This window comes from Paraburkholderia aspalathi (assembly GCF_900116445.1).
Lineage (GTDB): Bacteria > Pseudomonadota > Gammaproteobacteria > Burkholderiales > Burkholderiaceae > Paraburkholderia > Paraburkholderia aspalathi.
Genome location: NZ_FPBH01000035.1, coordinates 1 through 56,625, shown reverse-complemented (window position 1 = coordinate 56,625; position 56,625 = coordinate 1). Strand labels below are relative to the sequence as shown.

Sequence of the window (56,625 nt, the reverse complement as noted above, 5' to 3'; positions counted from 1 at the left end):
GGTCGCCGGTCGACCCGGTGATCAGCGCGTCGCCGCGGGCATAGCGGTTCGGGCCTTCCAGGCTCATCAGTTCGCCTTCGGCAGCAGCAAATTCAACGCGCACGGTTTCGTTTTTGACGACGCGCTGGGTGTCGTCATCTTGACTCAGATCGAGATTTTTGAGTTCGGTCATGAAGCGAGTGGATGTGGAGAGATGAACAGCCTGGCCAGGACCTTGCGTCCCGACGCTGCATACTCGCAATCATGCCAGATGCATTTGAAGATCGGGTTCTTTTGCCAAGGGCAATAGAACTGCGCGCAGCGCGGAAACCCGCGCCGCGCGCCATCAACCGTGTAATGTAACTAATTTCTTACGGCTTCAGAGTCGCATCATTCCGCAGCGGCCGGTGCCTTCTTGGCGCCGCCCTTGCCCTGGTGACGATGGCCGCCTTCAGGACCGCCCTGATGGAACGTCACGTCGGCAAGTTTCTTCTGCTCAGGCGAGAAGCTGCTGTACAGCGGATCGAACGCATCGACCAGTTTCTTCATGCCGTCCGCATGCGCTTGCGCGATCGTGGCGTATTGCTTCATGTCGTCGATCGCCGACAGATTCGTGTTGGCCTTGCGCTGCTGGAACAACTGCCCCATCGTCTCGCCATTGCCGCGCATGACATCGGCGAACGCGTTCCATTGCGATTCCTGCGCCGGCGTGATCTTCAACTGCGTGTGCAGATAGGCGATGCGGTCTTCGACATTGCGCTCGTGGCCTGCTTTGGCGGCCGGCGCCGAAGCCGGGGTGCCCGTCGGTGCCGAGGCCGGTGCGGAAGTTTGTGCGAATGCGCCGCTCATGGCGACTGCGGTGGCCAGCATTACGAGTGCTTTTTTCATCGAAACTCCTGATGTCTGTTCGAATTATGACAAGGCGAGCATGGCGAGCGGCCCAACGCGCGTTCGCATAGCGACGCAAGGCGACCGGCTGCCCACTTCGCCGTCGCCGCTATTAGTATCACGATATCCCTACAATGCGGCTGCAGTGCGACAAACGCTTACAACCGAAACGAACAGGAAATAGCGGGTGGACAAATTCGTCAGCATGGAAATCTTCGTTGCGGTGGTCGAGGCGGGCAGTCTCACGGCGGCCGCCGAGCGTTTTGACATTTCGTCGGCGATGGTGGGCAAGCACATCCGCTCGCTTGAAACGCGGCTCGCGACGCGGCTTCTGACGCGTACCACGCGCCGTCAGAGCCTGACCGAAATCGGCCGTCAATACTACGACCAGTGCCGGCGCATTCTGGCCGACGTCAAGGCGGCGGAGTCGCTCGCCGAGGCCATGGCGGCCGCGCCGCGCGGGGTGCTGAAAGTGACGGTGCCGCTGACCTACGGCGTCGAGGTCTTTGCCCCGGCGATGACCGACTACCTGAGTGCGTGGCCGGACGTGAGCCTCGAACTGGATCTGTCGAATCGTGTGATTGACCTAGTGGAAGAGGGCTTCGATGCGTCGGTGCGCATCGGCCGCTTGCCGGATTCCAGTTTCGTCGCGCGGCCGTTGAAGCCTTACCGGATGCGCGCGTGCGCGTCGCCGGCGTATCTGGCGCGGGCCGGCACACCGCGTACGCCGGCCGATCTCGTGCAGCACGAATGCCTCGGCTTTCTGCATTGGGGCCGTGAGGGCTTGTGGCGGCTAGGCGGCGAGGACGCGGACGAAAACCAGCTGCGCGCCGGACGGTTCCGGGCGAACAACGGCCAGGCGCTGAAGGTTGCGGCATTGCGTGGCTTCGGGCTGGTGTTGCAGCCGGAGGCGCTGCTTGCGAGGGAGATCGCCAGTGGCGAACTGGTGTCGGTGCTGGAGGACTATCTGCCGGAGGGCGCGCCCGTCCATCTGCTTTACTCACGCGACCGCCGCGCCACGCCCAAGCTCACCAGCTTCATCGATTTCGTGATCGAGCGGTTCGGGGCGTGATCGTGCCGCTTGCCAGGCTTCGTTTCCCGTTTCGCGCTCGTTGTTAGCCGTTCATCATTGCGTCACGCATGGCTCGGGGTTCCTCTGCCTGCCGCCCGATGCCCAGGACGCGCGATAATCCTTCACAACCGACCAACTTCCTTCGCCCCCGATGAGACCTCCGCGCCTCGACCAACTCGACGATCTCGACCGCAACCTCGTTGCGCTGCTGCAAGCCAACGCCCGTGAGAGCGTCGCCAACCTCGCGCGTCAACTGGATGTGGCGCGTACCACTGTGATCGCCCGGATCGCCAGGCTCGAGCGCAGCAACGTGATTGGCGGCTATAGCGTGCGGCTCGGCCAGGACGTACTCGACTCGAGCATCCAGGCGTACGTCGGCATCATCATCGCGCCGAAGTACGGGCCGGCCGTGCAGAAACGTCTCGGCAAGATGCCCGAGGTACAACTGCTATGCGCGGTGAGCGGCGAGTTCGACTACGTCGCGTGGCTGCGCGCCGATTCGCCCGACCGCCTCAACGATCTGCTCGACGAGATCGGCGGCCTGGAAGGGGTGGAGCGAACCACCACGTCGATCATTCTTGCACGCAAGATCGACCGCGGCATGGTGTGATCCTACGGCCAGATTTTTACGCCGTTTTGACATGTTTTCGACATATCGACCGATCATGTCGTCATAACGTCGAAGTTCATGGTCATAGCGCAGCACTTTGCGCGTATGAACTGTTTTTGCTTCTCCCTAAACTGTGTCTCAAGGGTTCAGCCCGCCGGGCGCAGCGCCTTAGCGCAGCGCACTTCCCAAGCTGGAGACAGCATACACAGAACAAGGAGAAGCGACATGAAAGTAGCCATCGTTGGCGCAGGTTTGATCGGTCACACCATCGCCCATATGTTGCGCGAAACGGGCGATTACGACGTCGTCGCATTCGACCGCGATCAGCATGCGCTCGATAAGCTCGCCGCCCAGGGTATCCCGACCCGCCGTGTCGATTCCGCCGATGCCGCCGCACTGCGCGCCGCCATTCAGGGCTTTGACGCGCTCATCAACGCACTGCCGTATTACCTGGCGGTGAACGTGGCCTCGGCCGCCAAGGGCGCGGGCGTCCATTACTTCGATCTGACCGAAGACGTGCGCGCCACCAGCGCGATTCGTGCAATCGCCGACGACGCCGATCACGCCTTCATGCCGCAATGCGGTCTCGCACCGGGTTTCATCGGCATCGCCGCGCATGAACTGGCGAACCGTTTCACCGAAATCCGCGACGTGAAAATGCGCGTCGGCGCGCTGCCGGAGTTCCCAACCAACGCGCTGAAGTACAACCTGACGTGGAGCGTCGACGGTCTGATCAACGAGTACTGCCAGCCGTGCGAAGCGATTCGCGACAGCCGGACGCAGTGGGTGCAGCCGCTGGAAGGCCTCGAGCACTTCTCTCTCGACGGTACCGAATACGAAGCCTTCAATACGTCCGGCGGGCTGGGTACGCTATGCGAAACGCTGGCGGGCCGCGTCGAATCGCTGGACTACAAGTCGGTGCGTTATCCGGGCCACCGCAACCTGATGCAGTTCCTGCTGGAAGACCTGCGTCTTTCGAGCGACCGCGATACGCTCAAGACCATCATGCGCCGCTCGGTGCCCGCGACCGCGCAAGACGTCGTGCTGGTGTTCATCACTGTGAGCGGTATGCGTGACGGTCAACTGGTGCAGGAAGTCTTCACCCGCAAGATCTTCGCGAAGACCGTGTGCGGCGTGCCGATGAGTGCCATTCAGATCACCACGGCCGGCGCGATGTGCGCGGTGCTCGATCTGTTCCGTGAGCAGAAGCTGCCGCAAAGCGGTTTCGTGCGTCAGGAACAGGTGTCGCTGCGCGACTTCCTCGCGAACCGCTTTGGCCAGTTGTACGAAGGGCAGTCGCTGGATGCGATGGCAACGGTGTAAGCCGCGGCTGTCGCACTGAGGTTGCAAAAGAGGCTCAATACCGAGGGCCGTGCGACGACGCGGTAGTGATTGCCGCGAGCAACGAAGCAGGTCTCGTAGAAGGCCGCTTGAAAAACGCCCCGTTATGCGGGGCGTTTTTCGTTTGAAACGCCGGTGCTATGCACGCAGTTGCACTGGCTGTGACATGGGCTGCTACACAGGCAGCGGCGGCAGCATCGCCGGCGGCGCAGGCGGCTCGCCCACGAGGCGTGCGAGCAACGCTTCGTAATCCGCGCGGGTTGGGGCGGTGTTGTCGAACATCAACAGGTCTTCGCAAATATCGCCGCTCGGCACGAAGCGGCGCTGCCGATACTCGTCCCAGTGCGCGAGTTTGTAGGCATCGTTCGGATTGCCGCGCGCGAGGATGCGCTGGTGCGCCATTTCTTCGGACACATAGACCCAGATGACCCGCAGTGTCACGTCCGCGCCGATACCAAGCCAGGCGCGATCGAAGAGGCGCCGCTCGCGCACTTCGCGCGAGAGCGGCCCGACCACCAACGCGCTGATGCCGAGTTCGAGATTGTCGCGGGCGGTATCGAGCAGGCCGCGATACTCGGGATCGCGCAGGTGTTGCAGAAAAAGCGGGCTGTCGCGGTCGTTCGGATCGCCGGTCAGCATGGCCATGGCGGCCGCGCTGTAGCCGCCGAACAGCGTATCTTTGTCGAGCAGGCAGAAGGGCGTCGCGCTCGCCTGCATCAGCGGGCCGATCAGCTTCTTCGCCAGGGTGGTTTTGCCGGTGCCGGCGTGACCGCAGAAGAAAACCAGGTGGGTCACGAAGACGTGTCCTCGGGTGCCGCGGCCGGGGTGCCGGCGTGCTGCGGGTCACGCGCGAATTTGCCGCTGGCCTCCAGCCACATCACATTGATGATGCCGAAGCCCAATGCCACGCCGATGCCGAGAATCCAGGTGAAGTACCACATCGCGGTCTCCTTGATCGTGTGTCCGGCGAGGCAGCCGGTGAGGCATTGCGCATAGCCGGTACAGAGAAGCAAACATGCGGGCAGATAAAGGTAGCATGCGGCGGATCCGAGGGTAAATCCGCAGCGCGCGGCACCCACAGCGCAGCACTTTGCAGCGATCATGAAGAAGAACGCAGCAGCGCGCAAGAGGGCGCAAAGACAGTTGGCCGTTCGGCCAGGATCGCACAATGCGCCTATAACAAGAGCAACACCACCAACAACACGGGAGACCCAGCATGCCGATGCGTCCGCACTTCCACTGCAAAGCCGCGCTGCTTGCGCTGGCTATCGCGTCGCTCGCCGGTTGCGCCTCGACACCTGCCGAGCCCGTCCCGTTCAAGGAGGTGCCGCAGGCGCGCATCGTCCAGCCCGGTTATACGGAGCCCGGAACCGGGCTGGTCGCCGTGGACGTGCGGCGCGAACGTTCCCGCGACGTTATCGTCCGGTTTCGCGATGCGCTGGTGTATATCGACGGCGAGCAGGTCACCGATCTGATGAACGGGGAACATGTGGTTTTCTATCTGAGCCCGGGGGTGCATCGCATCGGCGTCTCCACGCAATTCGATCCGGTCGTGGAAATGCGCTTTACGGTCACGGCGGATACACGCTATACAAACCGCGCCTCGGTCACCTTCGACGGCGATCACGGCATCGCTTTGCGCCGGGTTGCGCAATGACGCAGGGCAGGGGCTGACACCTGCGGGATTGCGGCGGGGGTGTATCGACCTGCGTCGAACCGTACCTGCTGCCGCACACAAGCTTTAACGATGTTTCCAGTCTGACCATTTAACAATTGGATACATGACAGTCACGCAGAGCCCTTAACATGTCGGCTGTCGTGTATTCGTTCACTCAGATTCGCCACCGGGCTTACGCATAGTGCGAAGCCGGCCGGTCTGTTCCGTTTTCAAGGTAATCCAACATGCTAATCAATTGCGCCGCCTATCAGGACGGCCGGAAGCTGGCCGATATCGATATCGATAGCATCAGCGACTATGTGGCGCGGCCCGAGTGCTTCGTCTGGGTTGCGCTGAAAGACCCGGAGCCGGAAGAACTGGCTGTGATGCAGCACGAGTTCGGTCTGCACGAACTTGCGATCGAAGATGCGCAAAACGGCCATCAGCGTCCGAAAATCGAGGAGTACGGCGAGTCGCTATTCGCCGTCATACATACGGTGGAAATGGACGAAGCGGGTGAACTGCTGATCGGCGAGGTCGACGTATTCGTGGGACACAACTATGTGCTGTCGGTGCGCCGCGGTACGCGCACCGGGTTCCAGAATGTTCGCGCCCGTTGCGAGCGCGAGCCGGAATTGCTCAAGGAGGGCTCGGCATTCGTGCTGTATGCGCTAATGGACGACATCGTCGATCGTTATTTTCCGATCCTCGAGACGATGAACAACGAGATCGAAGCACTCGAGGACCGCATTTTCGAGCGCAACAATTCGGTGGCATCACGGGCAATCATTGAGGATCTGTATTCGCTGAAACGCCGGCTCGTGATCCTGCAGCATCACATCGCGCCGCTTCAGGAGGCGGTCGGCAAATTGACGGGCGGCCGGATTCCGAGCGTCTGCGGCGGCATGCAAGCCTATTTCCGTGACGTCTACGACCATCTCGATCGGATCGTCAGGATCATCGATGGCCGGCGCGAACTGGTTGTGACCGCGGTGCAGGTCAATCTGGGGATGATCTCGCTGGTCGAAAACGAGGTGACCAAGCGGCTCGGCTCGTTTGCGGCATTGTTCGCCGTGCCGACCATGATCGCCGGTATCTACGGGATGAACTTCGAGACCATCCCGGAGTTGCATTACAAGTTCGGCTATCCAATCTGTCTTGCCGTGATGGTGATCGTGGATCTGATCCTTTACTGGCGCTTTCGCAAGTCCGGCTGGCTCTGACGCGTCGCTAGTCCATCGCCCCGCGTGGTTCTCCGCTTGCACCGTGCGCAATAAAAGTCCAGCATAGGCGGCCCGCCGGCCGCTAAGCTTGCAGCTGGCGGTAAATCCGCCACGCACAGACTGAGCGAGGAACCGTTGCCAGAACACAGCCTGTCGGTGCGCCTGTTCGCCGCACCGCGCCGACGCCATCGAGCGCATCGCATCGACGCATTTTCTGCGAGCCGACGCACCGCAACACTGCGAATCGTTGACACTGCGGAAATGGCACGCTGAGAATAGGCCTCGCAAACGTTTGCGCACTACTAAAAATACGGCTCGCCGCGAGCCCAACAAACCCTGGAGATTGGCATGAGCCATCGCATTCGCCGCCGCATGCTGGCGGCCGCTGTTCTCGTCACCGCTACCGCCGCTTTTCCGTTTTCCTCTGCTTACGCGCAATCCGCGCCCGCTCATAAGCCGAAGGTCGCGCTGGTGATGAAGTCGCTCGCCAACGAGTTCTTCCTGACCATGGAAACCGGCGCGAAGGACTATCAGAAACACAATGCCTCGCAGTTCGACCTGATCACCAACGGCATCAAGGACGAAACCGACACGGCGAACCAGATCCGCATCGTCGAACAGATGATCGTCTCGAAGGTCGATGCGATCGTGCTGGCACCGGCTGATTCGAAGGCGCTGGTGCCGGTCGTCAAGAAGGCCATCGACGCGGGCATCATCGTCGTGAATATCGACAACCGGCTCGACCCGGACGTGCTCAAGTCGAAAGACCTGAACGTGCCGTTCGTCGGTCCGGATAACCGCAAGGGCGCGCAGAAGGTCGGCGACTATCTGGCCAAAAAGCTGAAGGCGGGCGATGAAGTCGGCATTATCGAAGGCGTGTCGACCACCACCAACGCGCAGCAACGCACCGCGGGCTTCAAGGACGCCATGCAGACCGTCGGTGCAAAGGTCGTGTCGGTGCAGTCGGGCGAATGGGAAATCGACAAGGGCAACGCGGTGGCGTCGGCGATGCTCAATGAGTATCCGAACCTGAAGGCGCTCCTCGCCGGCAACGACAATATGGCGATCGGCGCGGTCTCGGCCGTGCGCGCGGCCGGCAAGCAGGGCAAGGTGCTGGTGGTCGGCTACGACAACATCAACGCGATCAAGCCGATGCTCAAGGACGGTCGCGTGCTCGCCACCGCCGACCAGTACGCCGCCAAGCAGGCCGTGTTCGGTATCGACACCGCGCTGAAGGCGATCAGCGAGCACAAGAAGCAGTCGCAGCTGTCCGGCGTGGTGGAAACGCCGTGCGACCTCGTGACCAAGTAAGCGTCGGGCAGTAGGTGCCGAAATACGCACCGCAAGAAGCACCACAAGAAGCACCACAGGAAGCACCACAACACGCCGAGGCACGCGGGTTCGCGCTTACGCCGCTGCATGCTGAATGCATGACAAAAGGCGCGCGAACCCGCGTCAATTCAATAAACGCTCAAGAAACCTCCTGAGCCGCCGTTAATTCCAGAGGTAAGCGACAAGGCCACCGGCACGCGGCTTGTCGGATCAGTGCGATTAAAGCAAGTATTCATGGGTGTGGTCTGTCTTCGAGGAAGACGTCCGGTGGGTCGCCAGATGGCGTGGCCGGCGGGAACAACAGGCAGGAGAGCAACAGGTTATGGCGACGATCAAGGATGTAGCGGCCGTGGCAGGCGTGTCGTTCACGACGGTATCGCACGTGGTAAACAACTCACGGCCGGTGTCGGCCGACGTGCGCGCGAAGGTCGAACACGCGATCCGTCAGCTTCACTATGTACCGTCGGCGGTGGCTCGCTCGCTCAAGGCGCGGGCGACGGCGACGATCGGTCTGGTGGTGCCGAACAGTACGAACCCGTATTTCGCGGAGATGGCGCGTGGTATCGAGGATGGTTGCTCGCGCAACGGTTACTGCCTGTTCTTCTGCAATTCCGACGACGATCCGGCCAAGCAGCGTAACTATCTGCGTGTTCTGCAGGAAAAGCGTATCGACGGACTGATCGTCGCCTCCGCGGGCGACGACGCGGTGCTGGCGCAGGCGCTTGCCGACGCCCGCGAGCCGCTGGTCGTCGTGGACCGCAATATCGAGGGCGTGAACGCGGACCTGGTGCAGATCGACCACGAGAAGGGCGGCTATCTTGCGACGCGTCATCTGCTCGAACTGGGACACGTGCGGATCGGCTGCATCACCGGGCCTGTCAAGACGGCCGTGAGCGCCATGCGGGTACACGGTTTCATCCGCGCCATGACCGAACGCGGTATCGAGATTCCGGCCGGGGCCATTGTCGAAAGCGATTTTTCGGGAATGGGCGGTCATCGCGCGGCGGGACAACTGTTCGACACCGTGAAGCCGTCGGCGATTTTTGCCGGCAACGACATGATGGGCATCGGCGCGTTGCGCGCCGCGGCGGAGCGCAATATCAGCGTGCCGCGCGATTGCTCGATCATCGGTTTCGACGACATCGAACTGGGACGATTCACCTATCCGGCGCTCTCGACGGTCGGGCAGTCAGTCCGCGCGCTCGGTGATATGGCCGCGCAGACGCTGATCGAACGCATTGCCGGTACCTCGTCGGGCAGTCCGCGAGCGCTGGGTCGCCGGCGGGTCGTGTCGCCGCGCCTGATCGTGCGCGAATCGACCGCAACATGGGCCGGCTTGGCGAGACGCGATATGGCGGCCTGATATCGCTTGTCGTGTTCCCGGGCGTGAGCCGGAAGGCTTCGCGGCCGGTCTTCCATGCGGCTTTTTGCGGGCTGCTGAATCGCGCGCGAGAGTTGAGCGCCGACCCGGACTTAAGCGCTTCCCACCCGTCTTCGAGCGCGCCATTGCGCGCCCAAGGTCCCGGATCGAAAGTCCCGCTTTAAACCCCGTCTGAATCCGTTTCGCCTATCCGCGTTCGGCGCTTTCGCGCCGCGTGAATGCAATTCCCCGAATGCCCAAAACGCCGTGCGAGCGCCGCACAGACACGGCCTGTCAGTGTTTTGTAATTTCTTCCAATTGTTTACAACGTCTTTCTTCATACCATATAAATCCTTCAAGTATGCCGATCAGGTGCCGTAAACAAAACTATTAGAGCGCCGCCTCAGATCAGCGCCATGTACGCAGAGCCACACGCTACCCCGCGCTGCGCACGCAGCCTCTTATTTGTTAAGTACAGGAACGAGCATGTTGAACAAAGGCATCACGATCAAGGCGCGGATTGGCCTCACGATGGCTTTCCTCGCCGCGCTGCTGGTCGCCATCGGCGTTTTCGGTTTGTTCGGCATGAGCCGTTCGAACGACGCTTACAAGGATACGTTCGCCAACGCAATGCCGAGCGCGGTCAATATCGGCAACGCCGAGTTGTTTGCCGCGCGCGAGCGGCTGGCGCTCGACCGGGCCGCGTTCATGATGGGCACGCCGGAGGTGGCGGCGACGATCGAACGTGCGCGTGCGATGCGCGCGGCGTCCGACATGTGGTGGAAAAAATATATGGACCTGCCGCGCGACACCGGTGAAGACCGTCTCGCGCAGGACGTGATCGCCAAGCGCGATGCACTGCATCAGCAATTGGAGTCGTTTTCGGCAATCATTACGGCGAACGACCAGAGCAAGGTTGTCGACGGCGCCAAGCGCCTGCAGGTGGCATACAACGACCTCTCCACGGCGGACGACGCGCTGCGCAAGTTCCAGTTCGAATCGGCCAAGCAAGGTTACGACTCCGCGCAAAGCAGTTTCGAAGTGTTCCGTATGGTGAGCGTTGGCGCACTGCTCGTCGGCGTGCTCGCCGCCGTGCTGTCCTACCTGACGCTCAGCCGCGCGATTGCCCGCCCGCTCGAGGCCGCCCTCGGTCATTTCGACGCGATCTCCGCCGGCGATCTGCGCCGCCCGGTCGTGGTCACCTCGCGCGACGAAATGGGGCAACTGCTGGAAGGTATCGCCAAGATGCAGCGCAGTCTCACCGAAACGGTGCGTACGGTGCGCAGCGGCAGTGAATCGATTGCGACGGCCACGCGCGAGATCGCGGCCGGCAATATCGACCTGTCCTCGCGAACGGAAGAGCAGGCGTCGGCGTTGCAGGAAACCGCGTCGAGCATGGAAGAGCTGACCGGCACGGTCAAGCAGAACGCCGACAACGCCCGCCAGGCGAGCTCGCTGGCGGCCAATGCGTCCGAGATTGCCAACAAGGGCAGCGCGGTGGTCGGCCAGGTGGTCGGCACGATGGGCGACATCAATCAGAGCTCGGCGAAGATTGCCGACATCATCTCGATCATCGAAGGGATTGCGTTCCAGACCAACATCCTGGCCCTGAATGCGGCCGTGGAAGCGGCGCGGGCCGGCGAAGAAGGGCGCGGGTTCGCGGTGGTGGCAGGCGAAGTGCGCAGCCTCGCGCAGCGCTCGTCGGCGGCGGCCAAGGAAATCAAGGAACTGATCGACACCTCGGTGGAGCGCGTGCAGTCCGGCTCGGCGCTGGTCGACGAAGCCGGCCGCACCATGACCGAGATCATCGGTGCGGTGCAGCGCGTGACCGACATCATGGGCGAGATCGCGGCGGCCTCGGAAGAGCAAAGCAGTGGCATCGACCAGGTCGCGCGCGCCGTCACGCAGATGGACGAGGTGACGCAGCAGAACGCAGCGCTGGTCGAAGAAGCCGCTGCGGCAGCGTCTTCGCTCGAAGATCAGGCCGGCAAACTGCGTTCGGCGGTCGCGGTGTTCCAGCTCGAAGAAAGCGGTTTCAAGGCGCCGGTGAGCGCGGCGCCGAAGCGCGCGGCCGCGCCGGTTCGCCCGGCGGCGGCACGTAAAGTGCCACATGCGGTGCCACATGCGGTGTCACACGCCGTGTCACATTCCGCTTCACAAGCCACCCCGGCAGCGAGGACGTCTGCTGCGCCCGCAGCGACACAGGCACCGGCTGCCGCCGCGCCGACGAAGGCACCCGCACGGGCAGTGGCGAGCGCCGGAAGCGATCAGGATTGGGAAACTTTCTGATCGTTGCAACATTCGTTCCCGATGATGCATCAGACGGAACGGCGCTTGTGCGGATCGGCCGCATGACGATAAAGACCGCGATTGCGCATGCAACCGCGGTCTTTTTTCATGGTCTGCGCACTAAGTAACGTTCACATGCGTTGTCGACACCCTGGTAAGCGTCATGATCCGGTACATTGACGGGCGCGACTACCGCTTGTATCGGCAAATCGCCGCCAAAGGCAGTCAACGCGCGGACCGTGAGCCCGCTTTTCCCAACTGCTGCAACTCAGCGCGGCAACCCAACGCTCAACGCGCCAGCCATAAAGGACCGACATGACGCAATACGACCTCGCGCACCGCCTCGTCGAAGCCCGCCGGCAGCATCGCCCGATCGATGCGCCCCCACTCGACAGCCTGCCGCCTGACGCAGCAACCGCGTACGCGATCCAGCAGGCCGTGATCGTGGGCCTCGGCGACTCGACCGGTGCGTGGAAGATCGGCGCCAGAGCGCCGGGCGGGGCCGCCGCGGGCGCGCCGATTCCGGCTTCGCTGGTGCTGCCGTCGCCCGCGCGGGTGGCCCATACCGGCTTTTTCCGGGTGTTGGTGGAGCTGGAGGTCGCCTTCCGTTTCGCCGAGGCGATCGAACCGCGCGGCCGGGCTTATGCGCGCGATGAGGTGCTGTCGAAGGTCGGCATGGTGCTGCCGACCATCGAGATCGTCGATAGCCGCTTTGCCGAGTGGCCCAATGTCGCGCCGCTCGCACAACTGGCCGACGCACAGAACAACGGCGCCTTGATCACCGGTCGTCCGGTTGCCTATGCGGGTCTTGCGCGCAGCTTCGATTTCGTATCGCCGGAGCTCGAGCTGAGTTTCGACGGCAACTCGCTGGTGCCCGAAGCCACGGGTAATCCGGCCGGCGATCCGCGTGAACTGCTGGTGTGGTTCGTCAACCATTGCGCCGCCATGGGCATCACCATCGAGCCGGAATGGACGATCACCACCGGTTCGTACGTCGGTGCGCACAATGTGGACAAGCCGGGCATCGTGCGCGGCCACATCGACGGCCTTGGGGAAGTGGAGATTGAACTGACCTGAGCGAGTCATCGTGTACTTGTAACGGCGCGCGTATGAGGGTCCGCTTGTAACCGCAGATTACGAAGCATCACGCAAACGGCTGCCCGCGGGCGGCCGTTTTACATTTGCCGGCGCATCTGCACTGCGCGCTTAGCCGTATACACCTATGAAGTGGCCCGATGCGCTGCCGTGATCCAGTTATACACGCGACTAACCATGTCGCCGACGCGGTTAATACGCGAGGCATGCATGGGCAGCGAGCAGCGGCAACACACCGCCCTTCATGCGAAATAGTGCGGAACAATACAGCCGTCGCGTTGACGAACCGCTTGACGCTGCGTCGGTGAAGCGCGTCGCAGGTGATCACGGCGAACGAACATGTAACACTGCGCATGTCGCTGTAGACCAAACAGCGAAGCCGCGCGTTGATGAAAAAAGGTCCCGGGCACAGAAAACGCATGACGTCCGTGCTCGATGCACGAAAGTGTGCGCATGCAGACAGGCTGTCCGGTAGAGCAGTGGGATCGTTCGATGAACGAGACGATTCGTGTAACGGAGGATGGCGAACCGTGCTGGTCAGCGCTGGTCAGTATGGCGAGCAGAGGGCGCAGGAGAGGCAGTAACGTGAGCCGGCAATCGCTGCACATTCGCTGTGATGTGAGCGGAAGATTGTAGGTGAGCGAATCTGTGTTTCCAAGTGAGGAATGTTGGGAGGCGGGTACGGCGCGATTTTCGCAACGTAGTTCGTGAAAAAAAATTTAAAAGGGTTTAGGATGAATTCGAGCGATGTCGTTTCCGAATAGCGCGCCGCGCACGACATCGGTCTAGACTTCGGCGAGGAGGTAGCATGGATATCTACAGCAGTTTCGCGACCCGCTTCGAGAAAACGCGAGAAGATGAACTCTCGCTCGAGGAGTATCTCGCGCTCTGCAAAGACAATCCCGCCGCGTACGCTACGGCTGGCGAACGCATGTTGACGGCAATCGGTGAACCAGAACAGATCGACACTCGCAACGATCCGCGCATGTCGCGTATCTTCGCGAACAAGGTCATCAAGGTATACCCCGCATTCCGTGAGTTCTACGGAATGGAAGAGGTGATCGAGCAGGTGGTCGCCTACTTCCGGCACTCGGCCCAGGGGCTCGAAGAAAAGAAACAGATTCTGTATCTGTTGGGACCGGTCGGCGGCGGTAAATCGTCGATCGCGGAACGTCTGAAGCAACTCATGGAACGTGTGCCGTTCTACTCGATCAAGGGCTCGCCCGTGAACGAGTCGCCTCTCGGTCTGTTCGATTACGACGAGGACGGTCCGATCCTCGAAGAGCAATACGGTATCCCACGCCGCTACCTGAAAAACATTCTGAGTCCGTGGGCGGTGAAACGCCTGCACGAATACAACGGCGACATCCGCAAATTCCGCGTGGTGCGACGCTACCCGTCTATCCTTCGTCAGATCGGTATCGCCAAGACCGAGCCGGGTGACGAAAACAATCAGGACATTTCGTCGCTGGTCGGTAAGGTCGACATCCGCAAACTCGAACAGTACGCCCAGGACGATGCGGACGCATATAGCTACTCCGGTGGCTTGTGCCTTGCGAACCAGGGCTTGCTCGAGTTCGTCGAAATGTTCAAGGCGCCGATCAAGGTCTTGCACCCGCTGCTTACCGCGACTCAGGAAGGCAACTTCAAGGGCACGGAAGGCTTCGGTGCAATCCCGTTCGACGGCGTGATCCTCGCCCACTCGAACGAGTCGGAATGGAAGGCGTTCCGCAATAACCGCAACAACGAAGCACTGCTCGACCGGATCTTCGTCGTGAAGGTGCCGTACTGCCTGCGCTATGGCGAAGAGGTCAAGATCTACGAGAAGCTGCTGCGCAATTCGTCGCTGGCCAGTGCGATATGCGCGCCAGGTACGTTGAAGATGATGGCGCAGATGTCGGTGCTCACGCGCTTGCAGGAGCCGGAAAATTCCAGCCTGTTCTCGAAGATGCAGGTGTACGACGGCGAGAATCTCAAGGACACCGATCCGAAGGCGAAGTCGTATCAGGAGTATCGTGATTTCGCTGGCGTGGATGAAGGGATGACCGGTGTGTCGACCCGCTTCGCGTTCAAGATCCTGTCACGCGTATTCAACTTCGATTCGACGGAAGTCGCGGCGAACCCGGTGCATCTGATGTACGTGCTCGAACAGCAGATCGAGCGCGAGCAGTTCCCACCGGAAACCGAGCAGAAGTATCTGTCGTTCATTAAGGACGTGCTGGCGTCGCGCTATGCCGAGTTTATCGGTAAGGAGATTCAGACCGCGTATCTGGAGTCGTATTCCGAGTATGGTCAGAATATTTTCGATCGCTACGTGACGTATGCGGACTTCTGGATTCAGGATCAGGAGTTCCGCGACCACGACACCGGCGAGAGTTTCGACCGCGCGGCGCTGAACGCCGAACTGGAGAAGATCGAGAAACCTGCGGGCATCAGCAACCCGAAGGACTTCCGCAACGAGATCGTGAACTTCGTGCTGCGTGCGCGGGCTGCGAATGCGGGGAAGAATCCCGCGTGGATCAGCTACGAGAAGCTGCGCGTCGTAATCGAAAAGAAGATGTTCTCGAACACGGAGGAGCTGTTGCCGGTGATCTCGTTCAACGCCAAGGGTTCGGCGGAAGAGCAGCGCAAGCACGAAGACTTCGTCAATCGCATGGTGACGAAGGGCTACACGCCGAAGCAGGTGCGCTTGCTGTGTGATTGGTATCTACGCGTGCGCAAGTCGTCATGATACGCACTGCGTGCCGCCCGCGCGGTCTGACCGCGCGGGCACCTTGCGAGCCGCAAGTTGCATGGACATAGCGTTGCGTTTGCCGACATGCCTATTGCAACGTACGTCTCGCGCAGCGGAAATTGCGACTGCATAGGACCGGAGTAAGCGCTAAAGCGCCAACTCCGGTCGATACTGGAGACCGGGCGTGCTTCATCAAATCATCGACCGCAGGTTAGCTGGTAAGAACAAGAGCATTGCAAACCGCGAGCGTTTTTTGCGCCGCGTTAAAAACTACATTCGTCGCGCTGTCTCGGAAGCGGTTCGCGATCGCAGCATCAAGGATATTCAGAACACCCAGAGCATCACCATCCCGCGCAAGGACATTGCGGAACCGTCGTTCCGGCATGGCCCCGGCGGCAAGCGGGAAATGGTGCATCCGGGCAATTCCGACTACATCCGCGGCGACAAGATCCAGCGCCCGCAAGGGGGCGGCGGCGGAGGCGGGGGCAACCAGGCGAGCAACGAGGGCGAGGGTCAGGACGACTTCGTGTTCGAACTGAGCCGCGAAGAGTTCATGCAGTATTTCTTCGACGACCTTGAACTGCCGCGTCTCGTCAAAACCCATCTGATGGCCGTGCCCACGTGGAAAAGCATCCGCGCCGGCTGGGCGGCCGAAGGCACGCCAAACAATATCGACGTGGTCCGTTCGCTGCGCAGCGCGCTCGGGCGCCGGATTGCGCTTGGTGCGCCGCTCGTCAATCAGTTGCACGAGATGGAGCGGCAACTCGAAGTGATGAAGGCCGATCCGGACGACCGTCGCGACGAGATCAAACTGCTCGAAGAGGAAATCCACCATTTGCGCGGGCGCATCTGGCGCATTCCGTTTATCGATCCGTTCGATCTGCGCTACGTGAACCGGGTGAAGCAGCCCACGCCGTCTAGCCAGGCGGTGATGTTCTGTCTGATGGATGTGTCCGGGTCCATGGACGAGCAGCGCAAGGATCTCGCCAAGCGCTTTTTCATCCTGCTGTATCTGTTCCTCAAGCGTAACTACGAAAAGATCGAAGTGGTGTTCATTCGCCACCACACCCGCGCCGAAGAGGTCGACGAAGACACGTTCTTTCATTCGACGGAAAGCGGCGGCACAGTGGTGTCGAGCGCGCTGGAGCTGATGCAGAAGGTGATGGACGAGCGCTATTCACCGACTGAATGGAATATTTACGGCGCTCAGGCGTCTGACGGCGACAATTGGACCGACGATTCGCCCAAGTGCCGCAAGATACTTTCGGATGACATCCTGGAGAAGGTGCGCTATTTTGCGTATATCCAGGTTACGCCGGAAGAGCAGAACTTGTGGCTCGAATATGCACAGTTGGCGCTGAGCCAGCCGCACATGGCGATGAAGAAGGTCGAGACCGCGGCTGACATTTATCCGGTGTTTCGGGAGTTGTTTGAAAAGCAGGTGGCGTCTTCATGACGGCAAAGCACCTGCCCAACGAAGCGCGCGGCGATCAGCCGGGGCGCGGAAAAGGCGTGCCGCAGCAGCAACAGTCGGGGCATGCCGAGGCGAAGGCGGACGATACGGGAGCCGCCGCAGCCGGAGCAGTCGACGCCGCTGCAGCACGGGGACACACCGGAACGCCCACTGAGGGGCAAAGGGAAGTCCGTATGAACGTAGCCGATAGACGGCCTCTGCCGTGCCCGTCCGACTGGACCTTCGAATTGATCGAAGAGTACGACTCGCATATTGCCCGTGTTGCAGAGCAATATGAACTCGACGTGTATCCGATCCAGCTCGAACTCATCAGCGCCGAACAGATGATGGACGCTTACGCGTCCGTCGGCATGCCGGTGAACTACCGTCACTGGTCGTTCGGCAAACACTTTCTCTCTACCGAAAAAAGCTACCGTCGCGGGCAGATGGGGCTCGCGTACGAGATCGTCATCAATTCGAACCCTTGTATCGCGTATCTGATGGAAGAGAACACGATGACGATGCAGGCGCTCGTCATCGCGCACGCGGCCTATGGCCACAATTCTTTCTTCAAGGGCAACTATCTGTTCAGGCTGTGGACGGATGCACACGCGATCATCGATTACCTCGTCTACGCGAAGAATTACATCGCGGAGTGCGAAGAGCGCTTCGGGCTCGACCGGGTGGAGGAGCTGCTCGACTCGTGCCATGCGTTGATGAATTACGGCGTGGACCGTTACAAACGTCCGCAGAAACTGTCGCTGGAAAAGGAGTTTGCGGCGCGTCGCGAACGTGAGGCTTATCTGCAATCGCAGGTCAACGAACTGTGGCGCACCTTGCCGACCCGGCATACGCCGTTGCCGGAGGAAATCGAGGAGCGTTATCCGCCCGAGCCGCAGGAAAACCTGCTGTATTTCGCGGAGAAGAACGCACCGCTGCTCGAGCCGTGGGAGCGGGAAGTGATCCGCATCGTGCGCAAGGTCGGCCAGTATTTCTATCCGCAGCGGCAAACCCAGGTCATGAACGAAGGCTGGGCGACGTTCTGGCACTACACCTTGCTCAATACGATGTATGCCCAGGGCAAGCTGGAAGACGGTTTCATGATGGAGTTTCTCCATTCGCACAGCAATGTGGTCTACCAGCCGCCGGTCACGAAACCGTACTACAGCGGCATCAACCCGTATGCGCTCGGCTTTTCGATGATGAGCGACATCCGCCGGATCTGCGAATCGCCAACGGAGGAGGACCGCAAATGGTTCCCCGAACTGGCCGGCAGTCCGTGGCTGCAGGCGATGCACTACGCGATGCGCAACTTCAAGGACGAGAGTTTCGTCGCGCAGTATCTGTCTCCGCATCTGATCCGCGAGATGCGTCTGTTCTCGGTGCTCGACGACGACATGCGCGATGCGCTCGAAGTGTCCGCGATTCATGACGACAGCGGCTATCAGTACGTGCGTCAGGCGTTGTCGCGGCAGTACGACATGCACCATCGGGAGCCGAATATTCAGGTTTGGGCGGTGAATACGCGTGGTGACCGGAGCCTGACGCTGCGGCATTTCATGAGCGACAACCGGCATCTGTCCGGCGATAGCGATGAAGTGCTCAAGCACATGGCGCGCTTGTGGCAGTTCGACGTCTACCTGGAAAGCGTCGATGAGAACGGCACGGTGAGGAAGCGGTATGAGTGCAAGTATGTGCCGCCGGCGATAAGGGTTTGAGTTCGCTCGGCCTTATTGCGTAGAGGCTGTTTTCTGATCTGTCCGAAGCCCCTGTTTGTCTATGACGAACAGGGGCTTTTGTCATTTGGAGTCTGGCGGGTCGCGTCGCCTCCTTTTTTCAGTAATTTTTGAAAAAGTACTGAAAAACCCACAATCCGTTCCGGAAGGCAGAATTCTCGTGATGCCCAAGGAGACCGATATCAACCTCGTATCGGTCTCCTCCCTGAGGCGCTCACTAAGCAGCACTCGGAGACCTGGCAACGAGCCTCTCGGGATAGTCCCTAACAAACCCCCATCTCTCCCTTGCAATTCTGTAAAATTCGCGCACGCGCGCTATAGGTGCCAGCGCGGCACCTCGATGCGCGTGTTGTGAAAGCGGCGCCACGACCGCTACCTCCGTTTAAAGACAAGGAAAGACAACAGCATGACCGACCTGACCGACCAAACCGTGGCCACCACTTACGACGCACACGACACCCGGCGCCGCATCTTCGCGATCGTTGGCGCTTCATCGGGCAATCTAGTCGAGTGGTTCGATTTCTACGTGTACTCGTTCTGCGCGCTGTATTTCGCGCCGGCTTTCTTCCCGAGCGGCAACACCACCACGCAGTTGCTCAACACCGCCGGCGTCTTCGCCGCGGGCTTCCTGATGCGCCCGATCGGCGGCTGGTTCTTCGGCCGGCTTGCGGACAAGCACGGCCGCAAGACCGCGATGATGGTGTCGGTGTTCATGATGTGCGGCGGCTCGCTCGTCATCGCCGTGTTGCCCACGTATGCGCAGATCGGCGCCTTGGCGCCGGCGCTGCTGCTGGTCGCGCGCCTGTTCCAGGGCCTGTCGGTGGGCGGTGAGTACGGCACCAGCGCCACCTATATGAGTGAAGTGGCGCTCAAGGGCCGTCGCGGGTTCTTCGCTTCGTTCCAGTACGTCACGCTGATCGGCGGCCAGTTGTGCGCGCTGCTTGTGCTGGTGATCCTGCAACAAACCCTCTCCACCGAAGAACTGAAAGCGTGGGGCTGGCGTGTGCCGTTCGTGATCGGTGCGTTAGCGGCGCTGGTCGCGCTGTATCTGCGTAAATCGCTCGAAGAAACGACCACGGCCGAAACGCGTCAACGCAAGGAAGCCGGCACGCTGCGTGGCTTGTGGCAGCACAAGGGTGCATTCGCGACGGTGCTCGGCTTCACGGCCGGCGGTTCGCTGATTTTTTACACGTTCACGACTTACATGCAGAAGTACCTGGTCAACACGGCCGGTATGCACGCCAAGACGGCCAGCAACGTGATGACCGCGGCGCTGTTCGTCTACATGATCATGCAGCCGGCGTTCGGCGCGTTGTCGGATCGCATCGGCCGCCGTCGTTCGATGCTGTTCTTCGGCTTCTTCGCGACTATCGGCACGGTGCCGCTGCTGCATGCGTTGAAAGACGTGACGAGTCCGTATGCGGCCTTCGGCCTTGTTGTCGTGGCGCTTGCGATCGTCAGCTTCTATACGTCGATTAGCGGCCTGATCAAGGCCGAAATGTTCCCACCGGAAGTGCGGGCGCTGGGCGTAGGGTTGTCGTATGCGGTGGCCAATGCGATCTTCGGCGGCTCGGCGGAATACGTCGCGCTGTGGCTGAAATCGGTGGGCAGCGAGACGACGTTCTACTGGTATGTGACTGCGCTGTGCGCGATTGCGGGTCTCGTGTCGCTGCGCATGCGCGATCCTTCGAAAGAAGGCTATCTGCGCAACGAGCCTTGAGCTTGAGTTCAGGCGATAAGCTCGAACAGCGCGCATGAGCGCTCTTTGAAAACGGCGGCCTGGGGCAACCCGGCCGCCGTTTTTTTTATCCCGCCGGCAAGCACGGCAAGCACGGCAAGCACGGCAAGCACGGCGCGAAGTTCACGCTCACGCCACCACGATCTCCGTTCCCAGCGCATGAAGCAGGTCGCGTAGCGACTCGGCTTGCGCCATCTTCGCATCGCTGCGCAGATGAATCTGCACGGCGCGCCCCGCAATCCCATCGACGGGATGCGCAAGCCACAATTCCACTGCAAGCCCCAATCCTTCCGGCTGATTGACGACGACCGGCTCGATCACACGTGGCTTGAAACAGGCACTGTCGGACATGGTGGATAACCTCCGGGCTGATGACGGTTCGAGGTCCATCCTAATCAGCCGCGCTTGCAAGCCCAAGCGACAAATACACGTTTGCTAATGAGTGGATGCTTAGCAGAAAACGCGCTTATTACAGGAGCATTTCTTGGTTCGGAGCGCGCAGCGTCGCTGCTAATGTGACGCCCATGCGTGGCCATCGGTTGCACCTTGCGGTTGCAACGGATTGACGATGGATATCGCCGACACGCATCCGTTTTTAGAAACATCGCACGCATATTGAACAAGCATCACGCACAAACCAAGAGATCCATAAAAATGAAATCGAAAATACTCGCTGCCTGGTTAATGACACTGGCGGGACTCTCGCTGACGGCGCCGGGGCTCGCCTATGCCGACCGTCTCGACGACATCAGGAAGGCTGGCGTACTGCGCGTCGCGACCTTCGACAGCAATCCGCCGTTCGGTTACGTCGACGCAACCAGCAACCAGATTGTCGGTCTCGACGTCGACTACGCGAAGGCGCTCGCCGACAAGCTCGGCGTGAAACTCGAACTGCAACCCACCAATCCGGCCAACCGCATTCCGTTCCTGACGTCGAAAAAAGTGGACCTGGTGCTCGCCAACTTCACGATCACCGAGGAGCGCGCCAAACAGGTCGATTTCAGCATTCCGTATTTCTCGTCGGGCCAGCAGTTCCTGGCGAAGAAGGGCGTGCTGAAGTCGACGGATCAGATCAACAGCCTGCGGGTGGGCGCGGACAAGGGCACCACCAACGAGATCACGCTCCGCGAGAAATTCCCGCAAGCCACGATCGTCGCGTACGACGACACGCCGTTCGCGTTCGCGGCTTTGCGCGCGGGCAACGTGCAGGCGATCACGCAGGATGGTCCGAAGCTGGTCGGCCTGCTCGCGAACGTGCCGGACAAGCAGAACTACGAGATTCCGGCGTTCACGATTTCGAACGACTACATGGGTGTCGGCATCCCGAAGGGCGAGACGCGTCTGGTCGGCTTCGTGAACGACACGCTGAAGGGGCTGGAAGCCGACGGCTCTGCGGCGAAGATCTACAACCGCTGGTTCGGTCCGCAAACGAAGACGCCGCTCGCGCGCATCTTCAAGATCGGCGACAAGACCTGATCGCTGTGTCGCTGTAGCACCCAGGCACCCGGCAATGAACGGGCACGTTGGCAACGTGCCCGTCGGTATTTTCGAAAGAAGCAGGTTTCAGGAAGCAGGTTCAAAGATGCAAGCGTGGCTCGCTCCAAAGTATCTGATGTGGCTGTGGCAAGGCTTCGGTGTCACCGTCGGTCTCGCGTTGACGGTGGCGCTCGCGGCCACGGTGTCCGGCTTCGTGCTGGCGATCGCGCGTCATGCGCGGTATGGCTGGCTGCGTCGCGCAACGGCCACCTATGTGCTGGTGTTTCGCAACACGCCGTTGCTGGTGCAACTGTTCTTCTGGTACTTCGGCGCGGCCACGCTGATGCCTGACGCGTTGATGCAATGGTTGAATACGCCGCATGGCGTGCACCTCGGCGTGTACGCGTTGCGCTGGCCATCGTTCGAGTTTGTCGCCGGATGGCTCGGGCTTACGTGCTATACGGCGGCTTTCATCGCCGAAGAGTTCCAGGCGGGCTTGCGCGGCGTGCCGAATGGTCAGCATGCCGCGGCCGCGGCGCTTGGTCTCACGCCATTGCAGGCGTTCCGCTACGTCGTTTTGCCGCAAGCGGTGCGCATTTCGCTGCCGCCGCTTTTCGGTCAATACATGAACCTCGTGAAAAATTCATCGCTGACCATGGCAATCGGTCTGGCCGAACTGTCGTACGCGTCGCGTCAGGTCGAGACAGAGAGCTTCAAGACTTTCGAGGCGTTCGGTGTAGCTACCGTGTTGTATATTGCCGCCATCGCGTTGATCGAAGCCGTCTCGCATACGGTGGCGCATGCGCGCGACCGCTCATTCGCGAGGCGCTGAACATGACATGGACACTGTTCGCCCACAACCTGCCGTATCTGCTGGTCGGCGCATTTCCACAAGGACCGCTCGGCGGCGCAGCGCTCACGCTGGTACTCGCGTTGTGTTCGGCGCTTGCATCGGCCGTGCTCGGCGTCGCGGGTGGGATTGCGCTGGCGTTGGCGGGGCGCATCGCCCGTGTGCCGTTGCTGCTCGTGATCGGCTTCTTCCGCGCGATTCCAGTGCTGATGCTGATTTTCTGGACGTATTTCCTGCTGCCGATGGTCTTCCATGTCGATGTGCCCGGGCTCGCAACGGTCGTCTGCGCGCTCTCGCTGATCGGCGGCGCGTACCTCGCGCACTCGGTGCACGCGGGCATTCGTGCTGTCGGCGAGGGTCAGTGGCAAGCCGGGCTCTCGCTCGGTCTCACGCGGATGCAAACACTGCGCTACGTGTCGCTGCCGCAGGCGATGCGCATCATGGCGCCGTCGTTCGTGAATCAATGGGTATCGCTGGTGAAGGACACCTCGCTTGCGTATATCGTCGGCGTCGGCGAGTTGTCGTTCGTCGCGACGCAGGTCAGCAACCGGCTGATGGTGTATCCCGCGCAGATCTTTTTGTTCGTCGGCTTCATCTATCTGGTGTTGTGCACGGCGCTTGACCGCATCGCGACTTATGCGTTGACGCGGCGCAAGCGCATCGTGCTGCCGCGCGCACCGGCCGCCACCCAGGCATTGTCCGGCGACTGACCGGACAGCCGCTTCCAACTGCGGCTGCGTCAGATCATTTCGGATCGATCCGTCACGAGGTCCGTGACGAGCTCCGTCACAGCGGCGGCCGGCTCCGCAATGACAGCCGGCGCTGCCGCGACCACCGCGGCCACCGCCGCGCGCTGCCGTATGCTCACGGCCGCACGTGAGAGGATGAGCAGGTGGTAATAGAGCCGCGTGCTGAAACCATAGTTGTAGGCGAAGAGATGCGTGAACGCGATCTTCAATCCCGGCATTGCCTGGCGATTCTTCGCATGAACCGAGACGACGATCGGCGCGAGACGGCGCAACGCCAGCTTGCGTGACGGCTCCAATTGCGCAGGCAGTTTCAGCGCCTTGACGAACGCATACGCACTCACGGTCGCGGCAACCGTCGTGCCGCGCGTGCTGTGCGAGATCGAGGTCGCGGTCTTCCGATACACCGACACGTATTCGTGCAGATAGAACACCTCGCGCGCCGCGAGACAGAGCTCGGTGCCGAACACGAAATCGCAGCACATGCCGTACTGGTCGCTATAGCCGATCCGTTTGACGAGATCCGCGTTCGCCATCCAGCCGTTGTTCGGGAACATCTGGATCAGCCCGGTTCTGCCCGGCAAAGTCTGCAAGCCTTCAGCTTCCCGAGTGCGTCGAAACGCGGTATTCAGGCGTGCACTGCCTTCAAAGTCGATGGCGCCGGTGTGGTCGGCCTCATACTGATCGGCAAAGGCCACTTCGAGCTGTGGATGAAGCTTCCATAGTGACACCAGCTTTTCGACGCCGTCGGTGGTGAGCAGGTCGTCGTCGTGAATCAGCAGGATCTTGTCGCCGCGTGCGCGCGCGAACAGGCTCGCGACGTTGCGCGCCTGGCCGAGTGCCGGCTGGTTCTTCACATAGCGGATGCGCGCCTCGTATGGGTAGCGCTGCGCGATCAACTGCTTGGTGCGTTCGTCCTTTGAATCGTCGCCGATCACAATCTCCAGATTGCCATACGTCTGCGCGAGGCACGAATCGATGCACTCGACGATCAACTCAGGCCGATTGCAGGTGGGTAGGCAAATGGAAACCTTGGGAGAGGAGCGGGAAGGGCGGGACGTAGGAGTGGAGAAGGTGAACACGGGCGTCTCCGTTCTTATCTGTTAAGGGGCGGCAGCCGGTTCGCTTTGCGCACACATTGCTGCATGCAGCAAAATAGTCCATTGCAGGGAAAAAATAATCCGTAATAAATCGGAAGAAATGTCCGCGCTGTGAAAGCGGTTCGAAGGGGAGAATTTATGCGGCTTTGATGCAAAAAACGCAGCAAAGCCGCTTGGGCTAGGCGTTGGGCTAGCGGTTAATAATTTAGCTTACTGACGGTTCGCCTTCGCCGGGTTTTTTTCCTGGGCGGTCCGCCGGCGACTGATCGCGCCCTTCGTCGTGGCGTTCGGGCAGCTTGCTCTTTTCGTTGTCGCTATGGGTGGCGGGCTGCGGATGTTCGATGTCGGCAGGTTTGGCGCCTTTGTGTTCTTTGGTTTCGCTCATTGCATGCTCCTGGTGTGAGAACACCTACAGAACAGCAAGGCATGGACCCGATAAACATTCACACTTACAAACAACACCTTGACCGCGCCCCATATTCAGCGCACCGTGAAGAAGGAAAACACCACGGGAGCGTGAAATGTCCCTCAACTTCCCGAACCCAAGCCGCAGCTATGACGCCTTCCGTCATTGTGTCAATTTCTGGGGCTATGACAATGCGCGCGAAATCGCCTTCACTGTCAATAATTCGGTCATTTCGAATCTGAGCCCGAGCGCAGGCTCCGACGAGCCGGCAGTATTGGCAGCCTTTGACCGTCATCGCGAGCAAATTCTCACGCTTGCTCGCGGTCTGTATGTCGGCGGTCCGCAAAACCGCTACACGATTTCTTGATACAGCGAGCGCGGCGCGGTAGGTCCAACCGGACCTGCCGTGCGCCGCCTTGTTCCACAGCCGAAGCAGCGTGGCGCCCACCGGCGCCTCGTCGTGCTTTGTCGCGGGAGTTCCAGCATGGATGATGACCAGGTCAATCTAGAAGAAATTGCCGACAGCAAACGCCGGCGCGAAGCAGAGCGCCTTGCCGAAAGCGAAAAAACGGCCGCACCCACGGCAAACGAGCCTCAGCAGGCCGAGGGCATTGAAACCGCGCCGAAGCAATGGGTCAAGCACGTGACGAAGTGGCTCGGTGCGAAACGCACGCTGATGGAAACGCGCCGACCCTTGATACTCAAAAAGAAACCCATCGCTCTGTAGGCATTCGGAACGAAAATAACCGGCGTCGAGCCGGTTTTTCTATTTGTGCCGTGTGCGTTGAAGCCGTTGACGCTCACGGCCGCAGCGAAGCGGGCGCTTTACCCGATTCCGCGCGTCCTGAGCGCGGTTCATAATCGCCGTTGCAGCGGAACGCGTGCTTACGCCGTTTCCGCAGATCAATGCGTAGCCGCGCCGCTGGCGCGTCCGGAACCCAGCAAGGAGCCACCGATGCTTAAGGGTGACCCAAAAGCGAATCAACTGTTAGCGGTGTTGCCCGAATTGGAGTGGGCGCGCATCGAGCCGCATCTGGTCGAAGTCGATTTGCCCTTAGGTGAGGTGATCTACGAATCCGGCGGTCAGCTCGAACACGTCTTTTTCCCCACTACGTCGATTATTTCGTTGCTCTATGTGATGGAAGACGGCGCCTCGGCGGAAATCGCCATCGTGGGCCATGAAGGCATTGTCGGCGTGTCGCTGTTCATGGGCGGCGAGACCACGCCGAGCCGCGCGATCGTGCAAAGCGCGGGCCGCGCCTGGCGCTTGAATGCGCGCATGCTGAAAGACGAATTCAATCGCGGCGGCCCCATGCAGCGCCTTCTATTGCGCTATACGCAGGCGCTCATTACCCAGATGGCGCAGACCGCGGTATGCAACCGCCATCATTCGATCGATCAACAATTGTGCCGCTGGCTGCTGCTTAGCATCGACCGCTTGCCGTCGAACGAATTGCGTATGACTCAGGAGCTCATTGCCAATATGCTCGGCGTGCGTCGCTCGGGTGTTACCGCGGCGGCGCTGAAACTGCAGAACGCCGGCTTGATCCGCTATAGCCACGGCCATATCACCGTGCTGGACCGGCCCGGTCTGGAAGTCCACGTGTGTGAATGCTACGCGGTGGTCAAGCGCGAATTCGACCGGCTGTTGCCGGCATTGCAGGCGATCTAGCGAACGCTCTCTGGCGAAGCGAGGGCGAGCACGGCTGGGCTGATCCGGTTCGCCGTCCAGCGCGCTAGCGTGCCGTTGTCCTTGCTGCAGACGCTGCGTCCGGTGATGCCTTGCGCTCGATCTCTTCGAATACGTCCATTAACCTGCCGATACGTTGGGCACTGCCAGCCGGCAGACGTCCTTCAGGCGGAGACAAGGCGAGAATCCGGCGTCGCCAGTAGGGCAGGCCCAAGGGCGGAGCAGTCATGAGAAAGGGAATAATCTGTTCGAGATGGGCGAGCTCGCTCTCAAATGGGTAGTTCGACATAGTTTTTCCGTACGGGCAGTGAGTGCCTTCACATAGCCTGCGCGCATCGTGAGATTGTGTCTGCACGCTACCGTACAAGATGCGAAGTCGCGCTTTCCACGCCGATACACTCCATGCCGATAAACGCACGGATGCCGCTCGATGGCTGTCGGCGAGACGTCACACTCGCCAGGCCGTCACTCAAGCGGCCGTTTCGCGTGTCGGGCCGCCAGTCAGCGAAACGATGAAGTCGAAGAATGCCCGCACCTTGGCCGGCGGATGATGACGCGAAGGATAGAGCGCATACAGCGGATAAACTTCGTCGCTCCAGTCGGGAAACAGTTCGACCAGTTTGCCGTTGGCGAACAATGACTCGGCGCCGAACGCGAGAATCTGCGCGACGCCCTGGCCGGCAGCGCATACGCTATGCAAGGTGCCGACGTCGTTCACGGTCAGGCGGCCTTGCGGCGTAATCGTCGTCTTCTTGCGTCCGCGATGAAACTCCCAACTGAACGGGTAACCCGTTAGCGGATCACGAAACTTGATGCATGCGTGCTTGCCGCTTTCGAGTTCGGCCGGGCTTGCCGGATGACCGTGTTTCTTCAGATACGAGGGCGCGGCGACGGTCAGAACCCGTGTGTCGAGCAGCTTGCGCGCAATGAGCGACGAAACCGGCGGGTCGCCGAAACGGATCGCAAGATCGAAACCGTCGGCCACCATATCGCCTAACTGGTCTCGTGTGATCAACTCGAGATGCAGATCGGCATGCTTGTCGACGAAGCCGCCGAGCCTCGGCCCCAGCACGAGGCGCGAAAAGAACGGGTCCATGTTCACGCGCAAACGTCCGCGCACCGCCGTGGCGCCCTGCGCTGCCGAAGCCGCGGCTTCTTCGAGTCCGCCGAGCAGCGGCACGATCTGTTCGTAGAAGCGCCGGCCTTCGTCAGTCAGCGTAACCGAGCGGGTGGTGCGGTCGAATAGCCGGATGCCGAGGCGTGCTTCGAGCCGTGCAACCGAACGGCTAACGCCGGATTGCGACATGTCGAGTGCTTCGCCTGCCGCCGCAAAACTGCCGCAGTCGACAATCGCCGTCAGCACGCCCATGCCGTTCAGCATGCGCTCGTCAAATGGCATGTGATATTCCCTTGTTACGTATTAATGCATGACATGCTATCGCGAAATACTGTTTGAATTCACGCGACGACGCCGGGAAACGCCACCTGTCCGGGTCAATCAATGACACGGCGTCATGAGTGGAATGACAGCCGCGCTATCGCGTCAGGCACTCGTTTGGCGCTAATCTGCACGGGTTCGCCTGCCGCACGATGGAACGCGGTTCTCACTATGCGTCAGGCATAGATGACTGATCAACGGAGTGCACCATCATGTCGCGAGTTTTTATCACCGGTTCCGCCGACGGTCTTGGCCAGATGGCCGCGCGTCTGCTCGTCGACGCCGGTCATCAAGTGGTTGTGCATGCACGCAATGCGGCGCGTGCCGAGGAAGCGTTGAAGGCCGTACCGGAGGCGGAAACTGCTTTAACAGGCGATCTGTCGAGCATTGCAGCGACAATCGCGCTGGCGGAGCAGGTCAACACACTCGGCCGCTTCGACGCGGTGATCCATAACGCGGCGGTCGGTTACCAGGAGCCGCGCCGGATTGCCACCGTGGACGGCCTGCCGCACGTGTTCGCGGTCAACACGCTGGCCCCCTACATCTTGACCGCGCTGATCAGGAAGCCGAAGCGGCTCGTGTATCTCAGCTCAGGCCTGCATCGAAGCGGCGACGCGAGCCTCGACGATCTGGCATGGGACCGGCGGCCATGGCGGGGCACAGCGGCCTATTCCGATTCGAAACTGCATGACGCGCTGCTGGCGTTTGCGATCGCGCGCCGCTGGCCGGCGGTATTGTCGAACGCACTGGAACCCGGTTGGGTGGCGACGAAAATGGGCGGAGCAGGCGCGCCGGACGATCTGCAAGCGGCGCCGAAAACCCAGGTGTGGCTCGCTGCCAGCGATGAACCGTCGGCCACCGTCAGCGGCGCGTACTTCTATCATAAGAAGCCGCGCGAGACGCATCCGGCGGTCCAAGACGTCGCGGTGCAAGAGCGCTTGCTCGAAGCGTGCGAGGGATTTTCCGGCATCCGTTTGCCGGACTGAGATTCAACGCCCCGCGCCCTGGGTCGCCTGGCGACGCACGTCGCGCGTGACGGGCGCTTCGTCGAGATGCCGAAACACCCATGCGGACACCAGCGTGATGACGCCCACGCACACGAAGCTCAGGCGGAACCCGAGCGCCGCCGATCCCCATTGTGCCGAGAAGAGATTTACCAGGCCGCCGCCGATCGAGACACCCAAGCCGATCGCCAGCATCTGCACCATCGAAAAAAGGCTGTTGCCGCTGCCGGCATCTTCATGCGAGAGGCCTTTGAGCGTGACGCTGTTCATCGCCGCGAATTGCATGGAGTTGGCGCCGCCGAACACCGCCAGAATCACGATCTCGACGATGAGAGGCGTACCCCGCGTAATCAATGCAAACGCAACGATCGCCGACCCCACGATGATCGTGTTGACGAGCAGGAACGTGTCATAGCCATAGCGGCGCACGAGCGGCGCAATCCAGCGTTTGGTGAGGGTGCCGGCAAGTGCGGCAGGCAGCATCATCAGGCCGGAATGCAGCGGTGTGTAGCCGAGTTGCAATTGCAGCAGCAGCGGCACGAGAAACGGTACGGCGCTCGAGCCGATGCGGCACACCAGGTTGCCGATCAGACCGACGCTGAAGTTCGGTTCGCTAAAGAGCGAGAGTTTGAAGAGTGGATTGTCGCGGCGCTTTGCGTGCGGAATGTAGGCGAGCGCGCTGACCACCGCGAGCGCGAAGAGACCCGCCGACCATGCCGCGCGATGCGTCGCGACCGGCGCCTCGACGGCGAGCGAAAACGCGATCATGCACAGGGACAGCAGCCCGCAACCAACGAAGTCGAACGGCGGCGCCTGGGTTTCGCCATGCGCCGGCAAAAACCGCTGCACTGCGTAGAGACCGATCGCGCCGATCGGCACGTTGATCAGAAAGATCCAGTGCCACGTGATGGCCTCGACGAACCAGCCGCCGAGCGTCGGACCGGCAATCGGCCCCAGCTGGCCGGCAATCGAAATGAACGCGAGCGCCGACACGTATTGCTCGCTCGAGACGCTGCGCAGGACTGCGAGCCTTCCGATTGGCAGAAGCATCGAGCCGCCCAGTCCTTGCAGGACCCGCGCCATCACCAGTTGGCCGAGCGTATGCGCGCTCGCGCAGCAGATCGATCCGAGCACGAATATCAGAATCGCCACGAAATAGACGCGCCGCGTGCCGAAGCGGTCGGCGAGCCAGCCCGATGCGGGGGTGAGCATCGCCATGGTCAGCGTGTAGGCAACCACGATCGGCTGCATGGCGAGGGGCGCGACGTGCAGGCTGTTCGCAATCGACGGCAACGCGGTGTTGACGATGGTCGTGTCAAGCGACTGCATGAAAAAACCGGCGGCGACGATCCAGAGCAGTGCGGTCTGGGCGGAATCCTTGTTCATGTTCAATTGAGCTGCGGGGGCGGCGGGGCGGACGGACCGGCGGGCCGAGCTCGGAGCGATCGTTGGGGGGATTCCGTCATGATATTGACATCCTCGTCAATCGGGAACCCCACTAGGCTTGTTGACTGTTATCGACTTTGCCGATGACCAGGGCCACAATGACGCATGCTCAATCCCATCTGGCTCAAGACCTTCGCGACAGTCGCGGCCTGCCATAGCTTTACCGAGGCGGGGCGGCAGCTCGATCTCACGCAGTCGAGCGTTAGCGAACATATCCGCCGGCTCGAACAGAGCGTCGGGCGGCGCCTGTTCGTGCGCGACACCCATTCGCTCGCGATGACCCCGGACGGCGAGGCCATGCTCGCCCATGCTACCGTGATCCTGCAGGCGCTCGCGCGGGCCGAATCGCAGTTTCGCGCGCCGCGCCTGAAAGGGCGCGTGCGGCTCGGCTCGTCGGACGACGTCGCGCTCGGGCCCCTGCCCACGGTGCTGGCGGCGTTTCGCGACGCGCATCCCGACGTCGAACTGGAAATTACGATCGGTATGACCGGCAAGCTCTATGAATTGCTGGATGCCGGTTCGATCGATCTGCTGGTCGGCAAGCGGCGTCTGGGCGACCGGCGCGGCGTGCCGCTGTTCACGGGGCGGCTGGAGTGGCTGGCGCGCACCGGCACGCTGGTCGATCTCAGCCAACCGTTGCCGCTGATTCTGGTCGCCGAGCCGAGTGTGACGCGGGCGGTGGTGCTCGACGCGCTCGCCGAAGCCGGCTTCAGCTGGCAGGTGGTGTGTACGAGCAGTAGTCATTCGGGCTGCATTGCGGCCGCGCGCGGTGGGCTCGGCATCACGGTTCGTCCGCAGTATCTGGCCGCGCGAGGCCTGACGCCGCCGCTCAATGCGGCCAGTCTGCCGACGCTGCCCTCGGTGGAATTTATCGCGCTGGCCGCCAAGCGGCTAAGCCGTCCGGCGGGCACGTTGCTGCAATTGCTGCACGACAGCGATTTGCGCGGCTCGTGGATTGGTGAGTGAAACCGTGCGGGAGTGGCTAGCCTGACTTGAAGCACTGTCCGCACTTAAGCGGGCAAGGCCGCCGCCAACGCGTCGAAATCCGCACCCCACGCCGCGCGCCATGCGTGGCGTGTCGCTTCGTCTATCCATGCGCCGTCGATGCCGTTCAGCATGAACTGCCGCAACTCGGCAATGCTGAAGCCGAAGTGGCTATACATCAATTGCCATGCTTCGCTTGGCGTCACTTTGTGCAGCGTCGGGTCGTCGGTGTTCGGGTGAATTTTCAGGCCCAGATCCGGCATGCGTCGCATTGGATGCTGTTCGGCCCAGACTTCCGGGGCGAGCGTGCGCAAATAGTAGGAGTTGGTCGGCACCACGGTGAACACGATGCCGCGTTCCGCGTATTGGGCCGCCAACTGCGGGTTATCGACGATCGTGTAGCCGTGATCGATCCGGTCGCAATGCAGCAGGTCCACGGCCGTCTCGACATTGCGCCATGGCATGCCGAATTCGCCCGCATGCGCGGTGGTTTTGAAGCCGGCGTTGCGCGCATTGCGATACGCCTTCCAGAATAACTCAGGCGGCCGGTCGTTCTCGCGGTAGTCGATACCGAGACCCGCCACTTCGTCCGCGCGATGCGCGCACATCCAGTCGACCAGTGCGACCGCTTCGTCGGGATCGGCTTCGCGGTCGATGCTCGGGATCAGTCGTGCGCTGATGCCGAAGTCGCGCGCGGCGTCGCGAATCGCGGTGACGATGGCTGCTTGCGCATCCGCATAGGGAATCTTCGAGACGCGCACCGTGCCGGTAGGATTCCAGAAGAATTCGCTATGACGCACCTGGTGCGCGGCGGCGTCAGCGAGATATTCGTAGGCGATGCGATGCAGGTCGTCCGCGTGCGTGAGCAGATGCTCGTCGAGTGCGCGCAGCACGCGCAGCACGCCGACCGGTTTTTCGCCGCGCGTATAGAACGCGTCGATCTCCTCGCGGTCAATCGGCGCGTTGCTCTTTTCAGCGAGCGCGATAAAGGTCTCGTGACGCACCGCGCCGAGCAGGTGGCAGTGCAATTCGACTTTCGGCAGGGCCGTGAAGAAGGCGCGATGGGCATCGGTGAGCGTAATGCCAAGGCGCGATGCGGGCACGTTGCCCAATGTCTCTTTCATGTCGGTATCGTTTTCGGTAGTGCGTAAAACTCGACGCTGATTCAGTTTAGTGCGGATGCAGGATAGCAATGTGCGGCAAAGTCGGGTAGTCGAGGTGCTCGGTGCAAATTTCAATGCGGCTTCACCACGGTATAGAAGTAATAACCGAGCGGTACAGCCAACACATAGAGACCCCACGGTACTTCACGGAAACGTCCGGCGAGCAGCTTGACGAGCACGTAGCAGAGCAGGCCGCCCGCAATGCCGGTGCCGAAACTGTTCGACATCAGCGTGAGCAGCACCATCGAAAGAACCGGCAGCGAGTCGCTGAAGTCGTCGAAATGCGTGTGGCGAATCGTGCTGAACATCGACAGTCCGATCAGGATCAACGCGGGCGCGGTGGCTTCTTTCGGAATGGCCAGCGCAACCGGTACGAACAACAGCATGAGTGCGAACATCGCGGCGGCCGCGAGCGAAGAAAGGCCGGTACGTCCACCGGCTTCAACACCTGCCGCGGATTCCACCAGCGCCGTGAGCGCCGGAATGCCGAACACCGGACCGAGCGTCGCCGCAATCGAATCGACCAGAAACGGACGGTTGATGTTCGGCAGATTCGCGTTTTCGTCGAGCAGATCCGCTTTGGCGCCGACCGCGAGCGTGGTGCCGAGCGTCGAGAAAAACTCCGCCGCGAAGAATACGAACAGATACGGAATCGCGGCGACGCTCAAGGCGCTCGCAATGTCGAGCTTGAATGCGATCGGCGCGATGCTATGCGGCCACGAGAGAAACGACGCGGGCATATGCGTGACGCCGAGCGGCACACCGGCGGCGGCCGCAATCAGGATCGCCCACAAGATCGCGCCGGGCACGCGGCGGCCTTGCAGCACGACAGCCGCGCCGAGTCCGATCAAGGCGACCAGGGTGCCGGGCCGCGAGAAATCGCCGAGCGCGAGCGCATTGGTTTTCGCATTGGCAACTACCATCCCCGCATTGCGGAAACCGAGCACCGCGATGAACAAACCGATCGAAGCGCCGAGCCCGAGCTTGATTTGCGCCGGAATCAGCCGCACTACGAGACTACGCGCGCCTACCAGCGTCAGGATCAGGAACAGCACACCCGACACGAAGGCGATACCGAGGCCCGTTTGCCACGCGACGTGCTCGCCTGCGAGCGTAATGCCGAGAATCACCGAGCCGCCGATGCCGGGCCCCACCAGAAACGGCAGATTTGCATACAGCGCCATCAGCACCGTACTCAGCACGAACACCAGAATCGTTGCGGTCGTCGCCGCGCCACGATCCATGCCGCCCGCCGACAGCAGCGACGGAATCACTACCAGCAGATAGGCGGCCGCGAGAAACGACGTGATGCCGGCGATCGTTTCGATACGCACGCTGGTCTTGCGTTCGGCGAGCGCGAAACGCTGTTCGAGCCAGCCGCCACGCGCCGTGGTTGCCGGGTTGTTTGCTGTCGGCATTGAAGATTCGTTATTGATCAATTGATTCATCCTGTAACCACGCCATTTATACTGCTGCGCATTGCGGCGATGCATTGCTCTCCATGACCGACCGTTCCTCCCTCTTGCCCGCGCTCACGCTGCGGCAAATCCAGTACTTCGTGACGCTTGCGCATGCACGCAGTTTCACGCAGGCCGCGCAGTCGCTCGCCTTGACGCAGCCTGCGCTGACCGCGGCGATCCGGCAGATCGAGTTCCTGCTCGGCGGCCCGTTGTTCGCGCGCTCCGCGCATCGGCTGACGCTCACGCATGCGGGCGCCAGCGTGTTGCCGCTCGCGGAGCGTCTGCTCAATCAGGCGCGCGGCACCTTCGACGATATGGCGAGCACCTTCGCCGAACGCGTGCAGACGGTGCGCATCGGGCTGATTCCGTCGGCTGCGGCGCGCCTGTTGCCCGCGCTCACCTTGTTGCGCGCAAAGCAGGCGTCGCTGCGTTTTACGCTGAACGATATGCCGAACACCGCCTTGATCGATGCCGTGCGGCAAGGGGCAGTCGATTTCGGCGTGGGTGTGCACGAGCCCGATGCGGCCGCGGCGGACAACGACGGCGAAGCCGCGTTGCGCTACCAGGACCTGTTCGAGGATCAGATCGTAGTGGTGGTGCGGCGCGACGATCCGCTCGCGCAGAAAAAGACCCTTGCGTGGGCGAAGCTGGTGGGCCGCGATCTCGCGGTGTTCGTGCGCGGCAGTGTCAGCGACGCGTTGCAACGCACCGGCGGGGCCGAAGGTCTGCAACTGACGGTCGCCTACCGCGTCGAGTACACCGAGCCCTTGTACGAACTCGTGCGCAACCGTCTGGCGATTGCGGTGCTGCCCAGTCTCTACACCATGCATCTGCACGACACGGAACTGGTCGCGTTGCGCCTCGACAAGCCGCGCGTCACCCGTTCGATCGCACTGATTTCGCTGGCCGGCGACGATCGCGGCCCGCACGTGCGTGCTTGCCGCGAATGGCTCGCCGCGCATATCTGATGCAACGCAGACGGTATGCATGACCGTTGCCGAGCCTTTCACGGGTTCGCGGGCTCGCCGGATCACGGCAGCGTGGCGAGCCGTGCGCGCAAGGCGGCATAAAAACCGTCCGCGTCGACTTCGGTGATCCAGGTCGCGTTCGGCTTGCGGCCGCTATGTCCGCTCCAGTCGACCACGGTTTCACCGAGCGTCCATTCGCCGACTGTCTCGATCATCACGTTGACCTCGCGTCCCTTGAACAGGGACGGCTCGATCAGGTAGCCCGTCGCGCAGGGGTCGTACATGGGCGCTTCTTCAATGCCCCGGCGTCCCTTCTGATAAGTGACTTCCGCGGCCATGATATCGGCAGCCATCGCGCCGCAGCGATTACCGAGCGCGCGAATCGGTGCGATCCGGGCCGGCGTGATCGGCGCTTTCACGGCGACGTCGCGCGGCAGCACGACGATCGGCACACCGCTCGCAAACACGACTTGCGCGGCCTGCGGGTCGACGTAGATGTTGAACTCGGCCGCGGGCGTGATGTTGCCGCGCTCAAAGAAGGCGCCGCCCATCAGCACGATTTCGCGGATGCCGTTGCGGATCTCCGGCGCTTCGGTGAACGCGGTGGCGAGGTTGGTCAGCGGCCCGAGCGCGCACAGCGTCACGCTACGCGGCGGCGCCGCGCGCAAGGTGTCGATCAGAAAAGCAACCGCGTGCTGCGACGCGAGAGGCGCGAGCGGTTCATGCAGCGGCACGCCTTCGAGCCCGGTCTTGCCGTGCACGTTGGCGGCCGTGATCAGTTCACGCGTGAGCGGGCGCGGGCAGCCGGCATAGACCGGCAGCGATTGCGTGCGCTCGGCCCAGTCGCGCACGATACGAGCGTTGCGTTCGGTGAGGTTGAGCGGCACGTTGCCCGCGACTGTCGTGATCGCGCGCACGTCGAGCCGGTCGCTCGCGCCGAGCGCGAACAGGATCGCAATCGCGTCATCCTGACCGGGATCGCAATCGATGATCACGCTGCGGCGCGCGCCGCTTTGCAAAGCGGAGGCATTTGAAGAGGCCGTGCCACTGGCCGCGTCAGCCGCTCCGGGGCCACTTGCAGCGGCGGCCAGCATCGGCCACGCCGAGGCGCCCGCAGCCAGTCCCACGGCCGTGCGCAAAAACGCGCGACGGTTCTGCGTTGGATCGAAGGAATTCATCATCGTCAGAACACGTGGCGCATGCCGACCGTCGTGATCATCTGACGGATGCCGGTGGATTGCGCATAGGCAAAAATCTGCGCGTGTTGCGCGTCGCCAGCAGCTTGCTGCGCGATCACCGTCAGCGCGACGTCGGTGCGTTTCGACAGGAAATAGTCGGCCTGCAGATTGACCTGATGCCATTTGGGGCTCGTGTTGATCACATCGTATTTGCCGTCAGTGAAGGCATACGCTGCGCCGAGAACGAGCGCGGGCGTCACGTGGTAATTCAGGTTCAGGTTGTAGTTCTGCAAACGCAGATGCGAACCGTCGAGATAATCGTAGCGGACATCGGTGAAGAGCGCTGCAAATTGCGCGGGGCCGACCGTATAGAAACCGCCGGTGCCGAAGATGCGCTGCTTGCTCGCGTACGCAGCCGGATGCAGCGCGCTCTTCGCGAAGATCAGCAGCGACGACGCGTAGTCGTTCGAAATCGCGCCGTCTGGATTGGTCGCGCTAAACGGGTTGTTGTACTGCGCGTAGACCACGCTCCACTTCAGCGGACCGTTCTCGTAACCGGCGCCGAAGCTGTACGCATTGTTGTTGGCGAAACCGGTGGCGTTGCTGAAGCCGTATTCGGCCGTGGCTTTCAGGCCGCGATAGTCGGGCGTCACGTACTTCACCGCATTCTGCACGCGGATGTCGTTATAGCCGTTGTCGTTGTCGCCGATGTTCACGCCGTTGCTCGCGATGATCACCGGGCCGACGTAGTCGTGCACCGTGTCGTACTGACGGCCGAAGGTCAACGTACCGTACGTCTTGCTGGCGAGCCCGACGAACGCCTGCCGGCCGAATTCGCGGCCGTTTTGCGACGCGGTGCCGGTCATCACGTTAAAGCCGTTTTCCAGCTGGAAGATCGCGGTCGTGCCGCCGCCCAGATCTTCGACGCCCTTCAAACCCCAGCGCGGGTTCTGGTTGGTCCCCGAGAGTGCCTGCCACGCGTTCTTGCCGCCCTGATTCGTCGCATAGCCGACGCCCGCCGAAATCAGGCCATACAGCGTCACGCTGCTTTGCGCATGGGCGGCGCTGGAGAGCGCGCCGACGATCGCGAGAGGGGCGAACTTGAGTAGTTTCATCGTGGTCCAGTAGCGGGAAAGGAGAGCGCCGAGCGGAGGGCGCATTCGAACTGGGCTCGACTATACGAAGCCGTCGGCTATAAAAATAATGTTGTTTTCTTATGATTCTATAAATTTAATCTATTCAACGAGCCCCCCGGTGGCCGCCGGAGGGCCGATGCCTGCTGAGCCCAAGCGTCCTTATCGCCTGTAATGGCATCGTTGCCGGGCCTCGGGCGATTCTGTATGGTGGATCATCGATCTACCCCATGAGACTCCGAATGACGTCCGCAACAGACCCGCTTTTGCAACCGCCTTCGCAACCGATTCGCTCCGATGTCCTGATTGTCGGCGCCGGGCCTGTCGGCCTTTTCGCCGCTTTCGAAGCCGGTGTAATCGGCCTGTCGTGCCAGATCGTCGATGGGCTCGACAAGGTGGGCGGGCAGTGCATCGAGCTCTATCCGGACAAGCCGATCTACGACATTCCCGCGATTCCCTCGTGTACCGCGCGCGAACTGGTCGAGCGTTTGATGGCGCAATGCAAACCGTTCGATGTGCCCATCCATCTTGAGCAAAAGGTCGAGTCGGTCGAGCAGCGCGACGACGGGCGCTGGACCGTGCGCACTGACCATGGCCTCGTATTCGACGTAGCCGCAATTCTGCTTGCCGCCGGCAACGGTGCGTTCGTGCCACAAAGACTGGCGCTGGCCGAAGCCGTGCCGCTGGAATCGCGTCACGTGCACTACAGCGTGCAACGTCTCGCCGATTTCGCTGGCAAGACAGTCGTGGTGGCCGGCGGCGGCGATTCCGCGCTCGACTGGGCGCTGGCACTGCGCAAGGTCGCGCGGCGCGTGACGCTAGTGCATCGTCGCAACGGCTTCAGTGCGGCCGATTCAAGCGTCGAGTCGATGCGGCGCGCGGTCGAGGCAGGGGAGATGGACTTCATCGTCGGCGCGATTTCGGGGCTCAACGTCGAGGGCGATACGCTGAAGTCGATCGCGCTGCGGCATATCGAAGGCGAAACGCAACTCGACACCGAGCACCTCGTCGTGCTGTACGGCCTGGTTGCCGATCTCGGGCCAATCGCGCAGTGGAATCTGTCGATTCACGGCGGCCGCGTCGACGTGGATACGTCCAACTACGAAAGCTCGCGGCCCGGCATCTTCGCGGTCGGCGACATCGCCAACTATCCGAACAAGCAGAAGCTGATTCTGTCCGGTTTTCACGAAGCGTCGCTGGCGCTGCGCAAGGCGTACACGTACGCCTATCCGGAGAAGAAGCGGGTGCACGTCCATTCCAGTTACGACGCGAAGCTGGCGGAAAAGGTCGGCGCGGCGGGCTGACCGGGGACAATAACCAACCGTTCAGCGGGCGCGGGAGACCGTGCTCCGCGGACGTCGGCCACGTGCCGTGCATTCGTCTGATCATCCTTGCCATCCCGTCTTGCGTTGAGAAATCTGACTTCTGCGAATTTAAATTTGACAGTATCTGACTTTGCAGATATATTGCTTCCAACCAGGAAGGAGCGACGCATGGAGCACTACACCCCGGAGAGTTTCGGTTTGACAAACAGCGTGGGATTCGCCATCAACAAGGCGCGCAACGTGTTGATTACGGAAATGGACGCCGCGCTCAAGGATCTGGATATCACCAGCCAGCAAATGGGCATCCTGCTGTCGTTGCGTCAGGACGTTGCAACCACGCCGTTCGAATTGTCCAAACATCTCGGTATCGACACGGGTTTGATGACCCGCATGCTCGACAAACTCGAGACCAAAGGTCTGCTGGAGCGCTCGCGCAGCATCGAGGACCGGCGCGTCGTCAACCTGAAGTTGACGAAGACCGGGGAGGGCGTCGCGGAGCAACTTCCGCGGATTGCGCCGACGGTGCTGAACGCGCGTTTGAGGAAATTCACCAAAACCGAATTTGAGGAATTGCGCCGCCTGCTGAACAAGTTTCTCGAAGACTAGCAAGCGACAAGGCAAACAGCGCTGCGAATGATTGCAGCCATTTTTTTACCCTAATATCTGACAGGTCAGCAAATGATATTGCAGCTAAATAGGCAGGCAGCCAGGTCACGCATCGCGAAGGCGGGCGTGACGGCAATCTTCGCGGCCACGCTGTCGGCTTGCGTGAACTACGCCGGCATCTCGAGCGACAAACAGATGGCGCAGCCGCACACCTACGCGACGCAACAAAGCCTCCCCGCGGATCACGGCCATTGGCCCGCCGCCGATTGGGCAGATCAGTTCGGCGACGCGCAACTGAAGGCCTTGCTTGTGGAAGCGCTGAAGGGCAATCCGTCGATCGAACAGGCCCGGGCACGCGTTGCCGCGGCCGCTGCGTATAGCGACACGGCAAAGGCCAGCACGATGCCGAAAGTCGGCGCCACCTATTCGTTCACGCGCCAGCAGTATTCGGGCACGGCGCTGGTGCCGCCGCCGTATGGCGGTTCATGGCAATCGGAGAACCAGGGCCTGTTATCCGCTTCCTATGATCTCGACTTGTGGGGCAAGAATCGCGAGGCGCTCAAGGCCTCGCTGTCTCAACTGCAGGCGAGCGAGGCGGATGCCGAAGTCGTCAGATTGTCGCTGACGTCCGCAACGGCACGGGCCTATAACCAGCTCGCCCGTCTGTACGCGTTACGCGACATCGCGCAGCAGGAGGTCACGCAACGCGAGCAGATCGACCGCATCACCGCCGGCCGCATTGCAACAGGGCTCGACACCCAGGTCGAGCGCAAGACGGCGCAAGCGAACCTCGCCACGAGTCGCGCGACGTTGGCGTCGCTCGACGGCAGCATCCTCACCACCCGTTATCAACTGGCCGCCTTGCTTGGCGCCGGCCCGGACCGTGGCCTCGCGATTGCGCGCCCAACGCTCGGAATCGGTGACGAAGTAAGTCTGCCGGACAACCTGCCTGCCGACCTGGTGAGCCGTCGTCCGGATCTGGTCGCCGCCAGATGGCGCGTCGACGCGCTCACGCATGACGTGAAGGAAGCCAAGGCCGAGTTCTACCCCGACATCAATCTGAGCGCCGCGATTGGTCTCGACGCGTTTGGCTTCGGCCGCTTCCTGACCGCAGCGAGCCGCACGGCATCGGCGGGTCCTGCGATCCATCTGCCGATCTTCGACGGCGGTCAGTTGCGCGCGCAACTGAAGGGCCGGTATGCCGACTTCGACTATGCCGTCGCGACGTATAACCAGACGCTCGTCACCGCGCTCTCAGAAGTCGCGACGCAACTCGCGCAAATCCGTTCGACCGACGAGCAACTCGGCGACGCGCAAGCCGCCCAGGAAGCCGCCCGCGGCGCCGATCAATTGGCGCTCACGCAGTACAAGGCCGGTCTTACGAATCAGCTGACGGTACTGAATGCCGACACCACGGCGCTCGCTGCCGACCAGCAGGTCGCGAATCTGAAGATGAACCGTCGCGATCAGCAGATTGCGCTGGCTGCTGCACTGGGCGGCGGCTATACCGACAACGCCGATTCGAGCGCACAGGGCAGCGTGGCCGCGTCGGCCACTTCGGCAGTACAAACCAACCCCGTCGTCGCCACCCGCTAAGACGCCATCGCGACGCTTTCACTTTCTGTCAGGACCCACAAAATGAGCGATACGATCACCACCAACCGCGAGACGGCGGACGCGGACCAGCCCCAGCAGGTGCGGGCGCCTGCGAAGCGCAAGCTGCTGCTTGCCTTGCTAGCAGCCACCGTCGTGTTGGCCGGCGCGGGTTACGGCGCCTACTACATCACGAACGGCCAGTACCATCAGTCGACCGACGATGCCTACGTCAACGGCAATCTCGTGCAATTGACGCCGCAAGTGAGCGGCACCGTGGTAGCGGTGAACGCCGACGACACGCAGATCGTCAAGCAGGGCGCACCCGTCGTGACGCTCGACAACGCCGATGCGAAAGTCGCGCTGTCGAACGCCGAAGCGACACTCGGCCAGACCGTGAGGCAAGTCAGCGGTCTCTACGTGAACAACGATTTCTACGCCGCGACCGTCGCGCAACGTCAGTCCGATCTCGCGCGCGCCGAAGACGACCTCAAGCGCCGCCAGGCCGTTGCCGAAACGGGCGCGGTATCCGGTGAGGACATCGCCCATGCGCGCGACGCCGTGAGCTCCGCACAAGCCGCGCTCGACGCCGCTCGTCAGCAGGCCGCAGCTAACCACGCGCTGACCGACCGCACGTCGGTCGAACTGCATCCGAACGTGCAGGCCGCCGCCTCGAAAGTGCGCGACGCGTACCTGAGTTACGCGCGCAACACGTTGCCCGCGCCGGTCACGGGCTATGTGGCGCGCCGCTCGGTGCAGGTCGGTCAACGCGTGGCCCCGGGCACGCCGTTGATGGCGCTCGTGCCGCTCGGCGGTGTGTGGGTCGATGCGAACTTCAAGGAAGGCCAGTTGAAACACATGCGCATTGGCCAGCCAGTCACGCTGACCGCCGATGTATATGGGTCAAGCGTCAAGTATCACGGCCACGTGGTCGGTTTCTCGGCGGGTACGGGCGCAGCATTCGCCGTGTTGCCCGCGCAGAACGCGACCGGCAACTGGATCAAAGTCGTCCAGCGTCTCCCGGCGCGAATCCAGCTCGACCAGAACGAACTCAACGCGCATCCGCTGCGGATCGGCCTGTCGATGCAAGTGGATGTCGAAACGCGTGACGAGTCGGGCACCCAACTGGGCGCGGCAATCAACACCACGTATCGCACGGACGTGTTCGCCCAGTACGGCGCCGACGCCGACGCCGAAATCGCCAGGATCATCGCGCAGAACATGCCATCGGCACGTGCTGTAGCGGCAAGCGCGACACCAAAGAACGCAGCACGGATAGCAGGTTGAACGGGCGATCTCCCGACGCCCGTTTTTTTAACCAATTAGCTGACAAGTCAGACATTAGCCTTCTTCGATAGGTGACGAAATGAATGGATCGCCCAACGCCGCAGCGCTCCCGCCTCTGACCGGCGGCAAGCTCGTGCTGGCGACGCTTGCCGTGGCATTGGCCACGTTTATGAACGTGCTTGATTCATCGATCGCGAACGTCGCGATTCCGACCATTGCGGGCAATCTTGGTGTGTCGGTGGACGAGGGGACGTGGGTGATTACGCTGTTCGCCGCGGCCAACGCGATTGCGATTCCGTTGACGGGCTGGCTCACGCAGCGCGTCGGGCAAATCAAACTGTTCGTGTGGGCAATTCTGTTGTTCGTCCTCTCGTCATGGTTGTGCGGCATAGCGCCGACCCTGCCGGTACTGCTCGCCGCGCGGATCGTGCAGGGTGCGGTGGCGGGGCCGTTGATTCCGCTGTCGCAAGCGATTCTGCTCGGCTCGTATCCGCGGGAAAAGAGCTCGCACGCTTTGGCGTTGTGGGCCATGACGGCGACGGTCGGCCCCATCGCCGGTCCGGCGCTCGGCGGCTGGATTACCGATAGCTACTCGTGGTCATGGATCTTCTACATCAATATTCCGGTAGGCCTCTTTGCAGCAGGCGTGACCTGGGCGATCTACCGCACGCGCGAAACCCCGACCAAGCGCTTGCCGATCGACAAGATAGGGCTGCTCTCGCTGATCGCATGGGTGGGCTCGCTGCAGATCATGCTCGACAAGGGCAAGGACCTCGACTGGTTCAATTCGCCCGTGATTGTCGCGCTGACCGTATTCGCGGCGATCAGTTTTCTGTTCTTTCTGATCTGGGAGTTGACCGAGAAGAATCCGATTATCGACTTGCGATTGTTTGGAGGGCGTAATTTTCTGGGCGGCACGATTGCGATTTCGGTGGCGTACGCGGTGTTCTTCTCCAACCTTGTTCTGTTGCCGCAGTGGATGCAGGAGTATCTGAGCTACCGCTCAGTGGACGCCGGTCTGGCTACCGCGCCGCTTGGCGTTTTTGCTGTAATTCTTGCTCCGGTAATGGCGAAGATCATGCCGAAGTCGGATGCGCGAGTGTTGGCAACGTTGGCGTTTCTCGGGTTCGCCGGCGTGTTTTTCATGCGCTCGCATTACACGACGGGCGTGGATACGTGGACCCTGGTTTTACCGACTCTGCTGCAAGGTATTCCGACCGCATTGTTCTTTGTGCCGCTGACGGCGATCATTCTTTCCGGCCTCACCCCCGACAAGATTCCGGCCGCCGCGGGATTGTCGAACTTTGCGCGGGTGTTTGCGGGAGCAGCGGGAACGTCGCTTGCTACTACGGGTTGGAATGACCGCACGATCTTGCATCATGCGCAGCTGGCCGAGCAGACAAGTGTGAACAATCCGACGTTCACTTCCGCGCTGGACGCCGCGCAAGCGGCGCTGGGCGGAAGCGCTTCTCAGGCGATGGCGTTCTTCGAACAGTCGATGAACGCACAGGCTGCGATGCTCGGTCTGAACGATATTTTCTGGCTTTCCGCCGTGATTTTCGTGGTGATCATTCCGTTGATCTGGTTGACGAAGCCGGACAAGGCCAGCGCGGCAGCGGCGGCTGGCGCCGGGGGGCATTGAGGGTCGAGTTCCGCGGCGTGGTCGTCGTCTGATTCAGCCCACTAACGTTGGTCAACGACGTTGGACAATGAGTGGGCAATACCCCAAACGTGGAGGTGAGCCAGTGTATGCTGCCTGAACATACCAATAGACGCTTTTCACCATGAACAAGACCGACGTCCAACCCGCAGGAGACAACGGCGAGACCGCTGACGAGCCGCCCGTGCTTCGTGCGAACGCGCCGGCTGAGGTCGATTACTGGTCGCTGGTCCAATCGATCGAAGACTACGCAATCTTCCTGCTGGATCCGAAGGGATATATCGTCAGCTGGAATGCCGGCGCGCAAAAACTGAAGGGCTACGCGGCGCACGAAATCATCGGCGAACACTTCTCGCGTTTCTACCCTGCGGAAGCCGTGGCGCGCGGCTGGCCCGCTTACGAGTTGCAGCAGGCCGCGCTGACTGGCCGCTTCGAGGACGAAGGCTGGCGGGTTCGCAAAGACGGTACGACCTTTTGGTGCAACGTGGTCATTACGGCGGTGCGCAACGAGTCGGGTGTGCTGACCGGCTTCGCCAAGATTACCCGCGATCTGACCACCCAGCGCGCGTTTGTGGAGGCGTTGCGACAGAGCGAGGAGCGCTTCCGTCTGTTGGTCGACAACGTGAAAGACTACGCGATTTTCATGCTCGATCCGGACGGCTATGTGGTGAGCTGGAACGCAGGCGCCGCGCGCATCAAAGGCTATACGCGCGACGAAATCATCGGCCAGCATTTCTCGAACTTCTACACGCGCGAAGAAGCCGCGGCCGGCAAACCCGCGCGCGAACTGGCGATCGCGAGGCAGCTCGGTCAGGTCGAAGACGAGGGCTGGCGCGTGCGCAAGGACGGCACGACCTTCTGGGCCAACGTCAACATCACCGCTGTGTATGACGAATCGAACCGGCTGCGTGGTTTCGCCAAGGTCACACGCGATCTGACCGAGCGCCGTGAGCGCGAAGAACTGGCGCGCTCCAGCGAGCGCATGCGCAAGTTTCTCGCGACCCTCGCGCACGAGTTGCGCAATCCGCTTGCGCCGGTGCGTAACGCGATCGGCGTGATGCAACTCGAAGCGGGCGTGAGTCCAACGCTGGCCCGCTCGCGCGATCTGATCGACCGCCAGGTCACGCACCTCACGCGTCTCGTCGACGATCTGCTCGACGTCGGCCGTATCATGTCGGACAAGGTCGAGTTGCGCCTCGCGCGCGTCGATCTGGCCGAAGTGGTGGCGCGTGCGATCGAAGCGGCACGGCCGTTTACCGATTCGCGGGAGCAAAGTGTGGGCACGCATATGCCGGTCGAGCCGCTGATCGTGCACGGTGACACGACGCGGCTCGTACAGGTGCTGCAAAACCTGCTGCATAACGCGTCGAAGTTTTCGCCGCCGGGCAGCCGCATCGAGATCTTCGGACGGGTCGATCATCAGATGGCCGTGCTGGAGGTGCGCGATCATGGCCGCGGCATTCCGGCACGTTCGCTCGATGCGATCTTCGAGCTGTTCGCGCAGGAAAAGGAAGGGCAAAGCCTCGGCGAAGGTGGCCTCGGCATCGGCCTCACACTGTGCAAATCGCTGGTCGAATTGCATGGCGGAAGCATCATCGCGAGCAGCGAGGGCGCGGGGTGCGGCAGCTCGTTCACGCTCAGTTTGCCGTTTGCCGCAGCGCTGCCCGCAGAGCAGGCCGATCAGGCCGACATGGCGGGAAACGCGGTGTCACCGTTGCGTATTCTGCTGGTGGACGACAATCGCGACTCCGCCGACAGCCTCGCCATGCTGCTCGAACTCAAAGGCCACGAGGTCCGCATTGCCTACGACGGCCCGCAGGCGCTTGCCGTTGCGCCGCGCCTCGTGCCCCACCTTGCCTTGATCGATCTTGCGATGCCAAAAATGGATGGTTACGCGACGCTCGAGGCATTGCGCGCAATGCCCACGCTGTCCGACACGGTGTTCGCCGCCATGACCGGCTTCGGTCACGCAAGCGATCGCGAACGGACCCAATCGGCTGGATTTCACGCCCACCTCGTCAAGCCGGTGGAACTCGCGCTATTCGAGGCGGTGTTGGAGCAGGCGGAAACGCGGCGCCGGCCGCGCGGTCCCGGCTAGCCGTCAACGCGCGCTTCCTCATACGAGTGCGCGGTGCGCCGTCCTTAGCGCGCTATAAGCCCTGAAATATTGCGGCGTGTCCCAGGTGTCAGACGCCTGCGGCACGCCGCTTGCTGTCGGTCTGCACGCGCTGCGGCTAGCAAAAGTCCGTGCGCACAGATCGAACAGATTCAGGGAGACGCGATGCTCGATACGCGTGATCGTACGGCCGGCGTGAGTGCGCGGCAGCCGGAAAAAATCAGCAGAACCCGCACTCGTGATCCTCATGCGGTACTCGCCGGGGAGGACGCTGCGCGTTCTGCCGAGCCGCTCGACAATTTTTTGCATGACAGGCATTTCGATGCGAGCGACCCTGCCGCACTGGGCGATGTTTTGCGCGCATTGATCCGGCGAGGCTACGACCGTTTGCCCTTCGCACCGTTGCCAGGACACGGGCAGACTCTCATGCGCTGGCGTACCCTGGCTGCGGTTGCGACGTGCGATCTCGGTCTGGTCAAACTGTTCGAAGGGCATACCGATGCGCTGGCGATTCTTGCCGAGTTGCACGGACCCACACCGCTTCTGGGTAGCCGCTGGGGGGTGTGGGCCGCGGAGCCGCCTGACGCGCGCGTGAAGGCCAGCAGTCGCGAGGCTCGTACTGAAACAGACGACGCCGGGCAACTGTATCTGAGCGGCACAAAAGCCTGGTGTTCGGGCGCGGGTGTAGTCAGTCACGCGCTCGTCACCGTTTGGCTCGACGATGAACCCGTGCTGGCGGCCGTCGCGATGGATCACGGCTCGATTTCGATCGACACATCGAAGTGGCAGGCGATCGGCATGCAGGCAACCGCTAGCGCAGACGTCACCTTCGATCAAACACCGGCCACACGCGTGGGCGCGGCCCATGCATACGTGCGCCGGCCGGGCTTCTGGCACGGCGGCGCCGGCATTGCCGCGTGCTGGTACGGCGCCGCCACGCAGATCGGCCGAACGTTGCGCGAAGCGTCCACGCAACGTGTCGACGCACATCGGCTCGCCCACCTCGGCGCGGTCGATGTCGCGTTGGCCGGCGCCGCAGCGGTGCTGCGCGAAACCGCCGCCCATATCGACGCGAACCCACAAGCCGACTCGCAGCGTGAAGTCATGCGCGCACGCCTCGTCGTTGAAGAAGCGGCGACAGCTGTGATGTGTCACGCCACGCGCACGCTCGGCGCGGGTCCGTTGTGCCGCGATGCGCGCTTCGCCCGCGCGCTGGCGGACCTGCCGGTGTTCCTGAGGCAAAGCCACGCCGAACGCGATCTTGCTGCGCTCGGCGAGTTGACCGTCAAGGCAAAGTTCGACGCCAACGCTGCAGACGGAGGTGCACCGTGGACGCTCTGACGCGATGCATGGAGGGCCGCTGACATGACCTCTACGGTGTACTTCGACGAACTCTACAAAGGCAGCGACGACCCGTGGAAGTTGCGCCAGGGCTGGTACGAGCGCCGCAAGCGTTCGCTCACGCTAGCGCTGTTGCCGCGTCCGCGTTATCGCAACGCGTTCGAGCCGGGCTGTGCGAACGGGGAACTGACGGCCGAACTCGCGACCCGCTGTGATGGGCTGCTTGCCGCCGATCTGCACGAAACAGCGGTGCGTCTTGCACGCGAACGTGTTGCCGGTATGCGGCAGGTTCGCGTCGAACAGTGCACGGTTCCGCACGAATGGCCGACCGCAACGGCGCCGTTCGACCTGATCGTCATCAGCGAATTTGCCTATTACCTTGATGCCGCGGACCTTGAAATGCTGGCCGCGCGCATCGCTGCATCGCTCACGCCGGACGGCACGCTGCTCGCTTGCCACTGGCGCCGTCCGTTTACTGAGGCGCTGGAGAATGCCGATACCGCGCACGCGTTGTTCGATGCGCGTTGTGGTCTATCACGTCTCGCGCATCACGACGAAGCCGATCTGTTGATCGACGTCTGGTCGCGCGACGCACGTTCGGTTGCACAGTGCGAGGGGCTTCTATGATCGGCGTAATCGTTCCGGCGCATAACGAAGAGGCGTTGCTGGCGCCTTGTCTTGCCGCGTTGATCGAAGCAGCGCGACACGCGGATCTGGCTGACGAGGTCGTGCGGCTTGTCGTCGTGCTCGACGCTTGCAGTGATTTTTCGGAGGCGATCGTGCGTGCTTACGGCGTCGAGACGTTGACGCTAAAGGCGCGCAATGTCGGTATCGCGCGTGCCACGGGCGCCGACTACCTGCTGGCGGACGGCGCTCGCTGGCTAGCCTTCACCGACGCCGACAGCCGCGTGTCACCAGGCTGGCTGGTCGCGCAGTTGTCGCTCGGAACGGACGCGGTGTGCGGCTCGATTGCCGTCGACGACTGGACCGCTCATCCGCATAGCGTGCGCGAATATTTTCGCAAGACCTATGTGGACGCGGACGGTCATCGCCACGTGCATGGCGCCAATCTCGGCGTCTCGGCCGAGGCGTATCGACGAGCCGGTGGCTTTCCACCGCTCACGTGCCGTGAAGACGTCGCGCTTGTCGACCGGTTGATCGAGACGGGGGCCAGCATCGCATGGAGCGCCGCACCGCGCGTGATCACGAGCGCGCGCACGGTGACCCGCGCACGCGATGGCTTCGGCGACACGCTCCTCGCGTGGGCGACGGGATAGACGCGGGGGATAAACGCGGGCGTTAGCCTCGACCGCCTCGCGAGATCTCTTCACCCGCGCGATGCGGCATGCGCAGCGTGACCGGAATCGACGCGAATGAGCACAGGCCCACGACCAGAAACGCGGGCCAGAAATCCGACCACATGATGCCCGGATGTCCGTGCAGCACGCGTGAAATCTGCAGCACGATACCGCCCACCGTCACGCCCAGGCCGAGCGACATCTGCTGCACGACGCTGCCGAGACTCGTGGCGCGGCCCACGTCACGGCTGGCGATTTCCGCGTAAGTCAGCGAGTTGAGACTCGTGAATTGCAGCGCGGGGAAGAAACCGCCGAGCAACACCACGAACCAGATGATCCAGGTCGGCGTGCCGGGGAAAAACAGTCCGCACGCCGCGATCGCAATGCCTGACAGCGCCGCGTTGACCACCAGCACCGAACGGAAGCCGAAGCGATGCAGCACGCGCGAGGCGAACGTACGCATGAACATGCCGCCGAACGCGGACGCACAGGTAATCAGGCCGGATTCGAACGCGCTCATGCCGTGTCCTTCCTGCAGCATCAGCGGCAGCAGAAAGGGCAACGCACCGAGGCCGATGCGAAACAGTGAGCCGCCGAGCACGCTCGCCTGAAAAGTCGGCACCTTGAAGAAGCGCAGATCGAGCAAGGGCATTTTGACGCGCTGGGCGTACGCGACGTAGACCACCAGCAGCGCCGCGCCGCTCGCACACATGCCGAACGCGTCCCGATTCGACATGAGTTCGCCGCCGACCAGCGACAGTCCGAGCAGAAGCAGCACAGCGCCGGCCGCCGACAGAAAAAAACCGATCCAGTCGAGCGGTCCCGGATCCGGTTCGCGCGTGTTGGCGATATACCGGTTGGTCAGATAGATACCGAGAATGCCGATCGGCACATTGATGAAGAAGATCAGGCGCCAGTGCAGATAGGTGGTGATGAAGCCGCCGAGCAGCGGTCCGGCCGCCGGTCCGAGCAGCGCCGGGACGCTCAGATAGTTCATCGCGCGGATGAAGTCGGACTTGTGCACCACCCGAAAGATGATGATCCGCCCGACCGGCACCATCATCGCGCCGCCGACGCCTTGCACGAAACGGGCGAGGGTGAAGGTGGGCAGGGAGTTCGACGCGGCGCACAGGAGCGATCCGGTCACGAAGATGCCGATCGCGGTGCGGAAAATCGTGCGCGCACCAAAACGGTCCGCGAGCCAGCCGCACACCGGGATAAACACACCGAGACCGAGCACATAGCTCGTCACCGCGATTTTCAGTGTGACCGGATCGCGCCCGAAGTCGCGCGCCATGACCGGCAAGGCGGTGACGATCACATTCGCATCGACGCTTTCCATGAACATCGCGCATGCGACGATAAGGGGCGCAATCAGGGCTTTCTGAACGACGGTCATGGAGGGGCGGGCGATCTGCGGCGGAAGGCCGCAGGCAAAGGCGACATTATTGCACCTGTACGGTGCGGATGGTTAATAGTGGAGCGCCTGATGCCGACCCTTTTCGAGATTGCGAGGATCGCGGATGTAACCGTCGCACAACATGCCGGCGAGATTATTGATATTTGTTGCGGTGCGGCACGAGAGGACTATAATCGGGTTATTGCCTAGGTATAAACCCTATACAGGAGTCCACCATGAACACCGCTTCCAACGCCGCTGTCCGCACTGCACCCGCCGCTAACACGTTTCTGGGCAAGCTCCGCGCACTGGCTCTGCACGCGCTGAACCTGCATTTGCAAAACTGCGCTGTGATCGCCGAAGCGCATCGCCGTCCGCAGTAAGCATCGCGACGCGCCAGTGTCAGCACGGGCGCTTGCATAGCCGGACTGCCGCCAGGTCACCGACCGTGGCAAGCAACCGGCGGTTTCGACCGTGACCGTATCGTTAGCGGCTCGGGATCTCGAACACCAGACAGGTCGTCGTGGCATGTGCGTAGAGCGTGCCGTCGGGGCCGACGAGGCGAGCTTCCGCCGTGGCCAGTTGCCGTCCGCAATGAATCACCTTGCCTTCGGCGCGCACGCGTTGCACGCGCGGCGTGACGGCTTTCACGTAATTCACGCTCAGCTCGGCGGTGGTGTAGCCGCGGCCCGGCGCCATCATCGTATGCACCGAGCAGCCTAGCGCCGAATCGAGCAGGGTGGCGATCCAGCCGCCGTGCACGGTGCCCAGTGGATTCAGATGCTGCTCGAGCGGGGTGCCCTGAAAGACCGCTTGCCCGGCACTGACTTCGACGATCGTAAAGTCGAGCGTGCGTGCAATCGCGGCGTAGGGCAGTTCCGCGTTCATCATCGCCTGCATGACTTCCAGACCGGTCTTGCCCGCCACCTGTTCGGGGCTTGCGACGCCGGGGCCCGGGCCGGCGTTAAGCGTCGCCAATACTTCCTGCTCGCGTGCGAGCCAGCGTTGCAGCTGTTGTTCGTTCGTCAATCCGTGTCTCCTGTCCTGAGGGAAGCGTGCTTCGGAATCGATGCATCGTCATCGATTAGAGCACCAAACCGCTTCAGGACGCTGGAGGGCTACCTCTGGATTGCCGGCACGCGCCGAGCCCGTGCGTCACTTCCTGATACGCGATGCAACCACGCGCTGCATTCTGGTCGCTCGCGCGGACAACGCGCTCATCAGAAGCGCCATCGATACCAACCCGACCAGATACACACCGGCCATCACCCAATCCTGATCTGCCATCATCGTTCTCCTTCAGTTGCCACCATTTCCGCCGCGAAAACCAACATTGCGCCGTGCTATTGATCTCGATTACGGCACGCGACGCGAAAATCTTGATGGAGCGAATCAGCCTTTAAAACGGTGCGCGATCGAGCGATATCGACGCCACGTCGAATCTTTGTCTCGCGATCTTCCGTAAGCGTTTAAAATCCACCCCCTTGTCGAGCACAGCGGTCCTCATCAGCACGCCAAGCCAATCGGCAATATCGACCGTTTTATCGGCCATATCGCTCTGCCATACGCTCCGTCATGCGGTGAAGTGCGTTCCGCCTCAATGACCGGCCCAGGTTAAAACCCGACGAATTCACTGGCATTGGCTGACACTGTCAACCTTTTCAACACTTTGCCGTTATCCATTTGTAATCGCCAAAGTAAGGCGACGCCGTGACAGACGACCCGTCGCCACGACAGCTCTCGAAGGTCCGCATTGACCATGTTCCACCGATATAACTACAAATTCGACCAGCCAGGCGCGATGTTCGACCGTATATCGAAGACGCTTGGCAAGCGGAGCATCCTCTCGCCCTTGCTCGCGCTCGTTATTTGCGGGCTGCTGCTGCTCGTCTTGCAACATCTTTCACAAGCGGTCGACTATCGTTCGATCATGCGCCAGCTGCGTCACCTGACGGCAGGTGAGTGGGCCGCGGCGCTCGGCGCGACCACGCTCAGCTATATCGCGCTAATCGGGCGGGACGCGGTCGGTTTGCGCTACCTCGGTGTGGCGGTGCCGCGCGCGGCATTGTGGATTGGCGCGACCGCGGGCTCCGCGCTCGGCAATGCGACCGGCTTCGGGGCGCTGACGGGCGGCGCCGTGCGCGTGCGCGTCTACGGTGTGTCAAACGTCACGCCGGCACAGATCGGCCGCATGACCGTGTTCACGAGCGTCTCGCTGGCGCTCGCACTGGTGTTGATGACGGCGCTCGGCATGGTGTGCCTCGCCGACTCGTTGGCGACGATGCTGCATCTGCCGCCGCTCACGCTGCGCTGGAGCGGCGCGGCGTTGCTCGTCGTGCTCGGATTCGGGGCCGCGGCCTGCCGCCGCGACACGCGCCCGATCCGCACGCGCTGGCAGTGGCTGTCATTCGATATCCCGGCGCGCCGCGATCTGCTCGCGCAAGTGGCCCTCGCCGTGCTCGACGTGGTGGCTGCGGGTCTCGCGCTGTGGGCGCTGCTGCCGCACGCGGACGTCAGCTTCGTGACCTTCATCACCGTCTATGCCGCCGCGATGCTGCTCGGCATGATCGGCCACACCCCCGGCGGTGTCGGCGTGTTCGAAGCCGCGATGGTGTTCACGCTGAACGGCAGCGTGCAAACGCATCAGATGGTCGCCGCGCTGCTCGCTTATCGCGCGATTTACTTCGGCGTGCCGCTGATCGTTTCGGCCGCGCTGCTCGCCGGCTTCGAAGGCCGTGCGCTGAAAAGCCGCCTGCCGCTGCGGCATGCGGCAGGTGCGTACAAACTCGCGCCGCTGTTCCTGAGCCTGGTGACTTTCGTCGTGGGCGGCATGCTGGTGATTTCCAGCGCGACCCCCGCGTTCTGGCAGCGCATCCGGATTCTGCGCGACGTGCTGCCGCTGTGGGTGCTCGAAAGCTCGCAGATGCTGTGCAGCGTGCTCGGCGTGCTGCTGTTGTTCGTCGCGCGCGGTTTGCTGCGGCGTCTGGATGCCGCGTGGTGGATGACCTTGCTGCTGGCGGTGCTGAGCCTCGCGCTCTCGCTCACCAAGGGTCTCGCGTTCGTGGAAGCGAGCGTGCTTGGCATGCTGATCGCGCTGCTGTTGTCCACGCGCCGCCGTTTCAACCGTCATTCGTCGCTGTTTGCCGAGCGCTTTACGGCGGGTTGGCTGGTGTCGGTGGCGATGGTGCTCGCGCTTGCCGTGTGGGTGATGCTGTTTGCGTTCCGCGACGTGCCGTACACGCGCGACCTGTGGTGGCAATTCGCTTTCGACGAGCGCGCACCGCGTGCGCTGCGCGCGACCCTGGCCGCCAGCCTGTTCGCCGCCACTTTTTCCTTCTGGCAGTTACTGCGCCCCGCGGCAGGCCGTTTCGTCATGCCCGCTCCGCAGGATCTGCAGGACGCGGCGCGCATTGTGCGCGCCCAGGAGCGCAGCGACGCCGGCCTCGCGCTGATGGGAGACAAGAGCTTCCTCTTTTCCGAATCGCGCGAAGCCTTCCTGATGTACGCAAAAAATGGCCGCACGTGGGCCGCGCTTCACGATCCGGTTGGACCGCGCGAGGAGTGGGCCGGCCTGATCAGCAAGTTCGTCGCGCTTGCGCATGCGCACGGCGGCCGCGCCGCGTTTTATCAGGTGCGCGCCAATGCCTTGCCGCTTTATCTCGATGCCGGCCTCACGCTGATGAAGCTCGGCGAAGAAGCCCACGTGGTGCTCGACGATTTCGACCTGAAGGGCTCGCATCGCGCGCATCTGCGCTATGCGCTCAAGCGCGGTGAACGTGACGGCTTTACCGTCGAAGTGATCGATCAGACCGATGTGCCTGCGTCGCTCGAGACGTTGCGCGAGATTTCCGACGGCTGGCTCGATAGCCGCGACGCGCGCGAAAAGAGTTTCTCGGTGGCGGCGTTTACCGACGAATACCTTGCGGCGCAATCCGTGATGCTGGTGCGCCAGAACGGCGAGCCGGCCGCGTTCGTGACTTTCATGACGACCGATATGAACACCGAAGCGACGGTCGGCGTGATGCGGCACGTGGAAAGCGCGTCTCCGTATGCGATGGAATATCTGTTCACCCAGCTGGCGCTGCATCTGAAGCAGGCGGGGTTCCGCTCGCTCAGTCTCGGCATTGCGCCGCTCTCCGGCATGCAGCCGACACCGCTCGCGTCGCGCTGGCATCGGCTGGCGGGCATCGTGTGGCGCTTCGGCGGCCGCTTCTATAACTTCCGCGGTCTGCGCGCTTTCAAGAGCAAGTTCCAGCCGCATTGGGAGCCGCGCTATCTCGCGGCGTCAGGTTCGATGGGCGTGTTCTTCACGCTCGCGGACCTGTCATTGCTGGCAGGAGGCCGGCGTTCATGACATTGCATCCGTTTTTCAGGCTCGCCGTTGCGGCGGGCCTCGTTGTTGGCAGCACGGCCGCTTTGGCGGCAACCACCACCGTGTCCGGCGGCCGTTATGGCGACGTGACGGTGACGCAGCCGACCGGTCCCTTGCGTGGTTTCGTGGTGCTTTACTCCGCAGCCAGCGGCTGGAGTGCCGCCGACCAGCAAACCGCCGATGCGCTGGCCAAGGCCGGGGCGTTGACCGTCGGCGTGGATACGGCGCGCTACGCGGCCAATCTGAGCGCGAAAAAGGAAGCCTGCCATCAACTGGTAGGCGACGCTGAAGCCTTGAGCCATCAACTCGAACGGCAATCGCAATCGAGCCGTTATTTCGCGCCGATCGTCGCGGGTACGGGGCAGGGCGCGACGCTGGCGATGCATGTGCTCGAACAGGCGCCGTCGAATACGGTTGCCGGCGCGGTCTCGGTCGATGCGGAGCGCACGCTGGATTCGCGCTTCCAACCGTGCCCGCCGGACCCGACGATCATCCGCGACAAGGTGCCGGGCTTCGTCGAAAAGGCGACCCCTGGCAACGGCGATCGCACGCGGCTTGTTGCCATGGTCGCGCCGCATTTGCAGACAGCGTCGACGAATGACGACGACGTCTCCGATCTGCCGCTGATCGAATTGCCCGCAGCGCATCCGAACGGCCTCATGGCGATCGTGATTTCCGGCGACGGCGGCTGGCGCGATCTCGACAAGACCATCTCGCTCGCCTTGCAGAAAGACGGTGTGTCGGTGATCGGCATCGACAGCCTCCGTTACTTCTGGAGCGAAAAGACTCCGGCGCAGACGAGTCGCGATCTCGCGCGCGTGATGCAGACTTATGGCGCGCGCTGGCATGCGGAGCATATTGCGCTCGTCGGCTATTCGTTCGGCGCCGATGTGATGCCGTTCGCCTATAACCGCCTGCCTGAAGCGCTGCGCGCGAAAGTGTCGCTGATTGCGTTGCTCGGTTTCGCGCCCGACGCCGATTTCCAGATTCGCGTGGGCGGTTGGCTCGGTATGCCGGCGAGCGACAAAGCCTTGAAGGTGCAGCCGGAATTTGCACGCGTACCGCCCACGATCGTGCAGTGCTTCTACGGTGAAGACGAGAAGGACACCTTGTGTCCGGCGTTGGCCAACACCGGCGTCGAGGTGATTCGTACCTCGGGCGACCATCACTTCGGCCGCGACTACAATGCGCTGGAGCGGCGCATTCTGGACGCTTTCAGGAAGCAAAGCGGCGTGCGTAATTAAGGATGCTGCGCGGCGCGGCCTCCCTCGCGCGGCCTCTAGACCACGCTGCCCGATGTAACGAACAGGGATTGACAAAGCCAGTCAAGTCAACGAAGATCGAACGCATGAACTGCCTCGACATCCGTATTGCGCTGATTATTAGCACCATTCATCGAATGGTGGGTTAGCGCGCGTCTGATACGCAGTGACAAAAACCCGCCCCACGAGGCGGGTTTTTTTATGTCCGCTTTCTGCCTGCCTCCTGGTGATCTCTTTGATGATTTGTCCTTGCCGCACAGGAGCATGCCTTGCCGTTACACGAACTCAAACAGGTCGCGGAAGCCGCTGATAGCGTCGCCTTGCGCCACGACTACCTGAAAAAAACCCTGACCGCGCGCGTCTACGACGTGGCCCGCGAGACCGAACTCGAACGCGCGCCGAATCTGTCGGCACGGCTGCGCAATCCGGTTTATCTGAAGCGTGAGGACAACCAGCCGGTGTTCTCATTCAAGGTGCGCGGCGCGTACAACAAGATGGCGCATATTCCGGCGGACGCGCTGGAGCGGGGCGTCATTACCGCGTCGGCGGGCAATCACGCGCAGGGTGTGGCGTTGTCGGCGGCCCGCATGGGCGTGAAGGCGATCATCGTGGTGCCCGTCACGACCCCGCAGGTGAAGGTCGATGCGGTACGCGCGCATGGCGGCGCGACGGTCGAAGTCGTGCAGTTTGGCGAGTCCTATAGCGATGCGTACGGGCACGCGGTGAAGCTGCAGGAAGAACGCGGCCTGACGTTCGTCCACCCGTTCGACGATCCGTACGTGATCGCCGGCCAGGGCACGGTCGCGATGGAAATTCT

General features: G+C 62.0%; 52 protein-coding genes and 1 pseudogene (1 of these 53 only partly in view). 35 read left to right on the top strand and 18 right to left on the bottom strand.

Translation table 11 applies throughout. From position 1 onward, the window contains the following. Nucleotides 1-172, bottom strand: the 5' end (the start) of a protein-coding gene (locus BM438_RS37040; RefSeq protein ID WP_093644973.1) for a PGDYG domain-containing protein. The gene continues 266 nt to the left of window position 1, outside the view; only the first 172 of its 438 coding nucleotides appear in the window; the start codon lies at nt 170-172; its stop codon lies off the left edge, out of view. A 178-nt stretch (nt 173-350) separates the two neighbouring features. Then, nucleotides 351-867, bottom strand: a pseudogene (locus BM438_RS37035) (Spy/CpxP family protein refolding chaperone). 187 nt (nt 868-1,054) lie between these two features. Here BM438_RS37035 and BM438_RS37030 point away from each other — a divergent pair. From BM438_RS37030 to BM438_RS37020, 3 genes are all read left to right on the top strand, one after another. Continuing rightward, nucleotides 1,055-1,939: a LysR family transcriptional regulator gene (locus BM438_RS37030; protein WP_093644969.1), complete on the top strand. Its 885-nt coding sequence runs from the start codon at nt 1,055-1,057 to the stop codon at nt 1,937-1,939. Between the two features lie 151 nt (nt 1,940-2,090). Next, a complete protein-coding gene (locus BM438_RS37025) occupies nt 2,091-2,549 on the top strand; it encodes an Lrp/AsnC family transcriptional regulator (RefSeq protein WP_054039581.1) in 459 nt (152 codons plus the stop codon). A 225-nt stretch (nt 2,550-2,774) separates the two neighbouring features. Further along, nucleotides 2,775-3,872 (top strand): saccharopine dehydrogenase family protein, encoded by a 1,098-nt coding sequence (locus tag BM438_RS37020; protein WP_093644967.1) that lies wholly within the window; start codon nt 2,775-2,777, stop codon nt 3,870-3,872. A gap of 192 nt (nt 3,873-4,064) precedes the next feature. Here BM438_RS37020 and BM438_RS37015 read toward each other — a convergent pair whose 3' ends face one another. Next, complete coding sequence (locus BM438_RS37015) at nt 4,065-4,685, bottom strand: P-loop nucleotide/nucleoside kinase family protein (RefSeq protein ID WP_093644965.1); 621 nt, start codon at nt 4,683-4,685, stop codon at nt 4,065-4,067. Beyond that, the gene (gene cydX, locus BM438_RS37010) at nt 4,682-4,831 is read right to left on the bottom strand and encodes a cytochrome bd-I oxidase subunit CydX (protein WP_093645038.1); all 150 of its coding nucleotides are present in this window, start codon (nt 4,829-4,831) and stop codon (nt 4,682-4,684) included. The genes BM438_RS37015 and cydX overlap by 4 nt, the downstream gene beginning before the upstream one ends. A 275-nt stretch (nt 4,832-5,106) precedes the next feature. Here cydX and BM438_RS37005 point away from each other — a divergent pair, with 275 nt between their 5' ends. The 10 genes from BM438_RS37005 (at nt 5,107) to BM438_RS36950 (ending at nt 20,489) form a co-directional block, all read left to right on the top strand. Beyond that, nucleotides 5,107-5,547: a hypothetical protein gene (locus BM438_RS37005; protein ID WP_093644963.1), complete on the top strand. Its 441-nt coding sequence runs from the start codon at nt 5,107-5,109 to the stop codon at nt 5,545-5,547. A 245-nt stretch (nt 5,548-5,792) separates the two neighbouring features. Beyond that, nucleotides 5,793-6,770, top strand: coding sequence for a magnesium/cobalt transporter CorA (corA, locus tag BM438_RS37000; RefSeq protein WP_093644961.1), 978 nt, complete (start codon nt 5,793-5,795; stop codon nt 6,768-6,770). Between the two features lie 348 nt (nt 6,771-7,118). Then, on the top strand, nt 7,119-8,081 hold the full coding sequence (locus BM438_RS36995) for a sugar ABC transporter substrate-binding protein (protein WP_093644959.1): 963 nt from the start codon (nt 7,119-7,121) through the stop codon (nt 8,079-8,081). Nucleotides 8,082-8,424: 343 nt separating this feature from the next. Beyond that, entirely contained in the window at nt 8,425-9,465 is a 1,041-nt protein-coding gene (locus BM438_RS36990; RefSeq protein ID WP_093644957.1) for a LacI family DNA-binding transcriptional regulator, read from the top strand. 483 nt (nt 9,466-9,948) lie between these two features. Continuing rightward, a complete protein-coding gene (locus tag BM438_RS36985) occupies nt 9,949-11,751 on the top strand; it encodes a methyl-accepting chemotaxis protein (protein ID WP_093644955.1) in 1,803 nt (600 codons plus the stop codon). 315 nt (nt 11,752-12,066) lie between these two features. Beyond that, nucleotides 12,067-12,828: a hydratase gene (locus tag BM438_RS36980; RefSeq protein ID WP_093644953.1), complete on the top strand. Its 762-nt coding sequence runs from the start codon at nt 12,067-12,069 to the stop codon at nt 12,826-12,828. Nucleotides 12,829-13,654: 826 nt separating this feature from the next. Further along, a complete protein-coding gene (locus BM438_RS36965) occupies nt 13,655-15,577 on the top strand; it encodes a PrkA family serine protein kinase (RefSeq protein WP_054039598.1) in 1,923 nt (640 codons plus the stop codon). 187 nt (nt 15,578-15,764) lie between these two features. Then, entirely contained in the window at nt 15,765-17,036 is a 1,272-nt protein-coding gene (locus tag BM438_RS36960) for a YeaH/YhbH family protein (RefSeq protein WP_054039600.1), read from the top strand. Continuing rightward, nucleotides 17,033-18,751, top strand: coding sequence for a SpoVR family protein (locus BM438_RS36955; RefSeq protein WP_093644947.1), 1,719 nt, complete (start codon nt 17,033-17,035; stop codon nt 18,749-18,751). The genes BM438_RS36960 and BM438_RS36955 overlap by 4 nt, the downstream gene beginning before the upstream one ends. A gap of 424 nt (nt 18,752-19,175) precedes the next feature. Beyond that, nucleotides 19,176-20,489: an MFS family transporter gene (locus tag BM438_RS36950; protein ID WP_093644945.1), complete on the top strand. Its 1,314-nt coding sequence runs from the start codon at nt 19,176-19,178 to the stop codon at nt 20,487-20,489. 147 nt (nt 20,490-20,636) lie between these two features. On the opposite strand, the gene BM438_RS36945 is transcribed toward BM438_RS36950, so the two are convergent. Then, nucleotides 20,637-20,858: a hypothetical protein gene (locus BM438_RS36945; protein WP_054039606.1), complete on the bottom strand. Its 222-nt coding sequence runs from the start codon at nt 20,856-20,858 to the stop codon at nt 20,637-20,639. Between the two features lie 303 nt (nt 20,859-21,161). Here BM438_RS36945 and BM438_RS36940 point away from each other — a divergent pair, with 303 nt between their 5' ends. The 3 genes from BM438_RS36940 to BM438_RS36930 all read left to right on the top strand — a co-directional run bounded on the left by BM438_RS36940 (nt 21,162) and on the right by BM438_RS36930 (nt 23,543). Continuing rightward, a complete protein-coding gene (locus BM438_RS36940) occupies nt 21,162-21,983 on the top strand; it encodes an ABC transporter substrate-binding protein (protein WP_093644943.1) in 822 nt (273 codons plus the stop codon). 106 nt (nt 21,984-22,089) lie between these two features. Beyond that, complete coding sequence (locus tag BM438_RS36935; RefSeq protein ID WP_093645036.1) at nt 22,090-22,815, top strand: amino acid ABC transporter permease; 726 nt, start codon at nt 22,090-22,092, stop codon at nt 22,813-22,815. A gap of 2 nt (nt 22,816-22,817) precedes the next feature. Then, on the top strand, nt 22,818-23,543 hold the full coding sequence (locus BM438_RS36930; protein ID WP_093644941.1) for an amino acid ABC transporter permease: 726 nt from the start codon (nt 22,818-22,820) through the stop codon (nt 23,541-23,543). Between the two features lie 29 nt (nt 23,544-23,572). Here the strand turns inward: BM438_RS36930 and BM438_RS36925 are convergent, their stop codons facing one another. After that, on the bottom strand, nt 23,573-24,661 hold the full coding sequence (locus tag BM438_RS36925) for a glycosyltransferase family 2 protein (protein ID WP_093644939.1): 1,089 nt from the start codon (nt 24,659-24,661) through the stop codon (nt 23,573-23,575). A 223-nt stretch (nt 24,662-24,884) separates the two neighbouring features. Further along, nucleotides 24,885-25,064, bottom strand: a complete 180-nt coding sequence (locus tag BM438_RS36920; protein ID WP_093644937.1) for a hypothetical protein — start codon at nt 25,062-25,064, stop codon at nt 24,885-24,887. Nucleotides 25,065-25,200: 136 nt separating this feature from the next. Between BM438_RS36920 and BM438_RS36915 the strand changes: the two genes are divergently transcribed. The 3 genes from BM438_RS36915 (at nt 25,201) to BM438_RS36905 (ending at nt 26,757) form a co-directional block, all read left to right on the top strand. After that, nucleotides 25,201-25,452 carry a DUF1488 family protein gene (locus BM438_RS36915; protein ID WP_093644935.1) on the top strand — a complete coding sequence of 84 codons (252 nt, stop codon included), beginning with the start codon at nt 25,201-25,203 and terminating at the stop codon, nt 25,450-25,452. Between the two features lie 117 nt (nt 25,453-25,569). Further along, nucleotides 25,570-25,812 (top strand): hypothetical protein, encoded by a 243-nt coding sequence (locus tag BM438_RS36910; RefSeq protein ID WP_093644933.1) that lies wholly within the window; start codon nt 25,570-25,572, stop codon nt 25,810-25,812. 228 nt (nt 25,813-26,040) lie between these two features. Then, on the top strand, nt 26,041-26,757 hold the full coding sequence (locus tag BM438_RS36905; protein ID WP_093645034.1) for a Crp/Fnr family transcriptional regulator: 717 nt from the start codon (nt 26,041-26,043) through the stop codon (nt 26,755-26,757). Between the two features lie 64 nt (nt 26,758-26,821). On the opposite strand, the gene BM438_RS36900 is transcribed toward BM438_RS36905, so the two are convergent. Together BM438_RS36900 and BM438_RS36895 are read right to left on the bottom strand one after the other, a co-directional pair. Further along, nucleotides 26,822-27,064 carry a hypothetical protein gene (locus BM438_RS36900; RefSeq protein WP_093644931.1) on the bottom strand — a complete coding sequence of 81 codons (243 nt, stop codon included), beginning with the start codon at nt 27,062-27,064 and terminating at the stop codon, nt 26,822-26,824. 180 nt (nt 27,065-27,244) lie between these two features. After that, nucleotides 27,245-28,174 (bottom strand): LysR family transcriptional regulator, encoded by a 930-nt coding sequence (locus BM438_RS36895; protein WP_093644929.1) that lies wholly within the window; start codon nt 28,172-28,174, stop codon nt 27,245-27,247. Between the two features lie 251 nt (nt 28,175-28,425). Between BM438_RS36895 and BM438_RS36890 the strand changes: the two genes are divergently transcribed. After that, the gene (locus BM438_RS36890) at nt 28,426-29,199 is read left to right on the top strand and encodes an SDR family NAD(P)-dependent oxidoreductase (protein ID WP_093644927.1); all 774 of its coding nucleotides are present in this window, start codon (nt 28,426-28,428) and stop codon (nt 29,197-29,199) included. 3 nt (nt 29,200-29,202) lie between these two features. Here the strand turns inward: BM438_RS36890 and BM438_RS36885 are convergent, their stop codons facing one another. Next, on the bottom strand, nt 29,203-30,603 hold the full coding sequence (locus BM438_RS36885; protein WP_093644925.1) for a DHA2 family efflux MFS transporter permease subunit: 1,401 nt from the start codon (nt 30,601-30,603) through the stop codon (nt 29,203-29,205). A gap of 165 nt (nt 30,604-30,768) precedes the next feature. Here BM438_RS36885 and BM438_RS36880 point away from each other — a divergent pair, with 165 nt between their 5' ends. Further along, entirely contained in the window at nt 30,769-31,629 is an 861-nt protein-coding gene (locus BM438_RS36880) for a LysR family transcriptional regulator (RefSeq protein WP_093644923.1), read from the top strand. A 44-nt stretch (nt 31,630-31,673) separates the two neighbouring features. Here the strand turns inward: BM438_RS36880 and add are convergent, their stop codons facing one another. After that, complete coding sequence (gene add, locus BM438_RS36875; RefSeq protein ID WP_093644921.1) at nt 31,674-32,771, bottom strand: adenosine deaminase; 1,098 nt, start codon at nt 32,769-32,771, stop codon at nt 31,674-31,676. 110 nt (nt 32,772-32,881) lie between these two features. After that, entirely contained in the window at nt 32,882-34,228 is a 1,347-nt protein-coding gene (locus tag BM438_RS36870; protein ID WP_093645032.1) for an NCS2 family permease, read from the bottom strand. Nucleotides 34,229-34,311: 83 nt separating this feature from the next. On the opposite strand from BM438_RS36870, the gene BM438_RS36865 reads away from it, so the two are divergent. Beyond that, nucleotides 34,312-35,238 carry a LysR family transcriptional regulator gene (locus BM438_RS36865; RefSeq protein ID WP_054039623.1) on the top strand — a complete coding sequence of 309 codons (927 nt, stop codon included), beginning with the start codon at nt 34,312-34,314 and terminating at the stop codon, nt 35,236-35,238. A gap of 62 nt (nt 35,239-35,300) precedes the next feature. Here BM438_RS36865 and BM438_RS36860 read toward each other — a convergent pair whose 3' ends face one another. Then, the gene (locus BM438_RS36860; RefSeq protein WP_093645030.1) at nt 35,301-36,416 is read right to left on the bottom strand and encodes a nucleoside hydrolase; all 1,116 of its coding nucleotides are present in this window, start codon (nt 36,414-36,416) and stop codon (nt 35,301-35,303) included. Between the two features lie 5 nt (nt 36,417-36,421). Beyond that, the gene (locus tag BM438_RS36855; protein ID WP_093644919.1) at nt 36,422-37,531 is read right to left on the bottom strand and encodes a porin; all 1,110 of its coding nucleotides are present in this window, start codon (nt 37,529-37,531) and stop codon (nt 36,422-36,424) included. 260 nt (nt 37,532-37,791) lie between these two features. On the opposite strand from BM438_RS36855, the gene BM438_RS36850 reads away from it, so the two are divergent. The 9 genes from BM438_RS36850 to BM438_RS36810 all read left to right on the top strand — a co-directional run bounded on the left by BM438_RS36850 (nt 37,792) and on the right by BM438_RS36810 (nt 48,754). Continuing rightward, nucleotides 37,792-38,853: an NAD(P)/FAD-dependent oxidoreductase gene (locus tag BM438_RS36850; RefSeq protein ID WP_093644917.1), complete on the top strand. Its 1,062-nt coding sequence runs from the start codon at nt 37,792-37,794 to the stop codon at nt 38,851-38,853. A 189-nt stretch (nt 38,854-39,042) separates the two neighbouring features. After that, complete coding sequence (locus BM438_RS36845; RefSeq protein WP_093644915.1) at nt 39,043-39,480, top strand: MarR family winged helix-turn-helix transcriptional regulator; 438 nt, start codon at nt 39,043-39,045, stop codon at nt 39,478-39,480. A 72-nt stretch (nt 39,481-39,552) separates the two neighbouring features. After that, complete coding sequence (locus BM438_RS36840; RefSeq protein ID WP_093644913.1) at nt 39,553-41,076, top strand: efflux transporter outer membrane subunit; 1,524 nt, start codon at nt 39,553-39,555, stop codon at nt 41,074-41,076. Between the two features lie 42 nt (nt 41,077-41,118). Beyond that, nucleotides 41,119-42,360 carry an HlyD/EmrA/EmrK family protein gene (locus tag BM438_RS36835; protein WP_093644911.1) on the top strand — a complete coding sequence of 414 codons (1,242 nt, stop codon included), beginning with the start codon at nt 41,119-41,121 and terminating at the stop codon, nt 42,358-42,360. A gap of 79 nt (nt 42,361-42,439) precedes the next feature. After that, a complete protein-coding gene (locus tag BM438_RS36830) occupies nt 42,440-44,002 on the top strand; it encodes a DHA2 family efflux MFS transporter permease subunit (RefSeq protein ID WP_093644909.1) in 1,563 nt (520 codons plus the stop codon). Nucleotides 44,003-44,144: 142 nt separating this feature from the next. Then, nucleotides 44,145-46,118 carry a PAS domain-containing hybrid sensor histidine kinase/response regulator gene (locus BM438_RS36825; protein WP_093644907.1) on the top strand — a complete coding sequence of 658 codons (1,974 nt, stop codon included), beginning with the start codon at nt 44,145-44,147 and terminating at the stop codon, nt 46,116-46,118. 183 nt (nt 46,119-46,301) lie between these two features. Beyond that, nucleotides 46,302-47,477, top strand: a complete 1,176-nt coding sequence (locus tag BM438_RS36820; RefSeq protein WP_093644905.1) for an acyl-CoA/acyl-ACP dehydrogenase — start codon at nt 46,302-46,304, stop codon at nt 47,475-47,477. A 24-nt stretch (nt 47,478-47,501) separates the two neighbouring features. Next, nucleotides 47,502-48,104 (top strand): class I SAM-dependent methyltransferase, encoded by a 603-nt coding sequence (locus BM438_RS36815; protein WP_093644903.1) that lies wholly within the window; start codon nt 47,502-47,504, stop codon nt 48,102-48,104. Then, nucleotides 48,101-48,754, top strand: coding sequence for a glycosyltransferase family 2 protein (locus BM438_RS36810; protein WP_093644901.1), 654 nt, complete (start codon nt 48,101-48,103; stop codon nt 48,752-48,754). The genes BM438_RS36815 and BM438_RS36810 overlap by 4 nt, the downstream gene beginning before the upstream one ends. A 22-nt stretch (nt 48,755-48,776) precedes the next feature. On the opposite strand, the gene BM438_RS36805 is transcribed toward BM438_RS36810, so the two are convergent. Then, nucleotides 48,777-50,174: an MFS transporter gene (locus tag BM438_RS36805; protein WP_093644899.1), complete on the bottom strand. Its 1,398-nt coding sequence runs from the start codon at nt 50,172-50,174 to the stop codon at nt 48,777-48,779. A gap of 236 nt (nt 50,175-50,410) precedes the next feature. On the opposite strand from BM438_RS36805, the gene BM438_RS45750 reads away from it, so the two are divergent. Beyond that, nucleotides 50,411-50,557, top strand: a complete 147-nt coding sequence (locus tag BM438_RS45750) for a hypothetical protein (RefSeq protein ID WP_167378516.1) — start codon at nt 50,411-50,413, stop codon at nt 50,555-50,557. A 103-nt stretch (nt 50,558-50,660) separates the two neighbouring features. Here BM438_RS45750 and BM438_RS36800 read toward each other — a convergent pair whose 3' ends face one another. The 3 genes from BM438_RS36800 to BM438_RS45745 form a co-directional block, all read right to left on the bottom strand. Then, a complete protein-coding gene (locus tag BM438_RS36800) occupies nt 50,661-51,203 on the bottom strand; it encodes a PaaI family thioesterase (RefSeq protein ID WP_093644897.1) in 543 nt (180 codons plus the stop codon). A 126-nt stretch (nt 51,204-51,329) separates the two neighbouring features. Next, nucleotides 51,330-51,464, bottom strand: a complete 135-nt coding sequence (locus tag BM438_RS46785; RefSeq protein WP_266226320.1) for a hypothetical protein — start codon at nt 51,462-51,464, stop codon at nt 51,330-51,332. A 109-nt stretch (nt 51,465-51,573) separates the two neighbouring features. Further along, nucleotides 51,574-51,726, bottom strand: a complete 153-nt coding sequence (locus BM438_RS45745) for a hypothetical protein (protein ID WP_167378515.1) — start codon at nt 51,724-51,726, stop codon at nt 51,574-51,576. A gap of 249 nt (nt 51,727-51,975) precedes the next feature. On the opposite strand from BM438_RS45745, the gene mprF reads away from it, so the two are divergent. The 3 genes from mprF to BM438_RS36785 all read left to right on the top strand — a co-directional run. Next, nucleotides 51,976-54,528, top strand: a complete 2,553-nt coding sequence (mprF, locus tag BM438_RS36795) for a bifunctional lysylphosphatidylglycerol flippase/synthetase MprF (protein WP_244179540.1) — start codon at nt 51,976-51,978, stop codon at nt 54,526-54,528. Further along, complete coding sequence (locus tag BM438_RS36790; protein WP_093644893.1) at nt 54,525-55,790, top strand: virulence factor family protein; 1,266 nt, start codon at nt 54,525-54,527, stop codon at nt 55,788-55,790. The genes mprF and BM438_RS36790 overlap by 4 nt, the downstream gene beginning before the upstream one ends. A gap of 287 nt (nt 55,791-56,077) precedes the next feature. Next, nucleotides 56,078-56,625: pyridoxal-phosphate dependent enzyme (locus BM438_RS36785; protein ID WP_143131823.1), on the top strand; the 548-nt coding region annotated here is incomplete at its 3' end.

What these genes read in the sequence shown, in the direction of transcription:
- BM438_RS37025 (WP_054039581.1), top strand. Translation starts at nt 2,091, where the DNA reads ATGAGACCTCCGCGCCTCGACCAACTCGACGATCTCGACCGCAACCTC.
- BM438_RS37020 (WP_093644967.1), top strand. Translation starts at nt 2,775, where the DNA reads ATGAAAGTAGCCATCGTTGGCGCAGGTTTGATCGGTCACACCATCGCC.
- cydX (WP_093645038.1), bottom strand. Translation starts at nt 4,831, where the DNA reads ATGTGGTACTTCACCTGGATTCTCGGCATCGGCGTGGCATTGGGCTTC.
- BM438_RS37005 (WP_093644963.1), top strand. Translation starts at nt 5,107, where the DNA reads ATGCCGATGCGTCCGCACTTCCACTGCAAAGCCGCGCTGCTTGCGCTG.
- corA (WP_093644961.1), top strand. Translation starts at nt 5,793, where the DNA reads ATGCTAATCAATTGCGCCGCCTATCAGGACGGCCGGAAGCTGGCCGAT.
- BM438_RS36995 (WP_093644959.1), top strand. Translation starts at nt 7,119, where the DNA reads ATGAGCCATCGCATTCGCCGCCGCATGCTGGCGGCCGCTGTTCTCGTC.
- BM438_RS36990 (WP_093644957.1), top strand. Translation starts at nt 8,425, where the DNA reads ATGGCGACGATCAAGGATGTAGCGGCCGTGGCAGGCGTGTCGTTCACG.
- BM438_RS36985 (WP_093644955.1), top strand. Translation starts at nt 9,949, where the DNA reads ATGTTGAACAAAGGCATCACGATCAAGGCGCGGATTGGCCTCACGATG.
- BM438_RS36980 (WP_093644953.1), top strand. Translation starts at nt 12,067, where the DNA reads ATGACGCAATACGACCTCGCGCACCGCCTCGTCGAAGCCCGCCGGCAG.
- BM438_RS36965 (WP_054039598.1), top strand. Translation starts at nt 13,655, where the DNA reads ATGGATATCTACAGCAGTTTCGCGACCCGCTTCGAGAAAACGCGAGAA.
- BM438_RS36955 (WP_093644947.1), top strand. Translation starts at nt 17,033, where the DNA reads ATGACGGCAAAGCACCTGCCCAACGAAGCGCGCGGCGATCAGCCGGGG.
- BM438_RS36950 (WP_093644945.1), top strand. Translation starts at nt 19,176, where the DNA reads ATGACCGACCTGACCGACCAAACCGTGGCCACCACTTACGACGCACAC.
- BM438_RS36945 (WP_054039606.1), bottom strand. Translation starts at nt 20,858, where the DNA reads ATGTCCGACAGTGCCTGTTTCAAGCCACGTGTGATCGAGCCGGTCGTC.
- BM438_RS36940 (WP_093644943.1), top strand. Translation starts at nt 21,162, where the DNA reads ATGAAATCGAAAATACTCGCTGCCTGGTTAATGACACTGGCGGGACTC.
- BM438_RS36935 (WP_093645036.1), top strand. Translation starts at nt 22,090, where the DNA reads ATGCAAGCGTGGCTCGCTCCAAAGTATCTGATGTGGCTGTGGCAAGGC.
- BM438_RS36930 (WP_093644941.1), top strand. Translation starts at nt 22,818, where the DNA reads ATGACATGGACACTGTTCGCCCACAACCTGCCGTATCTGCTGGTCGGC.
- BM438_RS36920 (WP_093644937.1), bottom strand. Translation starts at nt 25,064, where the DNA reads ATGAGCGAAACCAAAGAACACAAAGGCGCCAAACCTGCCGACATCGAA.
- BM438_RS36915 (WP_093644935.1), top strand. Translation starts at nt 25,201, where the DNA reads ATGTCCCTCAACTTCCCGAACCCAAGCCGCAGCTATGACGCCTTCCGT.
- BM438_RS36910 (WP_093644933.1), top strand. Translation starts at nt 25,570, where the DNA reads ATGGATGATGACCAGGTCAATCTAGAAGAAATTGCCGACAGCAAACGC.
- BM438_RS36905 (WP_093645034.1), top strand. Translation starts at nt 26,041, where the DNA reads ATGCTTAAGGGTGACCCAAAAGCGAATCAACTGTTAGCGGTGTTGCCC.
- BM438_RS36900 (WP_093644931.1), bottom strand. Translation starts at nt 27,064, where the DNA reads ATGTCGAACTACCCATTTGAGAGCGAGCTCGCCCATCTCGAACAGATT.
- BM438_RS36895 (WP_093644929.1), bottom strand. Translation starts at nt 28,174, where the DNA reads ATGCCATTTGACGAGCGCATGCTGAACGGCATGGGCGTGCTGACGGCG.
- BM438_RS36890 (WP_093644927.1), top strand. Translation starts at nt 28,426, where the DNA reads ATGTCGCGAGTTTTTATCACCGGTTCCGCCGACGGTCTTGGCCAGATG.
- BM438_RS36885 (WP_093644925.1), bottom strand. Translation starts at nt 30,603, where the DNA reads ATGAACAAGGATTCCGCCCAGACCGCACTGCTCTGGATCGTCGCCGCC.
- BM438_RS36880 (WP_093644923.1), top strand. Translation starts at nt 30,769, where the DNA reads ATGCTCAATCCCATCTGGCTCAAGACCTTCGCGACAGTCGCGGCCTGC.
- add (WP_093644921.1), bottom strand. Translation starts at nt 32,771, where the DNA reads ATGAAAGAGACATTGGGCAACGTGCCCGCATCGCGCCTTGGCATTACG.
- BM438_RS36870 (WP_093645032.1), bottom strand. Translation starts at nt 34,228, where the DNA reads ATGCCGACAGCAAACAACCCGGCAACCACGGCGCGTGGCGGCTGGCTC.
- BM438_RS36865 (WP_054039623.1), top strand. Translation starts at nt 34,312, where the DNA reads ATGACCGACCGTTCCTCCCTCTTGCCCGCGCTCACGCTGCGGCAAATC.
- BM438_RS36860 (WP_093645030.1), bottom strand. Translation starts at nt 36,416, where the DNA reads ATGAATTCCTTCGATCCAACGCAGAACCGTCGCGCGTTTTTGCGCACG.
- BM438_RS36855 (WP_093644919.1), bottom strand. Translation starts at nt 37,531, where the DNA reads ATGAAACTACTCAAGTTCGCCCCTCTCGCGATCGTCGGCGCGCTCTCC.
- BM438_RS36850 (WP_093644917.1), top strand. Translation starts at nt 37,792, where the DNA reads ATGACGTCCGCAACAGACCCGCTTTTGCAACCGCCTTCGCAACCGATT.
- BM438_RS36845 (WP_093644915.1), top strand. Translation starts at nt 39,043, where the DNA reads ATGGAGCACTACACCCCGGAGAGTTTCGGTTTGACAAACAGCGTGGGA.
- BM438_RS36840 (WP_093644913.1), top strand. Translation starts at nt 39,553, where the DNA reads ATGATATTGCAGCTAAATAGGCAGGCAGCCAGGTCACGCATCGCGAAG.
- BM438_RS36835 (WP_093644911.1), top strand. Translation starts at nt 41,119, where the DNA reads ATGAGCGATACGATCACCACCAACCGCGAGACGGCGGACGCGGACCAG.
- BM438_RS36830 (WP_093644909.1), top strand. Translation starts at nt 42,440, where the DNA reads ATGAATGGATCGCCCAACGCCGCAGCGCTCCCGCCTCTGACCGGCGGC.
- BM438_RS36825 (WP_093644907.1), top strand. Translation starts at nt 44,145, where the DNA reads ATGAACAAGACCGACGTCCAACCCGCAGGAGACAACGGCGAGACCGCT.
- BM438_RS36820 (WP_093644905.1), top strand. Translation starts at nt 46,302, where the DNA reads ATGCTCGATACGCGTGATCGTACGGCCGGCGTGAGTGCGCGGCAGCCG.
- BM438_RS36815 (WP_093644903.1), top strand. Translation starts at nt 47,502, where the DNA reads ATGACCTCTACGGTGTACTTCGACGAACTCTACAAAGGCAGCGACGAC.
- BM438_RS36810 (WP_093644901.1), top strand. Translation starts at nt 48,101, where the DNA reads ATGATCGGCGTAATCGTTCCGGCGCATAACGAAGAGGCGTTGCTGGCG.
- BM438_RS36805 (WP_093644899.1), bottom strand. Translation starts at nt 50,174, where the DNA reads ATGACCGTCGTTCAGAAAGCCCTGATTGCGCCCCTTATCGTCGCATGC.
- BM438_RS45750 (WP_167378516.1), top strand. Translation starts at nt 50,411, where the DNA reads ATGAACACCGCTTCCAACGCCGCTGTCCGCACTGCACCCGCCGCTAAC.
- BM438_RS46785 (WP_266226320.1), bottom strand. Translation starts at nt 51,464, where the DNA reads ATGATGGCAGATCAGGATTGGGTGATGGCCGGTGTGTATCTGGTCGGG.
- BM438_RS45745 (WP_167378515.1), bottom strand. Translation starts at nt 51,726, where the DNA reads ATGGCCGATAAAACGGTCGATATTGCCGATTGGCTTGGCGTGCTGATG.
- mprF (WP_244179540.1), top strand. Translation starts at nt 51,976, where the DNA reads ATGTTCGACCGTATATCGAAGACGCTTGGCAAGCGGAGCATCCTCTCG.
- BM438_RS36790 (WP_093644893.1), top strand. Translation starts at nt 54,525, where the DNA reads ATGACATTGCATCCGTTTTTCAGGCTCGCCGTTGCGGCGGGCCTCGTT.